Below are 57,671 nucleotides of genomic sequence, written 5' to 3'. Positions count from 1 at the left end.
ATTTTTTGGAAAAAATAAAATGACTATAACTGACCCAAAGAAAGTAAAGCTATATCGTATGGTGATGGCAGATCATATTTGCCCTTATGGTCTTAAATCGAAGGATTTACTTGAACGCAGTGGCTTTGACGTTGAAGACCATCACCTTAAGACACGTGAAGAGACCGATGCTTTCCAGAAAGAGCATAATGTCGAAACAACTCCTCAAACTTGGATCAATGGCAAACGTGTTGGTGGATACGGTGAGTTGCGTGAGTACTTCGATGGAAAAAGTAAGAAAAATGACGAGGCTAACTATCAGCCTGTAATTGCGATATTCTCCGTTTCCTTTCTGTTAGCCATAGCGATGAATTGGAAATTGAATGAGACGATCTTAAATTTTCACATCTTAGAATGGTTTATTTCCTTTGCAATGTGTTTACTTGCAGTTCAGAAGCTACAAGATGTTGAAAATTTCTCTACCATGTTCCTGAACTACGATCTGCTGGCAAGGAAGTGGGTTCGCTACAGTTATCTATATCCTTTTGGTGAATTATTTGCTGGGATCTTGATGATCTCAGGTACGTTATTCTGGATATCCTCTCCCATAGCGCTTTTTATAGGAACTGTGGGTGCAATTTCTGTATTCAAGGCTGTGTATGTTGATAAGAGAGAATTGAAATGCGCTTGCGTCGGCGGTAATAGTAAAGTTCCACTCGGCTTTGTGTCGTTAACAGAAAATTTGATGATGATTGCAATGGGAGTTTGGATGTGGATTAAATAAAATTGGAAAGTATTTATATCTACAATATTCAAAATATCTGTAAATGAATAAATCTCTTTTCCAGGAAGTTGCTTATCTCTTAAATTTACAAAATAAAAAAGGCCGATACTAAAAAATAATATCGGTCTGATCGCGGTGGATATAAATTAGCCCAAAGCTCTGCGAGAATAATATCTTTTATCTTTAAAAGCGCTACTAATTGTGGCTATTACCATATAGCCTGCAAAAAATACTATTCCAACATTCATTCCTTCTAAAAAAATCAAACCAACTGATGCCAAAACACATATCAGAACCAAGCTCAGGGGAATTGCTTTGTTATTGTTAACAAGATTATTACGCATTTTAAAACTCTCCAGAAAAAATTCATAAAAAACATCTGAACAAATTAGAATCAAACTTAACGAAAATTTTACAATAAATTCACAAAAAATTCACATTTATTATCACAGATAATTTCTTAATTTTTCTTAATTGAGTCTTTTTTACAACAATTGCAAGAGAAAAAATAGTTTTTATCGTTGTAGTGATTTTCCGTCATCTCTATATTAATGGATCTGAATCGAGTAATAATGAGCATTCTGAAAGATTGGTAATTTTGATTCGCAAAATAATTTTTAGAAAACCCATCGCTTGTCATCTGGGAAAATTTAATAAAGCTCCACGCAACTTCTCCAGTAAAGAAGTTGTTTTGCGATGACAAAGTAATAATTTTAATGAGAACAAGAAGAATCACATTCTTTCGATGTAAGCGCTATTTTTTGGAAATAGGCCGGTTGGCAAAAGAAAGTATTTCCCGCACAAAAGACTGGCAGGTAAGCTTTTCGCTATTTCCATAGCAACCTGTTCGCTAATTTTGAATCCTGTACTAATCTTTAAAATAGTCAGGAGTGAGTGATTTTATGCATACGTCATTACATTGTTAGACAAGAACTGCTTTTTTTCTGAGCTTTTTAACTACACGAAAATTATGGAATAAAGCACCATAATAACTCGCATACGCTCATACAAAAGCTCACCTTTTAAGGGGGGCGAGCTTTTATTCTATTAATAAACCGCCGGATTGTCTGTACAGACTTTCAAGTTTGAGTTAATTTTCTCTGATGTTTGAAGCTTGCTTGCCTTTTTGACCCTGAGTAATTTCAAATGAAACTTTTTGACCTTCCTTCAGAGTCTTAAATCCATTTGAACTAATTGCTGAAAAGTGTGCAAATAAATCTTCTTTCCCATCATCAGGAGTAATAAAACCAAAACCTTTGGAATCGTTGAACCATTTAACTGTACCTGTTGCCATTGCATATCATCCTTTCATAATTATTGGGAAAGCTCCCAACGTGCTATTTGTATCTAAGATTGCGCATGGAAACCAGTACAGCAAAACTTGAACAAATTCTATTTGCCTATCAAGGCGTTATCTCGGATAAATGTGAATTTTAATTATCCGTATTCTTTCTAACTCTATCTGCCTCATCATCTAATCTATCTGCGGTATCCTCGGCATATTTTCTAATTTGTTTAGCTTCTTCTTCTTTTCTATCGGCTATGGCCTCTCCTGCTCGCTCAGTGGCTTTTTTGTTTTCTTTATCTTCTTGTCTGATTTGATCAGCCCTATCTTCTAAAAGATCAGCTTCTTTTTCTGCTCTATCACTTGCAGAGCATGCAATTAATCCAAATACGATTAAAAATATACAGATTATTGGCAGATGGGTATTTCTGATATATTCATTAGCATATCCTAATTAAAATTATCTGAGATTATTAAAATACCGTCTAATTTTCATGAGCGACGTTAATAAGACTAATTTTATTAATTCACTAAGTCTGTTAGCCAGCATACAAACTTGACAAATTTTAGAATAAATAATGTTATCTTGAGTGAGATAATATGTGCCAAACGAAGATGAATAATATGGTTAATAAGGATGCCAGAAGCAAAGCAATAGAATTGCTTATAATAATTTGTGCAATTAAATAAACATCAATGCAAAATGCGATTATAAGAAGCAGCATTCCAAATAATAATAATTTAGAGGCAATTTTTAAAAACTCTTCTTTTACTTTATGTGATCCAGTTTGCCTATGATAAGCAGCGGGAGTCATAACAGAAGCAATAGAAAACGTGGTTAAGATTAAGGCAGATAGATGAAGTTTCAGATTAAAATCAGAAAGTAATAATGTGAAGCCAGAATTAAAAACTGCAATAAACTGAAAGCCGAATAATGCCTGAATGCCTGGTAACACCACCCGGTATTCATTTAAAAGAATTCAGCAGATTTCGTAAATGAAACATTTTCTTCGCTTTCAGTTATTTTCTTAATCTCCATATTCATTATTTTTATATAGCACCATGTTTAATTCTTTGAATAGCAAAGAGGTAGTTTATCTTATTCAAGTAAATGATTGTTCAAATTGATTTGTTAGTCGTATCCTTCACCGTTGCACGTTCTTCTAAGAAATTAAATTGCTTGAATATAATATTTTATAATGTGTAAGCCTTACAGTTTATTGATACGGTCTCAAGCCAAAAAGAAACTGCAGAGCTGCCCAGATCAGATCGATTCAGAATCGCTGAGAAACTAGAGCAGCTTGGCCATAATCCTGATGATAGCTCGGTAGATATCAAAAAGCTTGAAGGTGAGCCGTGCAGTAGGTAACTGGCGTATTATTTTTGAACGGCATGATGTCATTAAAATTATTGCCGTTGAAAAAATCAAACCAAGAGGAGATACTTGCAAATGACACTTCAGAAAATAAAATCTGTTCAAGGTAAAGATGAATATGTTTTGTTACCGAGCGGTTTATCGCACACTGAAAGATCAGATTGAAAAAGAGTTGGCTGTTTTTAAAGCCGATCAGAATACGGAGCAAGCTTATGTTCCATTTGCTCTTGAAGATTATGTGGATAATCCTATGGCTTTGGCCCGCACTAAAGCAGATATTACCCAAGAGCAACGTACGCAGCGAATGGGCGTCAGTCAAGCCTATGTGAGTCAGATTGAGTGCCGTAGCAACAAACTCATAAAATGCTTGAACGTGTAAGTAATGCTATTCACGAAGTGTGTAGTCCCAGTTGAAACCTATTGGGTTTTAACGGATGCTTTGTTCTTGGGGTGTGCGTAATTCTTTCCAGACCGTTTTCAAAAAATGATCAGTGATAAAGACATTTATGAAAATCAATTGAACAAATATCAAAACTATTCCGGCAAAAAATTTCATATCCCTTCGTTTCTAAATAGAAAAAGGCCAATGTATAATAACATTGACCTTCTATTAGCCTAAGAAAATTTAGGCATTAATTTTATGCTGAGAAACCTGTGCTTTTTTAGATATGCTGGCAAATACAAGATAGCCTATAAAAAATAGAGTCCCTAAAACGATATCAGCTTCTATCCAACTTACTTCAGTTTGCATTACTGTAAATGAAGGTGAATCTCCAACCATCATAAGACCAATTAGAGGAACAATGACAAATAAAACGAAAGTAATTTTTGCGGCTGTGAAAATAGTATTCTGACTTTTATTCATGTGAATCTCCTGGTTGGATGTATATCAATGCTATCTTAAAGGGGGCTTGTTATATCTAAGATAACATACTTCACAAAAAGTTCACAATATATTTATGAAATATTCACAACTGTTGATTTGCCTATAAGGATTAATAAGGGATTTTCTTTCTACTTAATGAATGAATTGAGCTTTGAGTGGTGGCAATCTTTTAAGAGCGGCAAATCATCTTAGCAAAAAACCGTTCTCAAGAACGGCAACTCATTAGCCGTCAATTGAAGGTATTCAATTATCACTGCAAATGACCTGCTATGTTTCTTGATGATAATCCAGATTATCAAACTGTCTGGCAATTAGCTCATAATTGGGCAAATGCCGATCCAAACGAAACAGATACAGACGCGATTTCACCAAGCTTAGAGAACACATTATTCGGCTAATCTCATTAAGATCCACCGATTTGTTGGATGCCAAAATATCTACCTGATGGGCAAATAATTACTAGGGAAGCTAAAAACTACCGACCCGCAAATGAAATAGAAGATAGGATTCGTTGCCAAGCAATAGCCAGCACATTATAGGAATTTGATTCCGATATCCATCCTAATCATATTGCCAGATATAAAATATTGCAGCGAATTGGCAACGGCGCTCAATATGACTTAAGTACAATCACTGAATCGATTTCCGAGCTTGATCCGCAAAAAGATTATAGAAAACCAGGGCGTCCGCCTAAAGCAGAGTACTCGATAAAATTTGAAATAACCCTTAAGTCGAAAAAATAGCTATTTTGTTTTCATTTAACAGATGCAAGCTGAGGTTCGCCAAAACGTTTTCCTGATAAGGCTTTAGGAAGCTTAATGCTTATTGATTGGCAAGTTAAAATATCCTTCAGTCCCTAACCCTTTTTTATTTTTATGCGGGTTGCAGCAGTATTGATTCCGTATTAACAACTCACGGAGTCAACCGAGTTTGAGGCGCTGTTGAGCGAAATGAAGCCTTCTAGGGATATTCTCTTCCTGGTCGCCGAGTTTTTACCGATCTGTGGAATGCGCGGCGTAATGACGCAAAACAGGAAGCAGAAGCTATTCGACGGAATCTTATTCAGATTGAGCGCAAAACTGAACAATTCTTAGACCGCATTGCGGAAGCTGATAATTCGATCTTGATTACGGCTTGTGAGAAGAAAATACGCCAACTGGAAGAAGAAAAAATCGAAATTGATGAAAAAATAGCAAAATGTGGTCGTCCACTGCAATCTTTCGATGAAACATTTAGAACCGCCTTCTCATTTCTATAAAACCCGCAGAAACTATGGGTTTCTGATAGGTTAGAACATAGAAGAACCGTACTAAAGCTCGCTTTTAGTGAACGGCTTCAATACTGCCGAAATGAAGGGTTTAGAACCCCTGAAAAGTCGCCCCCATTCTCGCTTTTAGAGCAGAACTGCATGGGTAACAAAGGAATGGTGCTGTTGAGAGGAGTCGAACCTCCGACCTACTGATTACGAATTCTAAAATGTACTGTTTCACATTGTTTTAATATTTTTGAATAATATTTAATCTCATTGTTTTGTATTGATTTTATATAGTATGTTGTTTTAAACTCTTATCTATGGTTTGACGCCTGCTGTCTACATAGTGTCTACATGAAAGGAGATTAAAGCAATGACTACACCTCAAATACTCCCGCACAAAATTACAAAATCCTATGTAGACAAATTGTCTACACCAGAAACTGGCCAAGCCTTTGTGCGTGATTCAGAGTTGAGAGGCTTTGCAGTGCGTATCACCGCATCCGGTTCAAAATCTTTTATCCTTGAAAAGCGCATTGATGGCAAAGTGAAGCGATTAACCCTAGGTCGTTATCCCGAGTTAACCGTTGAGCAAGCCAGAAAAGAAGCGCATAAATTACTAGGTCATATTGCTGTGGGTCGTAATCCGACTGCGGAGAAGAAACAAGAGACTCTGCAACGCACGACATTGAAACAAGCTTTTGATGATTTCGTTAAAATCAGAAAGAATCTCAAAGAGAGAACGCTCTATGATTACAGAAGATTGATGAAAGTCGCATTTGCTGATTGGCAGGAAAAAGCGATGATCGGCATTAGCAAAGATATGGTTACTAAACGCCATAGCAAAATTGGCACAGAAAGAGGAGAAGCCTATGCAAATCTGTCTATGCGGTTTTTGCGAGCATTGTTCAATTTTGCTATTGCACAATATGAAGATGGTAGTGGGCATTCAGTTTTGCGGGAAAATCCCGTAATGCGCTTGACTCAAACTCGTGCGTGGTATCGGGTAGATCGTCGCCAGACCGTTATCAAACCTCATCAACTTTCCCTTTGGTATGAATCTGTTATGTCACTCAAACAAGATCCGATATCCAGCCAGTCTGCAATGGTGGCTGATTATCTCTTATTCCTTTTATTTACAGGTTTGAGGCGTCAGGAAGCTGCAACGCTGAAATGGTCAGATATTGATTTGAATGATCGATCTTTCACATTAACCGATACCAAGAATCGAGAGCCTTTGACGCTGCCGCTAACCGATTTTGTTTTCAATTTGCTGCAAAATAGAAAGACTGCAACAGATTCTGAATATGTTTTTGCTGGGGATGGTAAAGCGGGATATTTGATTGAACCACGCAGCCAAGTACAGAAAGTAATTAAATTATCCGGGGTATCGTTCACGCTTCACGATCTACGGCGTACTTTTATCACAGTTGCAGAGAGTATTGATATATCCGCTTATGCACTTAAACGACTGGTGAATCATAAAATGACTAACGATGTGACGGCTGGTTATATTGTCAGCGATGTAGAGCGTCTAAGAAAACCTATGGAGCAGATATCTATTCAGCTATGGCGATACTTTAAAGTGAGTGAAGAAAAGAAAGTATTGCAACTTCCCATACATCAGAACGCTTGAATATAACATTTAATAACTTATAATATGTGTAAACCTTACAGTTTATTGATACGGTCTCAAGCCAAGAAGAAACTGCAAAGTTTGTCTAGATCAGATCGATTTAGGATCGCTGAGAAGCTAGAGCAGCTTGGCCGTAATCCTGATGATAGTTCGCTAGATATCAAAAAGCTTGAAGGTGAACCGTACTTTCGATTAAGAGTTGGTAACTGGCGTATTATTTTTGAGCGGCATGATGTCGTTAAGATTATTGCCGTTGAAAAAATCAAACCGCGTGGAGACGCTTACAAATGACGCTACAGAAGATTAAATCCATACACGGTAAAGATGAATATGTATTATTACCTATGGCGGTTTATCGCGCTCTAAAAGATCAAATTGAAAAAGAACTGGCTACCTGTGAGGTTGGTGAGGATGCTGAACAACCCTATGAACCGTTTGTTCTTGAAGATTACGTTGATAATCCTGTGGCTTTGGCGCGCATTAAAGCAGGTATTACCCAAGAGCAACTTGCACTACGAATGGGTGTCAGCCAAGCCTATGTTAGCCAGATTGAGCGTCGCAGTAATATAACCAGTAAAATGCTTGAACGGGTGCATTCAGCTATCCATAATGTTGACTAATGCTTGTCGTGTTCTGCTCAATCCTTAATGCCACCGCGAAGCGGCTTGCCCTTGACAGGCTGCCGCTACCCAAGAAAATATTGATGAAGGATTGAAGCTTTCTCGTCTTTAGATTCCTGTAGATCTCACATAGCAACGCATTTACTTATTGCCGACTAAATCACAAAACTGCAATCCTTCATGCAAAACCGAACTTCGGGTGGCGGCAGCTTGTCAAGGGTGGCAGATTCTAGCATTCGCAAATCTCCTCAAGCATGCAAATTATTTGTCCGTCAAATGAGTTTATTTCTCATAGGATGATCTGCCATGCATGTAGAAAACAATCCCGATTTCAAAACCGTCTGGCAACTGGCACACGACTGGGTCGGTGAAAAACCCGATCAAACCGATCCCCACGCAATTTCATCAGAATTAAGGATTGCAATTGATCGCTTAATCCGGGCAATGGGCAGCAAAGAAATTTCCGCTAGGTGGAAGGGTTATAAAATCTTTATCGATGATTCATTCCTCTCATTTATATTTGATTTCTGGCATACCATAAAATTTTACCAATGGCTCATGCATAATAAATTTAGTAAAGATTACTTGGATAATCTCTATGTAAAACGAAATGAAGTCATTACTTGGTGCGACAAAGTTGCCTTACTTGATCCTCCACCTTGCTGGTCACCTAAGACATACACGGCAATTGATCCTGTAATTAGTGATCAGGTAGATCCTGATGATGAAAACAATAGTTGGTACGAAAGAATAACAGAGCGACGCAGGCAACGAGTAGTTTGTATCGAATTGGCTAAACAATTATGGGAAAAGAATCCGGACTTGAATTATGAAGAAATGCAAAAGCATCCCATCATGCAAGAATTTGGCTATTCGTCTACTTTTTCTTCTAAATCATTTAGAAATTTAGTGCGAACTGTCGCGTCAGATTCGGCACAATCTCCTGGAGCGCCAACAAAATCAAAGGATTAAAAAATCGGAATCATTCTTAAAAAAATAGGTAGGTTTCTATTTTTTTAGCATCTTTTATTAATCCGTCACTTGTCGCAAATTGACTTCGTATTCATCAACTCACGGAGTCAACCATGCAAAACCCTTTACTCACTACTAAACAAGCTGCACAAATCTTAGGCGTAAGTATCGCATTCCTGGAACGCGACCGCTGGGCAGGGGCGCGGGTTCCTTTCGTCAAAATAGGTTCGCGGGCAGTTCGCTATCGCCATAGCGATCTGCTCGCTTATATTGAATCTTGCACTCATTATTCAACTAGCGAGTACTGAGGTGTGTATGCACACGTCAGTACATGACAGTCAGAAATTGTTTAGTCCCAGTGAACGCATCGCCGAGAGCATATTAAGTTTACTCGATGAACCGGATGGCAATGATAAACGCTGGCGCGCGCCGATATTCCGGCAATTGCCGAAGCGCTTCGGCAAAATCGTTGCCCACGATTACAAGGAGACTTATATCTTTGACGGCAGGCAAAGCGCCAATCATGGTTTGCTTAATGCCTACGGATCGATCACGAAAAACAGCATTGCACTCAATGCCAGCGATGACCACCTGAAAGATTTGGCGAAAAATATCGTCAAGGAAATGCAGCAAATCAGTCGCATTTATTTGAAGCTGGAACATGCCGTTTCCTCTATGCTGCATCGAACACAAAAGTATGAAATCGACCGATCATCGCTCGAAGATAGAGATATTACGGTTACCGGCATCTATACCCGCCTGACTGATGAAACCTGGTGGTTGCAGCGACTGCGCAAAATTCATGCGCAAAAGCTGGAACAGGATGCTATCCGCTTAGGACTAGTGCATCAACGCGCCGGCCGCTATGTCAGCGATGAAACACTGACAAGACGAAGAGAGCAGAAGAAGCGCATCCGCCGCGTTCTTGATGGATTGTTGGCAACCAACGAACTCGGCCAGTGCTTTACGTTAAGTGAGCTGTCAGAACTGGGTCTAGCCAATCCATATATCCGGCGCAGCGAATTGATGGTGCGCATTTCCGGGTTTGAATACATCGCCAATGAACTGGGACATATTGGTGAATTCTATACCATCACTTGCCCATCCAGAATGCATGCCCGGCATTCCGGCAGCGGTGAACGTAACTCCAAATATGACGGCACTACGCCAAAGCAAGCGCAAAAGTACTTGAACCAAGTCTGGTCAAGAATTCGCGCCAAACTCAAACGCGACAATCTTCCTGTGTACGGTTTCCGCATTGCTGAACCACAGCACGATGGCACGCCGCATTGGCACTTATTGCTATTCATGCCGCCTGAACAAACCGCAGGAGTGAGAACTATCATGCAACATTATGCCTTGCAAACCGATGGTGCTGAACCCGGTGCAAAAATTCACCGTTTCAACGCAACCCCCATTGATAAAAGCAAAGGCAGCGCCGTCGGTTATATCGCCAAATACATCTCAAAAAACATCGACGGTCACGGCCTGGAACAAGATATTGACGGCAGCCCAATACAAGAAGCGGCTGAGCGGGTGGAAGCCTGGGCGTCAACCTGGGGCATCCGGCAATTCCAGCAAATTGGCGGCGCACCTGTCAGTATTTGGCGAGAACTCAGAAGAATTCACAATGCGCCAGAAGGTATTCTGGAACAAGCCCAGCAAGCAGCCGACCAAAACAAATGGTGGCAATTCATTCAATTAATGGGCGGCGTGACTTCCAAACGCAAAGATAATCCTATCAAACTGATGAAAATAGACTCGAAAGAACGGGGCAAGTATGGCGACCCAATAGGCAAGAAAATCTCCGGTGTTGAGACTGATACCATTCAGCTACCGACACGCTGGCATCAATGGCGGTTTGAGAAAATTACAGTTGATACAGAATCAACTGAACGGCGAAGCGCAAAGCGCCTGAGCGGGAGCGACAACGGCAGCGACCGCGAGGCCGTATTTGCGGCGCAGCCGCCTTGGAGTTCTGTTAATAACTGTACGAAATATAATAATGCTACAGATATAAATTCGATTGAATTCAATATATGATTGCAAAAACAGCTAATAATATAAAAATATGTCGTTGTGAGCAGTTAGAACTGAAGACTAAAACCTTGCTCCATGGCTTTTAAAAACTTTAATGCCTTGCTTGTGATTTACTTGTGATTTAAAACCAACATTAGGTGCGTGAAATATAATGTCAGTAAACACTGCAACTAATCATGAAAAATGAGAAGACTCCATGCAATGAATTTTTCATCTCATACATTAATAATGTTGAAAGATACCTCTTTAATAAAACAGCCCAATAATGGAGTGAGGGAATGCCGGATATAATTAAAAACGTATTTGTTAGCCACCATCATAAAGATGATGCTAGTGTTGACGGACTTACGGGCATTCTATCAAAGAAGGGATATCATTTAAGAAATAGTTCGATCAGAGTTAAACCAGCAAATCAGAAGAGGCTTGATCAAAAAAAGATTAGTGATCGCACGATTGAGCGTCTTTTGCGGATGAAGATGCGATGGGCTAGTCAGGTGATAGTTGTAATCGGGAAAGAGACTCATACAAGATCATGGGTGGACTGGGAAATAAAAGCGGCTCATCAACTTGGGAAGCCAATAATTGGTGTTTATGAAAATGGTCTAAAGGATCAGGTTGAAATCCCTACAAACTTGCGAAAATATGCTACTTCCATAGTTGGTTGGAGAGGTGATTCAATTATTGATGCTCTAAGCGGTAAAAGCTTATTTCAAAATCCCGATGGAACGCCATCACCTAAGAAAAATGGCGGAAATGTAATATGCTGATAGAAACAAATTCAAATTTGTATACATATGTTATTACAAGAGATTTAGGTTTTGCACCAAACCCTTTTCACGGCCTGTGTACATTAGCCACATGTAAACCGGGTATACGCAAGGCTGCGAAAGTTGGCGATTGGATTTTAGGTATTGGAGGAGCTGAGCTCAAATCTGTTAAAAGAAAATGTATATTTTTGATGAAGGTATCAGAAAAAATTTCCTTTCAAGATTACTGGGATAATTTTAATTATAATCTAAAAAAACCAGTACGTAATGGAAGTCAGGTGCAGATGTTGGGAGATAATATATACCATCGAGATAAAAGTGATGAATGGCTACAAGAAGATTCCCATCATAGCAAACCAGATGGCACTCCGAATTTCGAAAATTTAGTTCGAGATACTGGAAGATGTGATCAAATGTTAATTTCAAATTATTTTTTTTATTTTGGAAGTGAAGCAATCAACGTAGATCTGGATTCAATTGTGTTTGGGAATGTTCGTAATTTTAAGAAAACAATTCTTTCTGATTCCGTGAAAGGCCGAGAATTGATTAACTCAATATTTCAAAAAAATAAAAATAGAAGAAATTTAATTATTTCAGATCCATATCATTTTATGGATTCCCATAAACGTGTTGATCAACGCAGCGGCAAGCTTTCGGAATAAGCGAAAGTTTATCCTTCAATTGAGGGCTGGGACAGCTAAATGTTGTACTAAGTTTAGGATTTTGAATTAAATCAAAATATAGGGATTCGGATAAGCTATTAATGAGCAAAATATTTTCTCCGCCTTTAGCAGTTTTCTTCGTCTGGAACCCTTTAGATGCTGGCATGGTTAATCCTATTCTAGATGCAGTTCGAAAGAATTTTGGGCGTGATAAGGTTAAACCTTTCTCAAGAGGATTGAACATACCATTATTCTTTTTTAGCTCACAAAATTGTAATGACATTCCAAATAATGTTCCAAAGCCAATTGCCGAGAGGAACGTCGTATTTATTTTTACAAGTGTTAATACTATAGGACGCCCAAATTGGTCGAACTATATAGAAAATTTTCCAATATCAAATGACATTAAAATCGTTCCAGTTGCAACAGATAAAATTGGACTTACACATAGTGGCACGCTTCTCGGCGTGAATTGCATTCGATCTTATGATTGGGGGAGCGAGAATAAAGAGTATCATGCAATAGTCTCACTAGCACACGAGATTTACCGATTTGGCTTCTCATCAATTAATTATGAAGAGGCAGGTAAAGAATCATCGGTGAATATATTTCTAAGCCATGCAAAGGCGGATGAAACAGGCCTGTCACATGCTGAGGAAATAAAACGAATCATAGATAATACAAATATGAATCATTTTTTTGACACGACTGAAATCTCGCCAGGCTATCTTTTTGGTAGTGAAATTGAAAAATACATAGTCAATTCTACATTGCTAGTTATTGAAAGCGACGAGTACTCTTCTCGCTATTGGTGTCAACGTGAAATTTTAACTGCAAAACGCCTTAATCGACCGATTGTCGTTATGAATTGCCTTGACGATTATGAAGATCGTATCTTTCCTGCAGCCTCTAATGTTCCTAGGGTGCACGTTTCTGCTGGTACCCCTTTAAATGAAAAGGATGCACTACGTGTTCTATCTGTCACTATAATTGAGACAATTCGTCATTGCCATTCAATGCGCTGTCTCGAAATGTATAGATCCGAAGGATGGATTGATAAAGACAGCGAACTAATCGCTCGTCCTCCTGAAATTCGTCAGGTGCTTGCTTTGAAAAGGAAAGGGAAGAGAAAAATATGCTATCCAGAACCGCCAATTTATTCTGATGAAGCAGATTGGCATCAGCAATTGGAGGTCGATAGTTTTACTCCTCTCTGGAATGTTTCCGAACAAAATAACCTTGCTTCAGTGAGAGTAGGTATCTCAATCTCAGATGGTTCAGAAAATGGTTATCATATAAACCACATACATTCAGATTATCTGGTTTCATTAGCACAAGACCTATCAAGACATTTGTTAGCGCGCTCTGCAACACTATTATATGGAGGAGACTTACGACCTAATGGATTTACAGAATTTATTCTTAATGAGGCTGCAATCTTAAAAGAGCGAGTTAATAGAGAGTTACCTTTCATAGAAAATCATTTGGCTTGTCCATCATTGTATGTCTCCGACCAAGAAATCGTAGAATGGAGAGCTCGCTATCGTCAGATTATGCATACAAAAGTATATGACATTCCTGATGATATAGCTAACGGGACATCCAAATATTCATTTTTACCGTCCGATACTACTCAAAACTCATATATTTGGTCTAGATGTTTGACCCAAATGCGAGAGAAGTCAATTTCTTCTTCAACACATAGAGTTTGTGTAGGCGGAAAACTCTCTGGTTACACGGGGAAAATGCCTGGTGTTTTAGAAGAAATAGTCATAGCATTCGGTACTAAAAAACCTCTTTTCTTGCTAGGAGCATTCGGTGGAGTTGTAAGTGAAGTTTGCAAAGTCATATTAAATAACAAAGTGCCAGAATCACTTACCGAAGATTGGCAAATATTACACAATGCTGGTTACAAAGATCTACAAGATCTAGCACGTTCATATGGACAGGACTGTAACTATGAAATAATTGTAAAAAACATAGCTCAACTCAAAGTACCAGAGCTGTCAACACGAGCTGGTCTTGAAGAGTTTGAATATTTGAGATTGATGTCGTCTCCTTTCATTGACGAGTGTATATATTTAATTTTAAAAGGACTATCAAAGTCAATTACTTAAGAAAGAGGTTATATAAGTTTTTGTTTCAATGTAGAGTTTAAATACCGTTATTCCATATATAGATAAATTCGTACTTAGATGCTAGGGTCTGTTGACGTTTTGAGATAAGTATTTAATAGATAGAAACAAACTCGTAATATTGGGGTTCCCATACCACCAACAAAACGAGTTTGCGATGCCCCGATTGATGCTCAGTGATGAGTTCTGGTCGAAGCTGGAGAAGATTCTGCTTCAAGAAGCGATATATAACAAGCGCAATCTGCGCATGACAGTAGAAGGTATGCTGTATCGAATGCGGGTTGGCTGCCCGTGGCGAGACTTGCCTGAGGCATTTGGAAGCTGGAATTCCATCTACAAAAGATTCAATGCGTGGTCATTAAGCAGCAAATGGTTAAGGATTTTCAAGGCGTTGTCTATTGATCCGGATTGTGAATGGGAATTTATTGATGGCAGCTATGTTAAAGCGCACCAGCATAGTGCAGGCGCAGCGGACAAGGAACCGCAGGCGATCGGGAAAAGCCGCGCAGGCAATACCACAAAGATTCACCTGGCGGTTGATAGTTATGGTTTACCAGCCGATTTTGAAATCACCGGTGGAGAAGTCAATGACTGTTCTATAGCACCTGATTTGATTGCCAAACTGCCTGACGCGAAAGCGATTGTTGCGGACAAAGGCTATGACAGCGAATGTATACGAGGACAGATAACGAAGAAAGGGGCTCGAGCTGTGATACCGAGAAAGCGCAACTCGTTGAAGGGCAACGCAGATATGGATTGGGGTTTGTATGGATACCGACATTTGGTGGAAAATGCTTTTGCCCGGCTAAAGCAGTATCGGGCAGTAGCGACACGATACGACAAACTGAAGAGAAATTTTGAGAGTATGGTAGCCATGGCATGTGGATATCTGTGGCTACCTATGTGAAATGTCAACAGACCCTAGGCTTTTATTTCACTAGTAGAAATAAATTGAACGTACGATTTGAATAATAGTAAGTCAGTTCTGAAAGTCACTAATAATGAGGGATTGCTTGATTGGTATAAAAGCACTATGAAAATTATAAATCCAAATAAATTGGAAGAAATGAATGGCTCAATTCCACTTCAAGAATATGAAAGGTTAATAGTTGATACTGATAAATTTCCCGAAGAAGAAATTATCCCAATCCTCTTAGGAATCTATGGAGAAGTTGGGAGTATTATGACCGCCTCAAAAAAATATAGCCGGGAAAATAAAGCTTATGCGCACTTTCGAGACTCGGTCCAAGAAGAGTTTGGTGATGCACTTTGGTATTTCTCGGCTCTATGTAGGCGGTTGGGTGCGAAACTTGGTGATATATTTGAATCTGCAATTGATAAATCAAATGTCAAAGTAATTGCGGCAAATGATCATGATGATGCTCCTATTTCACACATAATTTCTGTTTCTAAAATAGATTCTTTAGACGCAGCTTTAATTGAACTGGGTCAATCAACCGCAAAATTACTTAAAGTGGACAAAAACTCCATTGATTTTAGAGAAAATTTAGTAGAGTTTGCGCTATTATATCTTCAAGCTATTCAATCAATAGACATTGTTTTTGCCAATGTAGTTAAAGGTAATTTAATAAAGGTGCGTGGTCGCTTTTGTCCTCCTGAAGCGCAAACTTTATGTGATCTTGATGCCTCCTTTCCCGAAGAGGAACAGCTCCCTAGGCATTTTGAAATTCATATTACTCAAAGAAAGAGTGGACAATGCTATTTAAGATGGAATGGAGTTTTTATTGGTTCGGCTTTGACTGACAATATACTTGACCCCGACGGATATCGTTTTCATGATGTTTTTCACTTTGCTCATGCTGCGATTCTTCATTGGTCGCCTACTTTTAGAGCATTGATTAAGCAAAAAAGAAAAAGCAATGCTGTGTTTGATGAGACGCAAGATGGAGGTAGAGCTATCGTTGTTGAGGAAGGTCTAACTGCTTGGCTTTTTGCTTATTCTAAAGGGCTTGATTATTTCGAAGGGCACAAGGGAATATCTTTCGATGCCTTGAAAATTATTCAAAAATTTGTTCATGGTTATGAAGTTGAACAATGTTCACTTCAATTATGGGAAGATGCAATTCTTCAGGGTTATTCAGTTTTTAGGCAGGTTAGGCAACATAATGGCGGAATAGTAATAGGTGATAGGGCAAAAAGAAAGATTAGTTTTCGCCCATTTGGAAAAGAAAATGAAAGCTGAATTATTTGTTAAAGAGCTTTGTAATTTATCATTTGAGAATACATTCAACCCATACTCTGATCGTTGTGAGGTTTATGATTTTCTTGATGCTCCCCAAAAGAGGAGAATTTTGCTTGAACAGATGCTAAAAATGGCGAATAAAGTTGAGATTGATTCTATATGGATCGGAAGAGATTTAGGATACAGAGGCGGGAGGCGTACGGGCTTAGCTTTAACTGATGATGTACATCTTTATCATCATGTAAGAAGATGGGGTATTGAGGTTGACAAACTTACCAAAGGTCAGGCAGCCCCGGAAAGAACGGCCGCGGTAATATGGAGTGTTCTTACATTGATATCAAGCCCTGTTTTTCTTTGGAATGTTTTTCCTTTGCATCCTTATGAGGCGGGTGATCCTTTTAGTAATAGAGCACATAATTCGAAGGAGAGAATTGCCGGAGAAGCACTGCTAGTTTTGCTAATTGATATTCTAAAACCTAAGAGAATAATAGCTATTGGTAATGAAGCTCAAAAAGCGGCAGTTCGAGTTTTTAAAAGTGGTAATGTCGTAAAAGTAAGACACCCTAGCTATGGAGGACAGAATATGTTTATCTCGCAAATTCAGTCCTTATACAATCTTGATGAATCTAGTGAGTTGGTTATGTCATTGTTTAATTATAACGATATTTGAAGATGACATATTCCATATCTGATGGCTTAATGTATTTCTTATAATATATAACCTATTAATCTCACGTTTCAATGCTCAGAATCTGATTTGAGAATTCTGATTACAAATAAGTTAAGCTTATAGTGTCATTATATTTTATTAAATATAAATTAAAGTCATATAAACATATATAATATGTTTTCTAAAACCACCTATTCAGCTGGCTGAGCAAAAAAACCCGCTAATTTAAATCCTTTTCCATCTTCATTTATTACAACTATTTTTTCATAAAGTGATACTGAAGTATAAGTATTTTTATATGTAAATCCATAAATAGCACCTTCATAACCAGTAGGGTCATTTGTAGCATATCCTTGATCAATCAAGGCCTTGCTTTTTCTTTTGCCAAGCATTTGCCTGCCAAGTGTTAAGTTTGATACAAATCCATCTTTTGTGACTCGTTTTTGATACCATTTGCTCGTATAAGAATCATAAATAATTGAATATTTGCCTTCAGCCACAAGATCGTTAATCTTCGCGGCAGAACTTTTCGCATCCCCCGCTTCATCTGCTAAAGTAACACTAGGAACAATAAGTAGAAAAACTAAAAATATTCTATAAAAAAAATTATAATACATGGTTAGCATCCTATGTATTAGTTGCATTCATTTATAATCTTTGAAATGGGAGGTATTTTTGAATAATCTGTAATAGTAATTTGTTGACAATTATTATTAGCATTTTGAACATTATTTTCCAATTCTTCCTCTGCATCTACGTGAAAGTTAGGTGAGTTAGCATTGTAATCTCTTGTTTCATTATTCGGAAGTTTTTCAAGGAATATTTCCTCTGGGTTATGCAGTACTGTATTGGAAAAAACTGACACAGCAATCACTACTATTTCAATGATCAAGGCTTTAAATAACAATTTTCCATGGTCTGGATCTGGTAACAACCTAATGCCAGAAACATGCATTAAAGTGAGAATTGCAGTGAGAATAAAGATAATTACACAAGTCCATTTAATTACATCTATAGGATTCAATGACTTCACCTTATTGGTAGACACATACACTATGGACGCGAGCTGTTGTAATACTTTTATTTGTTAGAATCGCAACAATTTTGCGATCATGCCTGTCCGAATGTATGAATATCTCAATTAAATATTAAATTTTTTTATAAATTATTAAACAACTTCTCTTTAAAATTTGGCGATCCACTATTAAGGAGCTCAGCCATCCTCTTTTAACGAGCGTTTGAGCGCATTTTTTTATTTTTTTATGTACTGTCTACATTGCGTCTACTTTAAATATAAATTATAGATTTATTTATTTTAATTAATTGATTTAATGGTGCTGTTGAGAGGAATCGAACCTCCGACCTACTGATTACGAATCAGTTGCTCTACCAACTGAGCTACAACAGCCCGGCTTAAATCAAGCGAGGTATTATAGATGGTTGAGTAATTGCGGGCAAATGATAACGGTTTGAACACAATAGTTTGTGTTTTGTTGTGTTTTTATTACCGCAAAATGAACTTTTCCTTAGGGTCTGTTGACGTTTTGAGATAAGTATTTAATAGATAGAAACAAACTCGTAATATTGGGGTTCCCATACCACCAACAAAACGAGTTTGCGATGCCCCGATTGATGCTCAGTGATGAGTTCTGGTCGAAGCTGGAGAAGATTCTGCTTCAAGAAGCGATATATAACAAGCGCAATCTGCGCATGACAGTAGAAGGTATGCTGTATCGAATGCGGGTTGGCTGCCCGTGGCGAGACTTGCCTGAGGCATTTGGAAGCTGGAATTCCATCTACAAAAGATTCAATGCGTGGTCATTAAGCAGCAAATGGTTAAGTATTTTCAAGGCGTTGTCTATTGATCCGGATTGTGAATGGGAATTTATTGATGGCAGCTATGTTAAAGCGCACCAGCATAGTGCAGGCGCAGCGGACAAGGAACCACAGGCGATCGGGAAAAGCCGCGCAGGCAATACCACAAAGATTCACCTGGCGGTTGATAGTTATGGTTTACCAGCCGATTTTGAAATCACCGGTGGAGAAGTCAATGACTGTTCTATAGCACCTGATTTGATTGCCAAACTGCCTGACGCGAAAGCGATTGTTGCGGACAAAGGCTATGACAGCGAATGTATACGAGGACAGATAACGAAGAAAGGGGCTCGAGCTGTGATACCGAGAAAGCGCAACTCGTTGAAGGGCAACGCAGATATGGACTGGGGTTTGTATGGATACCGACATTTGGTGGAAAATGCTTTTGCCCGGCTAAAGCAGTATCGGGCAGTAGCGACACGATACGACAAACTGAAGAGAAATTTTGAGAGTATGGTAGCCATGGCATGTGGATATCTGTGGCTACCTATGTGAAATGTCAACAGACCCTAATGACCAATTCAATATTTTTCTGACAATTTTCGCTTAAGTTCGGCGAATTTCGTTAAAAATCTGTACATTTTTGATGCAACGGTACATAATTCACAAATGGATTCAGAAAAGACAAAAGCTGATAATATCTTGATTATTCATGGGCCCAACTTGAATTTGCTTGGTGTTCGTGAGCCCGAGCTATATGGCGCTACAACATTGGAAGATATTAACAGAAATTTAAGTAAATTAACTGAAAATACTGCGTTTAGACTGGATTTTTTTCAGAGCAATGCTGAATCGGCATTGATTGAAAGAATTCAGCAAACGATGAATGATGGAACAAATTTCATTATTATCAATCCGGCGGCCTATACGCATACCAGTATTGCCATGCGGGATGCGATTGCCGCAGTCAAGCTGCCATTTATCGAAGTGCATTTATCGAATATTTATTCTCGCGAATCCTTTCGTCAACGTTCCTATTTTTCGGATTTGGCGATTGGTGTGATCAGTGGTTTGGGTGCTAAGGGTTATGAATTGGCTCTGAAATATGCGATGACGTCTTAAGAATCTGTTGTTGACAATAGTTATAAAACTTCCTTACGGCGAGACAATGTCTCGGGAGATTGGATATGGATTTAAGAAAGCTGAAGAAACTTATTGAGTTGGTTGAAGAATCGAGTATTGCTGAGCTGGAGATTACGGAAGGCGAGGAGAAAGTGCGTATCAGTAAATCCGGTGCAGGTGTGCAGAACTATGCCTTCATGCCACCCGCTATGGCGGCAGTGATGCCTCCGGCTTCGCAACCAGCGCCGGCAGCAATTTCTGAAGTCAATGCATCGGCTGAAACAGCAGACGCAAACAATAAATCCATCCCCGATGGACATATTGTCAAGTCTCCGATGGTGGGCACGTTTTATCGAGCGGCATCGCCGGGTGCCAGCCCATTTGTTGAAGTTGGACAGAGCGTTAAAGTCGGAGACACACTTTGCATCATTGAGGCAATGAAATTGCTCAATGAAATAGAAGCGGATAAAAATGGGGTCATCAAAGCGATCTTGTCAGAGAATGGGCAGCCCGTTGAGTACGGTGAGCCTTTATTCGTGATTCAATAATGCTCTGAATAGAGATCGGATAGCTATGTTTGAGAAGATTCTTATTGCAAATCGCGGTGAAATTGCGTTGCGGATTCAGCGCGCATGCCGTGCGATGGGCATCAAAACCGTGGCCGTACATTCGGAGGCTGATGCAGAAGCCAAATACGTGATGCTGGCCGATGAGTCGGTTTGTATCGGTCCTGCACCTGTCGCACAGAGTTACCTGAATATACCGGCCATTATCAGTGCCGCCGAGGTTACCGATGCAGAGGCTATTCATCCGGGTTATGGATTTTTGTCAGAAAATGCGGATTTTGCCGAAAGGGTTGAAAAAAGCGGATTTGTATTTATTGGTCCAAGATCAGAAACCATTCGGTTGATGGGAGATAAAGTCAGCGCAAAGAATGCCATGAAAAGTGCCGGTGTTCCGTGCGTCCCGGGATCGGAGGGTGCGTTACCGGAAGACCTTGATGAGATAAGGAAGATTGTCAAGGAGATCGGCTATCCCGTAATTCTTAAAGCCGCAGGTGGGGGTGGCGGGCGCGGTATGCGGGTGGTGCATACCGAAGCTGCGCTCTCCAATGCGGTTGTCATGACACGGAATGAAGCCCAGTCTGCATTTGGCAATCCGACCGTGTATGCAGAGAAATTTCTGGAGAATCCGCGCCATATTGAATTTCAGTTATTGATTGATGAGCATGGTCATGCCGTTCACTTGGGCGAAAGGGATTGCTCCCTGCAACGCCGCCACCAGAAAATTCTCGAGGAAGCGCCTGCACCCGGAATATCCGAGAAATTGCGTAATAAAATCGGTGAACGTTGTGCGGATGCGTGTCGCCGAATCAAGTACCGGGGCGTAGGAACGTTTGAATTTCTGTTTGAGAATAACGAGTTCTACTTCATCGAGATGAATACCCGCTTACAGGTGGAGCATCCGGTAACAGAGGCGATCACGGGTATCGATCTGGTTCAGGCGCAAATCAATGTTGCAGCGGGTAATGTATTGCCGATCCATCAGAAAGATATCGTGTTCAAGGGTCATGCCATTGAATGTCGCATCAATGCGGAAGATGCTTACAAACTGACACCTTCTGCCGGACGAATCACGCAATATCATGCGCCAGGCGGTCCGGGGGTACGGGTTGACTCGCACGTTTACCATAATTATATGGTGCCGCCATACTATGATTCAATGATTGGCAAAATCATTACTTATGGCGATACGCGTGAGCAAGCGATTGCACGCATGCGGATTGCGCTGTCTGAAATGGTGGTGGCCGGAATCAAAACCAATATCCCATTGCATCGTGACTTGCTGAATGACGCATCTTTCTTGCGCGGTGGGGTTTCAATTCATTATCTGGAACAGAAGCTTGCGTTGCACAATAAAACCAAGACTGATTGAGCGCCGGATTTGATTGTAAGCCGCTTACAATAAGTATGTCCTGGGTTACGTTAATTATCAAAGCTGATGCAACGAATGCCGAGTTGTTGAGCGATGCATTGATGGAGCAGGGCGCGTTATCGGTGGACATTCATGATGCCGCTGCCGACACGCAAGACGAGCAAATGTTGTTTGGAGAACCTGGTGAGCCCTGCGATGAAATCTGGCGCAATGCTGAAGTTTCGGCACTATTCAATCAGGATGTCGATATGAATGAAATTCTGCACAATGTGATGAATAGCGTGCAGCCGGAAGGACAACTGGATTTTCGCTTGGAGCGCATTGAGGAACAGGATTGGGTGCGTCTGACCCAATCACAATTTGATCCCATTCGGATTTCGCAGCGATTATGGATTGTTCCCACTTGGCATCAGGCACCTGATCCTGATGCGATTAATCTGATACTGGATCCGGGTTTGGCTTTTGGAACCGGTAGCCACCCCACGACGCAATTGTGTCTCAGTTGGCTGGATCAAAATTTGCAACCCGGGGATAAAGTCGTTGATTATGGCTGCGGTTCCGGAATATTGGCGGTAGCTGCTTTAAAACTGGGTGCCAGTCACGTCGCCGGTATTGATATCGATCCCCAGGCAGTTAAAGCCAGTCAGGAAAATGCAATCAGGAATCATTGTTCTGCGCCTCAATTCTTTTTTACAACCGACCATCGGGCGGTTACACGCGATATGCAACCACAAGGACAGGCGGATATCGTGGTTGCCAATATTCTGGCGAATCCTTTAATCATGCTGGCTCCGGTTCTAGCGCAGTTGGTTCGACAGCAAGGCTTCATCGCACTGTCCGGAATCTTGCAGCAGCAAGCTGCAGAAGTTAAGCGCACCTATCAACAGTGGTTTGATATGCACAGTGGCGAAGAGCAGCAAGGGTGGGTGTTGTTAACCGGAAGTAAAAGGTGAAATAATTACCGCTTTATCGAGTCTTCGGACCCGGCCGATCACAAATCACTGATCAATTTAACGTGCTGATCCAACTCAGGCAATAACCTATGGCGCTTGTAACACTTTGTCCCGGTTGCAGTACCACCTTCCGTGTGAATGCCGCGCAATTACAGGCGCATGGGGGCGACGTGCGTTGTGGGTGCTGTCAACGAATTTTCAATGGATTTGCCACGCTGATTACGGTCAACGAATCGGCCATCGAATATACATCGCAGATTCAATTGCATCCCTTCAGCACGTCTGAAGTTGCGATGGAAAACCAAGCTGCTTCCGAGGACTCGGATAGTCCGATCGAACCGCAAGTTATCTCAGACTTGAATCAGGAAGTCACTGAAACTACAGAAATAACAGAAACTGCTGCAGATCAGTTATTTGTAGATGAAAAACCGGATAAGCAGTTATATTTGAAGTGGGGGCTGGTAAATGTTCTTTTGGGGTTGTTCTTGATGGGCCAGATTGCCTATAGCTATCGCACCGAGCTGACCATGATTGCGCCGGAAATCAGACCCCGGTTGGAACGACTGTGCGAACTCTTGATGTGTGCAGTGCCCTATCCGCAAGATATCGACCGGATCGGCATCGAATCATCCGAATTACAGAAGAATCCTGCACAACAGCCTGAAGTAACCACGATGTACGCGACCATCCATAATTACGCATCTTTTCCACAGGCTTGGCCTGCATTGCAACTGTCGTTGCTGGATGCACAAGAAAAATTAATTGCCAGTCGCATTTTTACGGCACAGGATTATTTGCAGGAAACGGATAAGTCATTGCAATTTATTCAACCTCATCAAGAAATAGAGATTCGATTGGATTTTAACAGCGGTCAACTGGATGCACTCGGTTATCGCCTGCTCTTGCTCTATCCCTAAAGTCATGTAGAGATAGCTTAGAAGCCATCTGACCCGCTGCCACATTGCGATGGCAGAGTTACCGTACCGAGTTCTTCCTGACCAACAGTGATATTTCCGGGTAGTGCCGTAACGGCTGATGCGTATTTTGTTTTACTGGATTTCAAGCAGTATAGCGAGCATAGCTAAGGCAACAGACAACACGGGCACTGTCAGCACAATACCTACTTTTAAGTAATACCCCCAAGTGATAACCATTTGTTTTCGTGCGAGAACATGCAGCCATAGTAAAGTTGCGAGGCTGCCGATCGGAGTAATTTTTGGTCCCAGATCGCATCCTATTACATTAGCGTAAATCATAGCTTCCTTTATTGTACCGGTTGCACTGGTCGCATCAATTGACAATGCGCCAATCAGTACCGTGGGCATGTTATTCATGATGGATGATAAGAAGGCGGCTAGAAAACCGGTACCAAATGTTGCACTCCATACGCCATTACTGGCAAAGATATCAAGCAGACTGGTCAGGTATCCGGTCAAACCTTCATTGCGCAAACCGTACACCACTAAATACATTCCCAGTGAGAAAATAACGATTTGCCACGGTGCTTCGTGAATTACCTTGCGCGTGTTAATAATATGGCCCCGCGCTGCCACTGCGAGTAGTATTATCGAGCCGGTTGCTGCCACAAGGCTGATGGGCACACCGAAAGATTCCAGGCCAAAAAAGCCGATTAGCAGTAATGCCAGCACCACCCAGCCAGCGCGGAACGTTGCCAAATCACGTATTGCTTCATTGGGTGCCTTGAGTTGGCTGACATCATATTTCGCTGGAATGCTGCGGTGGAAATAGAGAATAAGCACAGCCAGACTTCCTGCTACTGAAGCAATATTGACGGGGATCATCACTGTGGCGTACTGGGTAAATCCGATCTTGAAATAATCAGCTGAAACAATGTTAACCAAATTGGATACCACAAGCGGTAAGCTCGCCGTATCGGCAATAAAACCCGCAGCCATGACGAAGGCAAGTGTCGCAGCCGGGGTAAATCCAAGTGCCAGCAACATTGCCATCACGATCGGGGTTAGAATTAAAGCTGCCCCGTCGTTAGCGAATAAGGCCGAAACAGTTGCACCGAGCAAAACAATATATACGAATAGTAAACGCCCATCGCCGCGCCCCCAGCGTGCCACATGTAATGCAGCCCATTCAAAGAATCCTGCTTCATCCAGTAGCAGGCTAATAACAATGATGGCGATAAAAGCTGCTGTGGCATTCCAAACAATATTCCACACCTCAGGGATGTCGCTGAGCTGCACTATACCGAGCAGCAGTGCCGTTATTGCACCGATCAAGGCACTCCAGCCGATACCCAGGCCTCGTGGTTGCCATATGACCAGCACGAGCGTAACGATGAAAATGAGTGAGGCAATTAGCATGTCAATATGCGTCCCCTATTATCTTGTGATCATCACTTTGGGTGCGGGTGTTTAAACTTCAGAATTCCGATGTAGTCCAGTTTGGTTTTAAAAGCGGAAGGATTTTTGCGCAGGTCGTCTAATGGCAGTGTTAAGAAAGTCTCGATACCTTCACGTAAGGTAAGATAAGTCTGCGTAAATGCCGAATTGATTTCTTCCTCGGTTCCGGTAGCTTTGGCCGGATCATCGATACCCCCCAGTGCGCGCGTAACGCAGGTCGGAGATAAGTTGGACAAGTTTCACCGGCAGCATTACCGCAAACAGTGATCACGATATCCGGTTTCACAGGCAAATTACTCCAGGATTTACTGTAAAGCCCTTCGGTTGAAATGCCTTCGCGGTCAAGCAGGGCGAGCGAACGCGGATGAACCTGGCCGGTTGGTTGGCTGCCCGCGCTCATGCCTTGCCATCCCTTAGGGGCAAGGGCATTGAACGTCGCTTCGGCTAGAATCGAGCGGCAGGAGTTTCCGGTACAAAGAAACAATAGATTCATGATCAGGCTGCGCAACAGGATTCGGATTTGATGGGAATAGATGTATCCTGGCCAAATACCGGAATCGTTGCCAGCGAATGAAACGTTTCCCACGCGATGCCTTGCGGATCGACTGTCCAGTATTTATTCGATGTGGCATAACAGCACTGTGCGCTTTTTTGTTCTGCAGCGGGTAAATCGGCCTGAGCGAAGCGCTGATTCATTTCGTTTAACGCTTCCGCGGAGTCAACCTGGATTCCGACATGATCCAAGCCCGTTTTAGCGCCCCGAGCGGATAGGGCGAAATTGATAAACGGATCGTTCAGCATCCATTTGGCATAATCCGGCTTGCTTACAGTAGGCTCAATACCGAATAGCGCGGAGTAAAAGCGGATATTTCCCGGCAAGTCTTCTACAGCGATGTGGATATGAAAGCGTTTCATGGTGTTGCCTCCTTTACGGGTTGGATAAAACAGGGATTTTTAGCTATTTTTGTCATTACAGTAAACTTCGGTAGAATTGCATGGAGAGCCGGCGCAGCAATTTTCCGTGAGATAACCGATTAGCGCGTTCATGTTTGCGAAATTAGCCGAATAATAAATAAAGCGGCTTTCCTGCCGGGCGATAATTAACTCCGCATGAACCAATTCCTTAAGATGAAAAGACAAGGTTGCATTCGCAATACCCAATTTCTTGGCAAGCTCGCCCGCTGAAACTCCCGACTCACCTGTTTGAACCAATATCCGGAATATCGTTAATCGGGTTTCCTGGGCAAGTGCAGCCAACACTTGAATAGCATTAATCATTTCCATATTTCCATTATTATGGAAATGTTTTATATCGTCAAGACTTATATTTAAATTTTTTATCCAAAAGTTGGATTCTGTCTACTTAAAAGTATAAGGAGAATTGTTTTATTCAGCTTGTCACAACATTCGGCATTTAAGTACTTATCAGGCATTGTATAAGTTCTCAACATGTAATTCATTTGTCATTAACTCTTAATTTGGCTGTTATAGAGCTGTCACTTCCGAGGATTAAAGTGAAAGGTATTTTTGATACCTTTAAAAAGACAGGGAGAACAAGATATGAGCAGCAAACTTCATCCGGATGGAAGACTTAATCCTAGCGATGTTACCCGTAATGACAGTGGTAACAGAACGCTGCAAGAGATTGTTGAGCAACAAAAACTTACACGCCGTGATTTTCTTATGGTTTCTGCGGGTGCTACAGCAACCGTGACCGCTTTATCCGTACTCAGTACTGCGGCGATCGGCGAAATATTAAATGGTGCCGAAGTGTCACATAGCCTGAATCCCCTTGGAACAATAGGCTTTACACCGGTCAGTGCCAATACGGCACCTATGACGGATGGCGTGACGGTGCCGACAGGTTATTCAGCCAGAATCTTGGTTTCATGGGGGGATTCGTTGACGCCTGAACCTCACTGGGACACGGTGAGTGCCCTGGATGAATCAACTCAATTGCATTGCTATGGCGCACACACGGACGGTATGCACTATTTTCCTTTTCCCGGGCCGTTTGGCAATAAACGTGGATTGTTGGTTACCAATAGTGAATATTGTGATCCGCCTCTGGTGAATAATATTGTTCCCGCAGCCAATTACGCCACAACTGCGATTACGCTCGATATGGTTCGCGCTCAACAAGCTGCCCATGGCATCAATATAGTTACGATTGATAAGGAACATCATCAGTGGCGAGTTAATCGGCATTCACGTTTAAATCGCCGTATCACGGGAAATACCCTATGCAAGATAAGTGGTACTGCTGCCGGACACACATTAATGAAAACGGCGGCCGATCCTCACGGTAGCTGGGTTCTCGGCACACTCAACAATTGTGCTCATGGTTATACGCCCTGGGGTACTTATCTGACTTGTGAAGAAAACTGGAATGGTTATTTCTCCAATGAAACCGGAGAGGTGGCAGGAGAGTCGGATCCAGAACATAAGCTTAGAATTATTCAGAATCAACTTCGATACGGCGTGGTTAAAGGAGGTTTCGGCTATCGTTGGCACGAAGTTGACGAACGTTTTCGTGCAGATCTGCATCCCAATGAGCCGAATCGTTTTGGGTGGGTAGTGGAGATTGATCCGTGGGATCCGAAGAGCAAGCCGATCAAGCGCACTGCCATGGGTAGAATGAAGCATGAAAGTGCACAGGTTGTGATCGATCATAAGGATCGTGTTGCTTTCTACATGGGAGATGATGAAAGAAATGAATATATTTATAAGTTCGTTTGCGACAAAAAATTTAATCGGGAGGGCTATGCTGAGAATCGGGATATGCTTGATTATGGCACATTGTATGTAGCAAAATTTAATGCCGATGGCAGTGGTCAGTGGCTGCCCCTGATATGGGGCAAGAATGGGTTGACGCGCAAGAATGGTTTTGCCGATCAGGCGGAAGTACTCATCAAGACGCGCCAGGCAGCCGATCGTTTGGGCGCCACCATGATGGATCGCCCCGAATGGGGTGCTGTCCATCCTATCACCGGCGACATCTACATGACGCTTACCAACAATAGCCGTCGTGGTAATACCCCTGTCTCAGGCAATAATAGGGATGGAACCGGTAGTGCAGGTAGCGCCAATCCCCCGGTGGATGCTGCCAACCCGCGTCCTGATAATGATTTCGGTCAGATTATTCGCTGGCGGGAAGACAGAAGGCGCGTGACTGCCACTACTTTTAAATGGGACATTTTTGCACAATGCGGTGATAAGGCTAACGTCAAAAGTTTGGGCAGCAGTTATGATTCTACCGGTCATGATGGTTATGTGGGCAATATCAATGGAGATGATTATGGCGCGCCTGACGGTCTGTGGTTCGATAAGGAGGGACGTTTATGGATTCAGACGGATCAGGCAGGTGATGCCAGTGGAGATTGGGTGAACATCGGCGGTAATGTGATGATGTGCGCAGACTCATCCACCGGTGAAACCAAGCGTTTTCTTACCAGTCCGCCCAATTGTGAGGTAACCGGTGTTATTACAACGCCTGATGGTAAGACGATGTTTGTAGGCATTCAGCACCCAGGCGAAGATTGGAAGATCGATTTTACCGACAATTCCGCGTGGCCGGATAATGGTTACAATGGGCCAACAACCTATACAGGGTCATCAGTCTCAAAACCTCGTTCTTCGGTAATAGTGATTACTAAGGATGATGGCGGAGTGATCGGAAGTTAAGGATAGATAAAAATTTTGGAGCAGTAAGTTCATTTTTCACCTCCCGGGGTGGGGAGTGGACTTACTGAACCGAATCGAGAATTTCAGTTGAAGGCATATATGGACGCCCTTGATTCAGTTTGAGAGGCAGCTGGTACTGAAAAAAGGTGGAATCAATACCCTTATGGGCTTTAGGCTGGCGCTAAACTCGATTGTTTTTTCAGCTTCAATATCGCGATTGCGGAAATAATCGCCATCAACTTGTAATGGATAGGATTTCTCATGCAACGTACAGGAAATATTCTTTCCTGAGAAATACCGCATGGGTAGTTTGGCGGGCTTACGTTGTAGAATTTTCATTGCTTTAACCAGCTCGTGCTGATGTCGTGCTCCGGGTAGAAAGCCGAGAATTAGCTCGCTTCTGGAAGGATTGGCGGCGGGGACGAGTTGTAAGTTTCTGGCGTAAGCTGAGTTATTGGCGACGATCACATATCCGGATTCGTGATCAATGACGGGCTGACCGTCAACGCTCGCTGAGACTGTGGGATGATGCAAGGAGCACAAGGCTTTGAGTCCATGCCAGATATAAATTGAATCATTCAGAGGGCCTTTGCGCTTGCCGATATTTTTGACAGTTAGCGAATCCAATCCCATCGAAGCCATATGGAAAAAAGGCTTGCCGCCCTTAATTCCTTTACCGCTGATCAAACCATAAAATTGTTGTAAGCATGTTCCTGAATTGATTGCTTGAATCAAATCATCGGGCTTGGTAGTCATTTCGTAAGAGCGTGCGAATAACGATTCATTGCCCCCCGGGATGGCGTAAATGGGCGTATTCGTTTTATTAATCAAATCCAGCAGCTTTCTGATGGTTCCATCCCCGCCTACGATCACGATCAGATCATTGGCAGCAATTTTTTCCGTGATGCGGGTATAGCCCTTGGTTTTTTTCTCGGATGTTAATACTTCAACGATTTTTCCGTGAAGCGTTAATTCCTTGTCCAGTTTGTTTGCGAGTGCTTCCGTGTTACCGGCACTGGATATCGGGTTGTAAATAATCAGGATCTTTTCCGGCGAGGGTATTCTTATAATCAGTGGGCTAGGCTTAAACAGGAGACTGGCGTTCATAAATGTAGTGAATTCAAGTCGGTTAGAATTTATGGTATTTCAACGGGAATAACCTTAACCTCGGACCAAATCCGATTGCACCATGATTGATCGATCTGTGGCATACCGTCCTTGATCCATTGCACCAAATATCTGGCTGTATTGGGGAAAGTTACACGGATGGCGCGGGTCTCATGTAACCATTGTTCAATGATTGCTGCGTCCATGATAGGCATCATTCGTCCGTAACCTAATGTTTGCAAAGCCAGGGCATTTGAAGCTTGTTCCATTTGCGCATGCAGAGGTTTGACCAGGATTTTCTTGCCGAGCTGCAGTGATTCGCTGGCTAACTCAAAACCTGCGTTGCAAATAATGCCTGCGCAATCCGATAAATCTTTCTGAAAGCCCTGCAACGATAAGGGATTGCAGTGGATATGCGCATGCACGGAAGCCATAACTTCCGGGGAGTACAACAAGAAATCAAATGATTTGAAAGGCGCTAATATTGACATGACTTGCTGCTGATCTTCAAAAGGCAAGTAGACGATGATTTTGTTTTTCTGAATTTGTTGCGGCACATAAGGCGTTTCGATCACCGGTGGTAACAAGGGTTGATGAAAATGATGCCAATGCAGGCCGATGCGGGTATCGACCGGGGCGAAATTTTGCATGATGGTTTCAGAGACCGGATCATTGCCAGCACGAGGTATGTTGTAATGAAACGCGTATTGATGGCTGATGCCAATAGTTTTTTTGTTTTGCCGCCGTGCAGCCCAAGCGGTGACCGGTTCATAGTCACAGATGACCAAATCATAACTGCTCAAATCCAGTTCCCTGATGTCATTAAAAAAGCGTAAGGGTTTTGAATGCCACACGGTTTTTAAATGATCAATTTTTCCTTTTTCCGTGATGAAAGTTAATCCTTGGCGCCATTGATAACCATTGAAAACTTCCATATCAAAAAATTTGTCCCACGGTCTACCGCTGAATTGATAAGTAACCTCCAGATTGGCAGCTTGTAATTCCCTGGCCATAATCCTCCCGCGTGTAATATGGCCATTCCCTGTTCCCTGGATTCCGTAAAATATTTTCATGGTCGCTTGTGATATGGGTTAGTCTTTTGCAGTGAATTCAATATCATGAACTATTCACTGGATCGCTGTGCAGTCTAGCGGCTGACTATGACAATACAATGACCATTTGTTGGTTGTTTTGTGACAGTTAAATCTGGCATGAGATGTGCGGGTCAGGCGTGAATCGCTTCTGCGGTTATCAATGGCCCAATCATTGACAGCTATTGATCTTTCAGCCATTGATGAATCTGCTCCCGGTGCAGGGCATACCAGCGCTTTCCGATGTCCAAAGCTTTTTTCTGGATAATTTTATTGTTAGCTGAATCCATCTGATCGGGCATGTCATAATCTTTCAGGTAATGATTGATGTACAGCACTTGGTTACCTAAAATTTCCGTAGTCGTTCTGACATTGGCTAACATTTTTTCCCTGAGGATGATCGAAGCGATGCCTTGCGCTGACCATTGCAAGCCACCATATTTGCAGGCCTTTGTGCCGTTAACTATGAAGCTGCGCCAGCCGGATCCAATGGATAGCATTTTGATCGGGTTTTGATTCCAGCATTTCTGGGCGTAAAGATACGCGCTTAGGCCGGGGTTATTCATCCCGATACCGCCATCGATGCGCCAACCGCCATCTTGCAATAGCACCGGCGGATAATACGAAGGGGCGGCGGTGCAGGCATCGGCGATTTCGCTTAGCAGGAAATCCGGTTGACTGTCATTGGTAAAAATTTCCAATTGATCCTGATTGAGATTGAAACAGGGAATGAAGAGTTGCTTGTCGAGCGATGATAGCCTTAGATTGCCCAATTCTTTCTGCAACGTCAGTTTTTTTGGAATGCCTTGATACTTGGGGCGGATTTGCAGTTTACTCATCAAACGGCTGAAGTGGTGCTTGGCCATTATTTTTTCCAGTAATTTTTCATGCAAAATTTTTTCAATGATGCGATGAGCGCTCCAGCGATGCCCCAAGATCAAACAAGTCATCAATCCACCTGACGACGATCCGGCAATCAGATCGAATAAGTCGTAGGTTGATGTGCCGGTATCATTTTCCAGGCAGGCCAGGACGCTGAGTTGAATGAGCAGATGACTGCCGCCGCCATCCAGGCTTAAAACAGTCTTTGAGTGCGGTAAGTCTTTCAAATGGGTTTAAGCTGCATTTTTGCCAGCCAGTAATTCTTCTTCCAGGTGATTTTTGTATTGCTCGAATCGCTCGGACCAAAAAACCAATTCCAATGATCCATCGAGATGTTCCAACAGGGTGGAGCAACTTTCTACCCAATCACCATCGTTACAGTACAACACCGAATTGATTTCCCGCAATTCGGCATGATGAATGTGGCCGCACACTACCCCATCAACACCGCGATCCTTGGCCAGATGCGCCAGGGCATCTTCAAAGCTGCTGATATAACTGACCGCGTTTTTTACCTTTAACTTCAGATAGGCCGCAAGAGACCAATAAGAGTAACCCAGGAATTTACGCAAGCCATTGATATAGTGGTTGAGATCAAGCAAGGTGTCGTAGGCGATATTGCCCAGCTTGGCGAGCCAGCGGCTATTTCTTACAATCATGTCAAACTCGTCACCGTGCATGACAAGTAACTTCTTGCCATCGGTTGTGGTGTGCACATAATCCTGATGGATTTCCACATTACCGAATACATGCCCGGTGCAATCGCGCAAAGCTTCATCGTGATTACCCGGTATATAAATTACTTTGGTGCCATGCTTGGCTTTGCCCAGAATGGAGCGGATCACGTTGGTATGGTGCTGAGGCCAGAACGGATTTTTCCTGAGACTCCAGAAATCGACGATATCTCCAACCAAATACAGATAGTCGGTTTCAACCGAATGCAGGAAATGCAGCAGGGCTTCCGCCTGACAACCGCGAAATCCGAGATGCACATCGGAGATCCAAACGCTTCTCACCTTGATAGGAGTCTGATGCTTGATCATAAATACCTTTTAAGTGAATGAGTGATGGCGCCCAGCATAAAGCGGCATTGTTAAGTTTCCTTGACGCATTTATGAAATATTGATGAATTCTTTGTGAAAAAAGAAAGGCACAGTGATTCTTGTATCGATTCTTTGCAGCAAAGGAAAAGATTCAAGTAAGATTTATCTTTTGTCGTGTCAAGATTCTGCTGGCACTCAATCCATAGAAGATGCGCACTCCATCCATGATTAAACAATCATTTCCCGAGCTGGAACAAGTAGAAGCCATTTTGCAAGAGGATAATGCGATGTATTTGCACAGCCAGATACTTTGTCGGGTGTCGCACGACAATGACGAGCTGCCGGTATATGCACTGACACTCGGTAATCGCGAAGCGGATATGCCGTGTGTAACGTTTGTTGCCGGTGTTCACGGTTTGGAGCGCATCGGCACGCAAGTGGTCATTGCTTTTCTTGAGGGTCTGCTGGAACGCCTGAAGTGGGATCGGGTACTGGCTGAGATTCTGCAGCGGGTGCGCATTCATTTTCTGCCCATTGTTAATCCGATTGGAATGCTGAATAAAACCCGTGCGAATGGCCAAGGAGTCGATTTAATGCGTAATGCGCCGGTGGATAGTCAGGAAAAAACCATTTTACTTGCCGGAGGGCATCGGATTTCTTCTGTTCTACCGTGGTATCGTGGAAAAGCGAATGATTCGATGCAACCCGAGGCGCAGGCGTTGTGTGATTTTATCGCAAAAGAAGTTTTGCCGACACCGTTCAGCGTGGTGCTCGACTGTCATTCCGGCTTCGGTTTTCGTAACCGGATTTGGTTTCCTTATGCACGAAGCAAGCTGGAGCCGATCAAGCATTTAAAGGAAGTGTGCTATCTGCGCAAACTGTTTATGCAGACCTATCCCCATCAGGACTACTTGTTTGAGCCGCAATCGCAGCATTATCTGGTACATGGCGATTTATGGGATTTTTTATATATGAAGTCACTCGAGAATGATAATGTGTTTCTGCCATTGACGCTGGAAATGGGCTCATGGCGCTGGATTCGCAAGAATCCGTTACAGCTGCGTCAATTGCTAGGCCTGTATCATCCGATCAAGCCGCATCGACTTAGCCGGGTGCTAAGAAGTCATCTGATTCTAATGGAATTCTTGTTGCATGCAACGCTCTCGTATCAAAGTTGGATTAATAGCAGTGATGCGAAGGAACTGGAGCAGCAAGCGTTGACGCATTGGTATGCATGAAAGATCGTGAGCATTTTGTGCTGATACGCGGGTTATTGCGGGAAGCCAGGCATTGGGGGAAGTTTATTACCGATCTGCAACACCACTTTCCCGATGCCATCATCAGCACGCCCGATATTCCGGGCAATGGCCTGCGCCATCATGAAACCAGTCCGAGAACCATTGCCGGGATAACTGAGGCATTGCGTCAACAAACAGGCAGTAGTCAACCAGTGAAGCTAATTTCACTTTCCATGGGCGGAATGATTGCGATTGATTGGATGACGCGCTACCCTGATGAAGTTGAAGGTACGGTGCTGATCAACACCAGCGCAAGACCATTATCGCCATTTTATCATCGCCTGCGCTGGACGGCCTATCCGCATGTTCTGCGCATGATTCTTCATTCTGCAGCGCAAAAGGAAGCGGATATTCTGAAGTTGACTTCAAACCGTCATCACCATGACAACACACTCCTGGAATTCTGGCAGCAGTGGCAACAGCAATATCCGGTATCCAAGGCAAGCGGCAGAAACCAGTTCCTTGCTGCCGTAAAGTTTTCCATTTCCACTAAACCGCAACAACCGCTACTCGTTGTAACCAGCCGGGGTGATCGCCTGGTGGATTATCGCTGTAGTCTGAAACTGGCGCAAGCTTGGGGCGCAGATTACGCGCAACATGAAACGGCAGGACATGATCTGCCGCTGGATGATTCGGTATGGTTGATGAATGTGATCAAGCAATGGCATGTTTCGAATTTTGTTAAAATCTGAATTAGTGTCCATAACTAGGGTGGCATAGCATCAGTGTTTTAAATGCCGGGTATCGAAGAACCGATAAGTAAAGTAAAATCCGGTACATCCGGATTCGGAAAAGAATTCATTGCTTTTTATTTATTAATGTAATTTATTGTGATTGGAAGAATCCTGCAAAGCAAAAAATTAATGAAAACAAATCTATACCTATTCACCCGAAAGCCAAGAAATTTTTCCCTTCCAGAGAAAGGTGGATGTCAAATTTATGTATTCGCCTTCTCGTCATTTTTTCAGATACTCATCAACAATTAAGTCCATTGCAATCTTGGTAAGTATTAGATAATTAGGGAAAATGTAATATGCATTATCAGAATCTGCTGTGCATTGGGGATAGTCAAACCTTTGGTGCGCGGACTTATGGGTGCTATCCGTTATATCTGGCTCAAATGCTCACGCAACAAACGCCTTATCAATGGCGTACGATTAATCGAAGCGTTAATGGATATACAGCGCGGGATTTATGGTTTCTGCTCAGCAATGAAATTGAATTCATCAGTGATACTTATCAAATATGCGTGCTCATAGGTACTAACGATGTGGGAAATGAAACACCTCTGGAGCTTTTTGAAGAATATTACCGGCAGATTGTCCGAGCATTTTTGATCAAGAAGTACAAGGCCATATTTTGCGGTGAAATCCCCCCCATTTTTCCCGATGGCCATATTTTCTTCCGCAAGGAAACAGTAGAGCGGCGCAATCAATATAATGATGCAATCAGAAAAATCTCAACCGAAAATAAAAGAATTCATTACACGCCGATTAACGGATTAAATCGCGACTGTTACGTGGATTCCGTTCATTTCAATGAGCTGGGAAATCAAGTTGTCGCGGAAGCTTTTGCCAAAGCCATTCTAGAGCGATGAAGATCGGGATTGTCATTGGCACTCGTCCCGAGGTCATGAAAAATTATGCCATCGTCAAGGCGCTACGCGAAGCAAATCTGGATTTTGTCGTTCTACATACCAATCAGCATCAGGATCCACTGCTTCGAGAGGTGGTATTTGCCAAAATGGGTTATATACCGGATTTTATCTATCCCTACCCTTACAGTATTGGAGCGGCAATTGATTGGGTATGCAAAATTATTCGCACGCAGAAAATTGATCTGATCTTGGTTAACGGGGACACTGCGGCGTCAATTGTGGGTGCCGTTGCCGCTGTTTATTCTGATGTGGGATTGGCGCATGTCGAGGCGGGTCTGCGGGCTTATGATAATCGCATGTATGAAGAGCGCAACCGCATCATGGTCGATAGTGCGGCACATTATTTGTTTACCTATACGCAACATCATGCTGAATATTTGAAAAAAATTCCGGATTTGCGTGGCCGGATTTTCAATGTCGGCAATACCACGATAGATTTGATTCATGATTTTTCTGCCGAATTGGTTAAGCCGCGTACCGATGCGTATGCATACATTACCCTGCATCGCAAGGAATTTACCGACAGCCGTACAAGAATGGTTGATGTCTTTACAACCCTCAACACATTGGCTGATGAGTTTGATGCAATGATTTTTCCAATGCATCCGCGGACACGGGCGGCTATGAAAAATTATGGACTCAGCTTTGATCTTTTGTCGCGCATAACGGTGATTGATCCAGTTGAGCCCTTTGCATCGCTTTCTTACGAGAAATTTGCCTCACTCATCATTACGGACAGTGGCTGCATACAGGAAGAAGCCTACATTTTTGGTGTCCCGTGCGTGACGGTGCGAAATAACACCGAACGGCCCGAAACGATTAAAGCGGGTGCCAATGTGTTGGCCGGTTTCTCTCCTGTAGTAATTCGGGACAAGATATGTTCGCAAAAAATCTTGGGTCAACGGCTGTTTCCACCTGTATATGGCGATCGTGGAGTAGGTAACCGTGTGGTTCAAACTTTGCGCCAGCATTTTATAAGTTGGCGTAATTATTAAGGAAATGCCGAATAATTTGGCGCGCAGAATGAGATGCAAGGCAGGCGCAGCACAGGCAATTATTCAGTGTTTCCTTAGTGGTGTGCGTCAATTTATTTGGCATGACACAAAGCCTTATCGCAATGCCCGAGCTTAACTGTTTATTGAGTTTTCTGACCTGAAATTAAGATTCCGAGCATTTGTTTCGTAACTTATCGATTAAGTTGTCATCAATAGGAAACTGGGTTTGATTTCCTTGCATCGGGGTAATGATCGTCAGGAATTCATGGGGCAAACGAGCGCGAATTTCTGTTTTTAGGGTGTTAAGAGGTTCTCTTGTACCATATTTTCTGGAAATCCAGCCCAAGGGTAATTGCTCGTTCCCACGATACAAACAGGACTTTCCGCCTTTCACGCTAACGAACCATGAGCGGTTCATGCAGTCTATGATGATCCCATCATCCGTCATTTCGACAGGTGCATCAACATGCCAGTGCAGTGCCAGAGTATGTTCGCCCATGCCATCGATACGATCCCATATCGTCCACCTTCCGGATTGGTCATTATAAATCAGTGCCCGCCAGTGTATAACTCCGCTAGCAGAATAGCCATCATGACTGGCCAGAAGTACCGTGTTGCCGTCAAGATTTTCACTGTGCCATATTAATTTTGCGGTGTATGCGCTTAGCCAGCCAAATGCGGTTTTCTCGTTTTGCAATGCTTGATCCGTATCATCCACCGCAATTGTGTTGTGGGCGGATGTGCCGCGAAAGTAACGCCTGAAACGCGCATTTCCGTCATACCGATAGGTGCCTGGGTCGACTAATATCGGCTTGCCGTCCAGATCCCAGCAAACAGACAAAGCGTCGGCATGCCCATGCCCGAACGTACTGGCCAAGCCCAGCTTTCCATGACTGAATCGCATCGCGCCATGATTTGCTGCACCTGGAATTTTCGAGTATCCGGAGGCTGCAAAAATTTGCAGCGAACCGGTTGGTAATTCGGCTGCATGAAAGCCATCTTTCCACGATAGCCGGAGATACGGCGCCAATGCATAGCCATCGTCACTGTCACCTATTGCGGGTAGATTATCGGGTGATGAGGCAAATGCTTGTAAATAACTTTTACCACGCATCCAGGCCTGCTCTATACCGTCAGCTGGGGATCTGCCATGATGTCTTAACAGGCAGGTGACGAGCCCGCATAGATCAACAATCAGCGCCAGATACTGGAAGGATTGTTCGCGATTTCCTCCATCCGGCAGAATTTGGAGATTCGCTTCCTGCTCCATGATGGTTAAACCAACAGCCAGCCATTCTTCTGCGTCGGGTAGTTCGGGAAAGAGAATGCCGGCGTAAACGAGTCCCGCGCACTCTCCGAGAGTATGATTTCCGGTATACGAATAGAGGCAAAGTCTCCGTCGAATGAAATAAGCGTGACTATGCACAAGATACACCAGTCCCTGCCAGACTTGCGGATTGATTTTTTCATTTCTTATCTGATCAAATGCATGGCAGACACTGATTAATCTGAGCGCGCATTCCATAGTGGAAATATAATTTACTCCCTTCAGCCATGGATTTGCATCGATCCATGACAACATTATTTTTTCCATGTATTGGGCAGCTTGGCGTTTGATGCGGAGATCATTTGTTAGATTGCTGATCAGGCCAAGAATGACCAAATTTTGCAACCGGGAACGGGCCCAAGCAAGTTGAATGTCCCCGATCGGATTACCCGGGGCAATAGGGATTCGTGCAAAGAATTTGATGGGCCAGGAGCGCCCGGTATCAGGTGCTTTGTGCCAACACAGATCGTCGACAGAAACTGTCAGATTTGCTTGATTCGAAATAATGCACGCTTTCTGGTCATTTTTTGTAATAAAATTAGATGGTTCAAGGTCTTCATAAAACCAGGGAAGTTGCGGTAGACAAGGTGATTTATTGTGGCAAAACGCATAGTTCTCCGGATTGATCCTCTTGTTAAAAGGTAAGCCATAACCTGTACATAGCTTAATCCACATGACAACAAGCGATGCCCGTCTGCGGATACGGTATAAAAATTCACCGAGGTTCATTTCTGACTCAGTTTATCTTTTTAGGCAATTCACCCGGCTTGCGAATTTTTGCCGCATTCATAATCCATGCCGGATTACACACTTTTTTCCCGGGTATGGGGGTTACGTCCGCCTCGCCATAGATATCGTGATAATGCCGATAAAGGTAATCGCATACCTTTTCATACGCGCACTTTTTGCAGCTTCTGGTTTTTATTCTATCCTTGAATACATAGAATCGGCTGATTGCGGCAGTGCATACGGCCTTGAAACCGTATCGGGCAACAAAAGGAAGGTACGGTATTTTTAGGATGCCGGGTATCAGGCAAAGCCAAGTAATCAAACTGCCTTTTCTGATCCGGAAGCTTGTGAAATTATCCCATTCGTCCGGATCAAAGGTCATTTGATCCATGTTCGTCACATATTGCTCATAGCCGGGAAGAAAGCAAAAGGGCATGTACCTTACATTGAAATGCGGGAGCTCGGCTTCGCACGATTGGATCGCTTTAATGATCTCTCTGCCGGCATCCGCGTAATTGACATACACTTCTTTGACAATATCGATATTCTTTGCCTGCAGGACCGGATTGAACATCACAAAATTGATGTTATCGACTTTCTTTCTAATGAGCAGCCGCATGATTTCAGTCAGATGCATAAAATTCGTCTTGCACACCACGGTGTTAGTGCGCACCCTCAAACCAAATTCATTGGCATGATCCATCGCTTGCAGAATATGGTCAAAGCTGCGTGGAACCTTGGTCAGATCATCATGAGTCGGCGCATCATGACCATGGATACTAAACAAAATGTCGTCGATACCTGCAACCACGAGATTGGCGACATAATCTCGCTTGGCTAATCTTATGCCGTTGGTAATCAGGCAGACGATGGAAAAGCCGAGTTCTTTCTTGGCATATGTGATCAATTCGGGCAGATCCTTGCGCAGCGTCACTTCTCCGCCGGTAAACTCTATCTCTTGTATTCCAAGCATTTTCGCTTGTTTGAGCTGTTTTTTCGCTTGCTCTGTAGTCAGCGTGTTTTCATTGGATTTTGTGATGACGGAATCGTAGTAATAGCAAAAAGGGCATTTGGCATTGCATGCATAGCCTAAATTAATCTCGACTTTTTTTGTGTGGTAAAGCACGGTTAGTGGTTCCTCTGTTTTAAAATTAAAAGTAATGAATCGAATTGAACTGAACAGCAATGCAATCCACATCTCAGAGGCTTTTTAAGTTACTGATGCATCAGATTTCAGGTTTTTCCCTGAACCGGATATTATTTTTATGGCTGAGATTATATTCAATTTTCAGCCATAAAAATTATCTCAAATTGAGAACTCATGCTAATCAATAAGATAACATAACATTTTATCTGAATGATATTGCGATAGAATTATCAGCAACGATGGGAAGAAAACCGGATCGTCCCAGTCTTTTAAATAAAGGAGTTTTTTTATGGTTGCATTGGTCCGGTGGGGTATATTGAGCGCGGGACAAATGGCTGGCCGCTTTGCTGTTGATCTCAGGAAGATTCCGGGTACGGAAATTGTTGCTGTGGCTGCACGATCAACCCGGCGAGCGGAGGCATTTGCGTTGAAGCATCGAATTCCCCGTGCGTATGGCTCGTATGAAGCGCTGGCAAGAGATCCGGACATTGACGTTATCTACGTCGCTACAACCCATAATTTCCACAAGAACCATACGCTTCTGTGTCTGGAAAATGGAAAACATGTGCTATGTGAAAAACCATTCGCACTGAACGCGATAGAAGTGCGCCAAATGATTGCTTGTGCAAGCGAGAAACGGCTTTTTCTTATGGAAGCCATGTGGTCGAGATTTAATCCTGCGTATAGGCGGGCGATGCAGTGGATCAAGGAGGGGTTGATCGGGGAAGTTCGGATGCTTAGCGCCGACCTTGGATTCAGGGCAACTTGGGAACCCGAGCGTAGATTATTTAATCCTGAGCTTGCTGGCGGGTCAATACTGGATGTCGGGGTTTATCCGATCGCTTTGGCATCCCATCTTTTTGGTTCCAGACCTGCGGAAATTCAAGCGTCAGCATCCCTCGGTGCAACGGGTGTCGACGAGCAGGCCGGTATCATGCTGCAATATCCACAAGGGCAGCTTGCTTTGCTATCAAGCGCCATTCAAACACGCACACCGCATAATGCTTTTATTATGGGTACCCAGGGAATGATTTGGATGCCAATGTTCTGGCGTGCCCGCCTGGCTGTTCTCTGGCGTTCAAGAAAATTGCCTCGCATCGCTTGGGGTAGAGCGGGATATCAATACGAAGCTGCTGAAGTCAGTCAATGCATTCGGGAGGGTAAGGTGGAAAGCCCAACAATGACTCTTGCCGAATCGCTAGCTATGATGGAAACGATGGATCAGATCAGGGAGAAAATTGGCTTGCAATATCCTGGCGAATGATTGCAGGTAAATACAATTCGGCCAATTGGTTATCAGCATTAGAAGAATCATCGATTGGCTTACTATTGCGTACTGCAGGGGAACCAAAATACCTTTATTTTTGCCAATCGTACTTTTGATCGCTGTGCTGAGAATCTCGAATGGTTAAGCATTAGTTTTATGATTGACAAAATGGAACACATTCCTCTAGCGGGCTGAGTGCATGATGCAGTGTACCTTGATTATTAACCGATTGTCATCGTCGCGTCACATTACCTGGTTATCCTATAAAGCATCCAATTTCTGAAACGGAGCCGGGATTATGCTGGATGTGGATGCAATACTGAAAGACTATTTTCAGCATGCAAATGAAATCAATGATAAACCGCTGATGAAAGCCGCTTCTTCAATATTGAAGAAATTGCTGCATCAGGAGGAGATCAATCGTTTTATTGCAACACACCGGCATTTGGAAGGATTGGAGTTTAACGATGCGGTGCTGGAGCATTTTAATTTTTCGTTTCAGGTATCCAGCAAAGATCGTGCGCGCATTCCGGATCAGCGTCGGGTGTTGATCGTTGCCAATCATCCGCTAGGCTCTTTGGACGGACTGGCGTTGTTGAAGTTGGTATCGGAGATCCGTACCGATGTAAAAATTATTGCAACGACCTTGCTAAACTGCATTGATCCACTGCAAAGCTTGTTTCTGTCCGTGGATAATTTGTCCCAATCCACCACTCATCGCGATAGCATGGGTCAGATCATCAAGGCATTGGAATCTGAGCAGGCGGTGATCTTGTTTCCTACCGGAGAGGTGTCGCGCATTTCTCCTCTAGGGATTCGTGATGGCAGATGGAATACCGTATTTTTGTCCTTAGCCAGGAAAACCAAGGCGCCCATTGTGCCGGTTTATATCGGCGGCAAGAATTCCACCCTTTTTTACGGCTTATCGAGTATTTACAAACCCCTCGGGACGATGATGCTGGTTAACGAAATGTTCAATAAAAAGGGCGGTGAGATTTTGTTTCGTGTCGGCAAGCCGATTCCTTGGGAATCGATTGCGGCGATGAATTTGTCCAAGAAAGCGGCGGCAAAGCTGATGCGCAAGCAAGTCTATTGGCTCGGGAAAAAGAAGAAAAAGGAATTATTCAAGCCGATCGAAAATATCATCCATCCTGTCCGTACCAAATTGATCCGGAAGGAGTTGAAATCATCGCAACTGATTGGCAAAACTCAGGATGGTAAGCATATTTATTTATTTGATTATATGCCCAATTCCAGTGTGATGCGGGAAATAGGGCGATTGCGTGAATTATCGTTCCGTCAGGTACAGGAAGGCACCGGCAATGCGTTGGATATCGATAGTTACGACCGTTATTACCGTCACCTGATTCTATGGGACGAAGACGAACTGGAAATCATTGGTTCCTATCGCATCGGTGAAGCGGTACAGATTCTTAAAGCGCGGGGGGAAACAGGTTTATATACGCATAGCCTGTTTGAATTTAACCCGATTTTAATGCCTTATCTCGAACAGGCGATCGAGTTAGGGCGCAGCTTCATTCAACCCAGATATCAGGGAAAACGGAGTCTGGATTACCTCTGGTACGGCGTTGGTGCTTATCTGTATCAGCATCCGGAGATTCGCTATCTGGTTGGGCCGGTTTCGATGAGTACCGCTCTACCGCAGCCTGCGCAAAAGATGATTGCCAGTTTTTATACAGAGCTTTTTGGCAATGACATGCAGCTTGCACTGCCAAGACTATCATTTGAATTTGATACGGTAGTTGAATTTGGGCCATTCAGACAGGTTGCAAACGAAGTGGAATACAGGCAGGCGTATGTAAAGTTCAAAGAGAAAATGGATGCACTCGGTGTGAAAATTCCGGTTTTGTATAAGCAGTATGTGGAGCTGTGCGAGCCGGGCGGTTGCGAGTTTCTGGGGTTTAATATCGACCCAAAATTTTCAAATTGTGTGGATGCCTTAATTCTGGTGCATATTGATGCCATTAAGCAAAAGAAACATCAGCGCTATATCGAAAGTCATGCCGGAGTTGTGCAAAATCTTCATTCGGCCTAATCCTGCACAAGCCGCTCATCGAATAAAGCTTCTTGAGCAATGTAGACCGGATCATGGATTCATTAAGTTCCGGAATATGAATGCGACCATTACAGTTGATGTTTTTAACAAGATAAGCTCCGGCATTATTGTTGATTAAATATCTTAGCTACTGCAAATAGATTTGATCAAATGTACCGCCATCGGAGAAGTGAGTTTTGTGTGTCGACTTCCAGTCGCCAAAGGCATCATTGATATTGAATAATTCTATTTTGGGAAACTGTGCTGCATATTTTTCAGCGACTCTGGCATCGGTGGGCCTGAAAAAATGCTTAGCAGCGATTTCTTGCCCTGCATCGGAATAGAGATACTGGAGATAGGCTTCGGCAGCATCCCGTGTACCTTTTTTATCGACAATTTTGTCGATTAATGCCACAGTGGGTTCAGCGAGAATACTCAGAGAGGGGATGACAATTTCAAATTTTTCCTCGCCGTATTCTTTCAGTACTTGAAAGGCTTCATTTTCCCAGGAGATCAAAACGTCTCCCGTTTCACGCTCTACGAACGAAGCGGTAGAACCCCGTGTGCTGGAATCCAATACTGCAACATTCCGATAAATAGTGCTGACGAAATCTTTCGCTTTATCTTCGCCATAGCGTCTTTTGCCATATTCCCAAGCTGCCAGATAGTTCCATTGCGCTCCACCGGATGTTTTCGGGTTTGGTGTAATGACCGATACATCCGGATGTGCCAGGTCTGCCCAATCCTTAATTCCCTTCGGATTGCCTTTGCGTACCAGAAAAATTATGGTCGACGTATAGGGTGTACTGTTATAACTTAGGCGTTTTTGCCAATCTTCCGGTAATAACTGGGTTTTTTCTGCGATTGCGTTGATATCATTGGCTAAGGCCAACGATACGATATCGGCTTCCAATCCTTCAATAACGGAGCGGGCTTGCTTGCCGGAACCGCCGTGAGATTGCTTGATAGTGATGGTTTCATTGGTTTTTGCTTGCCAGTGTCGGGCAAATTCCTGATTAAATTCTTGATATAACTCCCGAGTCGGATCGTAAGAAACATTGAGTAAGATTTTTTCCGCCATTGCGATATTGCTGATCAGAAAACCTACTGCCAAGAAACTTATGGTTAGCCGTGTTTTGATGTTCATGATTGTTCCTTACATACAAATTGCAAAAATTTATAACAGATTGACTCAGGTTATTTGCCGGTATTGCTGTTGATATCGGTTAAAAGTTGACCAGCTGTGCTGGTGGGAAAAGACCGGACTGGATAAGTGCGTAGCATACTATGCGGCTGTGGGTAAGTCGATCGGACGGGTATGGATTTTTCTTTCCATCATGTTGTAGTAATATCGGTATTGGATTAAGCACAAAAATTAATCGAGTTGTTTATAAGCGGAAGCATTTAAAGAATCCCGTGATTTGTGTGAGAAAATTGTTGCGCGCCATACTCAGGAGAAACGTTAGGTGCCAAAGCTTCTGCGTAGAAGTGCAAATTTCTGCTTTCTGATGTAATCGATTGCTTGCCGGGATATACAGGATCGTTGTGCCAGTAAAATTACTATGGTTACCTCTGGATAGGGCCTGGTGTAAATTCCAGGCCCTATAATCAGCAAAAAAACTTAACAGTTTGTTACGTCGTTAAATTCCTCTTGCCGTTGCATCAATTTCAAAAAGATTCTTTGTAATGACAATTTACTGAGAATCCCCTTGCTTATTGCCATCATAGAGGCTTGGTGGATATTGGCCTGGCTTCGGATCACCGCATCCAGTTAAAAAGAAAGCGAAAATAGTAGCAACAATTAATAGAGAGTATTTCATGTCAATTATCTCCTATAAAATTAAAGATCTATGATATATGAGTTAAGTGAAACAGCTCTTCGGCCATTCAAAAACAAAACGAGAAAGACCGTCTTCTTAATACCAGAATCAAATAACCTTGTCCAGAAAATTTTATAAGAATGGATGCATCAGCCCGGCAAAAATCTGCTTATTAATCTCTAAATAATTGCAAGGAGCAGGGCGTGAAAAATACTGGGTTATTTCATTCTTAATGGGTGCATTACGGCTCAGCAGATGGGGTTGTAATATCCCGGTTACCGGGATAGCTGATCACGCTGCAACAAAAATACAAACTCATCTCCTGCGCTGGTTTCCAACCAAGTAAACGGCAATTCTGAAAAGGCTTGCTCCAATGCTGCCCGATTATGCCCGATCTCAACCACTAGGATTCCGTCGTCAGTCAAATACCGGACGGCTTGTTGCAGAATCTGGCGCGTTGCATCCAGCCCGTCTACGCCACTGGCAAGGGCATTTTCCGGCTCATGCCGATACTCCTGAGGTAATTGCGCCATCGATTCAGCGTTGACGTAGGGCGGATTGCTGATAATCAGGTCGTAACGCTTTTCCTCTAATGCTGAGAACAGATTGGATTCAATCAGGCTAATTCGTTCTTGCAATCCGTAATCCTGTATATTTTTGTGCGCTACGGCAAGCGCATGAACGGAAATGTCGGCGGCCTCAATCGCGGCATTGGGGAAGCTGTGCGCCATTAAAATCGCGAGACAGCCTGAGCCGGTGCAGAGGTCGAGTGCGGAGGCAACAGCATCGGGATCCATGATCCATGGAGATAGTTGTGTTGGTAATAATTCAGCAATGAAAGAACGGGGAATGATAACGCGCTCATCGACATAAAAGCTATATTCCCCAAGCCAGGCTTCATGCGTCAGGTAAGCTGCTGGAATTCTGTCTTTGACACGGGAGTCGATTATTTTCAGTACGTGGTTACATTCATCCGTCGTGACATGCGCATCCAGGAATGATTCCAGCTGATCCAGTGGTAAATATAAGCTTTTCAGAATAAGATACGCCGCTTCATCATACGCATTCGCCGATCCGTGGCCAAAATGCAGGCCGGTCTTGTTGAATTGGCTGATTGCGAAACGTAATAAATCGCGGATGGTGCGCAGTTGTGAGTGAACTTGGGTAGTCATGAGTATTCAAGAAACCGGGAGGCTAAAATGTTCATGTTGAAGCGACGAGAATGGTGATTGCTATGAATAGGAACCGCAATGTAGCATAAAAACCATGATGTGAAGAAATCACACCTGTTAATTATTTTGAATGCGCCTCAATGAATACCCGGACAGATAATTATTTCATGCAAGCTGCTTTGGAATTGGCGCAGAAAGCGCAAGAGTACGGCGAAGTTCCGGTGGGCGCCATAGTAGTGCAGCACGGTGTCATTGTCGGGCGTGGTTATAATCGCCCGATATCTACCGCTGATCCCACTGCACATGCCGAAATCATGGCAATGCGCGATGCCGGTGGCCATATGGCTAATTATCGTTTGCTGGGCTGCACGTTGTATGTCACATTGGAACCATGCGTAATGTGCATCGGCGCGATTTTTCACGCGCGGATCCAGCGTCTGGTCTATGCTGCTGCAGACCCTAAAACCGGTGCCTGCGGCAGTGTTTTGGATTTGCCTGCGGAAACACGATTGAATCATCATTTACTGGTCGATGCCGGGATCATGGCGCCTGAATCCGGTACATTGTTAAGGCAGTTTTTTGCACAAAGACGTCATGCAGCGCAACGGAATATACATGAAAATTAATATCTATATTGCCAAACAAAAAATGGATTTAATGGATGAACAGGGGCAAATCACCCGCCAATACCTGATTTCCACGGCAAAGAACGGCACAGGGCAAAAGAATGGCAGCTTTTGCACGCCACTTGGGAAACATATCATTCGTGCCAAGATTGGAACCGGTCAACCGGTCAATACGGTTTTTGTTAAGCGGCGTCCAACCGGCGAAGTTTATTCACCGAAACTCGCAGTGCAATTTCCTAAACGTGATTGGATTCTGACGCGTATTTTATGGTTATCCGGCTGTGAACCGGGCTTTAACCGCTTCGGTTCGGTGGATACCATGCGCCGTTATATCTACATACATGGCACGCCGGATAGCGTGGAAATGGGCGAGCCCGGATCCATCGGATGCATCCGCATGCGCAATAGTGATTTGGTGGAGCTGTTTGATCAAGTCAGGGCGGGAACACAGGTTGAAATAATGGCATAGAGAATAAATTGATTTTCCCTTAACATTAGGAATAAGCTATTGGCAATAGGGAGGAAAAATGGAATCTCGATTGATCCTGAAAAGATTCGGATTTGCTTACTGCATATATTTATTGATCAGTTTGCTTTTGTTTTCCACACGGGTTGTTGCGGATGAATGGATCTATACTGTGAAGACAGGAGACAATCTCTGGAATATTTCCGAGCAGCACTTGATCAGTACGCGATATGTAGCTCGTTTGCAGCAACTCAATAAAATATCCGATGCCTATGCCATACCTCCCGGCACAAAAATCAAGATACCCGTTGCGTGGTCAAAAATACAAACGAGCGGAGTTTCCGCTCAAGTGATGTATGTACGCGGCCGCGTATGGTTAAAGCGTACCACCGCTGCGGAGATTCCCGCTGAAACAGGAATGCAGCTGAACGTAGGGGATGAAGTTCGCAGTGAGAATGACTCTTTTGTCATCCTTAAGTTCTTGGATAATTCGCAACTTAGATTGCAAGAAAACAGTCAGATTCGCATCAATACAATGAATGTACTCGGTGATTATGGAGCGGCAGATACGCTTATCCAATTGCAACAGGGTCGAACCGAGAATGCTGTGCCACAAGAAAAGCCAGGGATCGGTACCCGCTTTAGGATTAAAACGCCTTCTGCCGTCAGTTCCGTGCGAGGCACTGATTTTCGTGTCGGAATAACACTTAATGATGAGCGTACGAGCAGTGAAGTATTGTCTGGTTTGGTGCAAGTTGTGGGTGAAAAAAAAGAAATTGCGGTTTCAGCGGGTTTTGGAGTGATCACAGCGCTCGGAGCGCCACCAGTCGCGCCAGTAAAACTTTTGCCCGCACCGGATTTGAGTAATACCGCTGTGCTTTATGAACGCTTGCCCCTGGTAATTACATTGGATCCGCTTGCGGGTGCCGCTACTTATCGCGCTCAAATCGCCAGTGATCAAAATTTCCAGAACCTGTGGACTGAGTTTACTACAAACAGACTGCCTTTCCGTGATGGCGATATGCCGGATGGTGATTACTGGTTACGGGTTCGAGGCATTGATGCTGCCGGTATTGAGGGGCATGATGCCACGATAGCCTTCACGCTGAATGCTCGCCCGGAGCCGCCTTTTGTCATTGCGCCATTACCGGAAGGTGTGGTTGATCCGTTTTTGCGCGAATTCCAATGGTCGACTCAGCCGGAAGCAACACACTACCATATTATGATTAGTCAAGATTCCGCATTCGCCACAGTTATTGTTGATAACACGGAGATTACGGACAATACCTTCCGGTTGGCTGATTCCTTACAACCGGGACATTATTTCTGGCGTATTGCCTCGGTTTCCGCGGTTGAAGGCACCGGGCCGTTTACAGATGTCATGTCATTCCGTATGCCTTTTCCAGGGCCAGCGATGGAAGCAACAAAATTCGATAAAACTCGGATGACGTTTGCGTGGCGAGCCGGTGGCAAAGATCAGAGTTTTCATTTTCAGTTAGCGCTCGACAAGGCGTTTAATCAAATTTTATATGATGAGAAAACCTCGGCAACTCAATTAACAGTGGCACGACCTGACGGAGGGCAGTACTTCTTACGTACGAAAACGATCGAAGCTGATGGCTTTGAAGGGCCTTGGGGGCCGCCACAAATAATCGACATCCCTTACGCTAATCCCTATTGGCTGCTGTTGCCGTTCGCGCCGCTGATTGATCTTCTTTTATGATCCAGTGGGTAGACCGCGCGTTTCGCAACACATTTTTTTTGCGTGCGATCCTGCTGATAACAAGCGTCGGATTATTGTCCTTTTTTGCAGTATTGGAACGCATTGACGCGGTTATATATGATCAAATTTCTACGATACAACATTATTCACCCGATGATGATATCGTTATTGTTGCCATTGATGAGGAAAGCATAAAGACGCTAGGACGTTGGCCTTGGTCAAGGAGTGTGCATGCCGAATTAATCAAGCGATTAGAAAGTATTGGCAACCCAGCGGTTGCGTTTGATCTGATATTCTCGGAACCGCAAGCCAACGATCCTGATGCGGATCATTCCCTGGCGTCGGCTATCGCATCCCATGGTAGGGTTATTCTCCCCGTTGTTCCGGTTGATGATAAAAATAGAGATTACGTTTACCTGGTCGAACCACTTCCTATTTACCGCCAGCATGCGCAGCTAGGTCACGTTGATATCGAACTGGATAGCGATGGTATAGCCCGGCGGGTTTTCTTGACAGCCGGTATCGAGGAACCCGAATGGCCTGCATTTGCGCTTGTACTAGCTGCATCGACTCATCAGTACACAATAAATTCGATGAATAGCTTTTCTGATGACCATGTCAAATTTTGGGGACGCTGGGTACGTTCACATGAGGTATTGATTCCTTATGTCGGAAAAACCGGAAGCTTTCAGCAAGTATCTTATGCTCAGGTGCTATTGGATGACCGAGTTTTAGTCAGTTTAAGAAACAAGTTTATTCTGGTTGGAATGACGGCAACCGGAATCGGTACTCGATTTGCTACCCCTGTTTCGCCGCTTAACCGGCAACCGATGAGCGGCGTGGAATGGCATGCCAATGTTCTTTCCATGCTCCTACATAACCGCGCGATACTTCCGATTTCTCATTATTCGACTAGTTTGATCTCTGTGGCGTGGGTACTCGCTATTTTATTCCTATTCAGTATTTTTTCGCGAAACATCACAATGCCATTACTGCTTGTATTAATAGGATGTGGTTTGTGTGCGATATGGATCGTATTGCGATTTCTGCATATCTGGTTTCCACCGGGCGCAGCGCTGGTGGGAACTATAGCGATTTATCCTCTATTGAATTGGCAGCGCATTAATGAATACATGCGGTCACTTTTTGTTGCCAAGGCCGGCTCAAATGCAGCTCTGGAATCTGTAGGGGACGGTGTTATAACAACTGATGCGCACAATCACATTATTTATATGAACAAAGGCGCTGAGCGAATTCTTGGGGTTGCTCTCGAGCAAGCTCAGGGAGTCTCGCTGCTCAAGCTTATGAAACTTAGCAAGATTCATGACAGTGTTATCTTTAATGAGTTGATAGACTCGGAAATACCTTTACCTATATCCGGCATCGATACAATCCAGTGCTATCTAAAAACTTCCAGTGGTGAGAAACGTGCCGTGCGGATTACGCGCCGTATGCTGCGTGATGAACATGAAGCATTGATGGGATTTTTATTTGCGCTGGCTGACATTACCGATACCATTGAATTGACAAAGCAAGTTGCGTATCAAGCAAGCTACGACACATTGACTAATTTGCCAAACCGGGCATTGCTGCTAACGCGATTCAAAGAAATGACATCACTGCCGGAGAAATACGGAAAAATTATTGCTGTATTTTTTGTGAGTTTGGATAATTTTAAAAAAATCAATGATGCATTAGGTCATCGCGCAGGTGACGAGCTGATAAGAATGGTATCACAGCGACTTAACAGCATAATTTCAAATACTAATTTTTTAGCACGCTGGGGAGGCGATGAGTTTGTTCTATTATTTAGTGACTTGCATGATAAAGATAGAGCTTCGCAAAGAGCTCAGGAAACTCTGGATTTAATTGAACATCAATTTCTTCTGCATGGCCAGGAAGTTTTTGTAACTGTCAGTATTGGTATCAGTTTTTTCTCTAAAGATGGGGATGACAATGAAGTTGTTTTAGAACGGGCAAGTACTGCCATGCATCGCATAAAAAACGAAGGCGGGAACAGTTTCGGCTTTTATTCAATGGAATCTTCCGTTGCTTGGACGCGTGATAGGCTTAAACTTGAGAAAGAGTTGCGCATCGCTCTAAATAGTGGTCATTTACAAGTGCTGTATCAACCTATTGTTGATGTTTATCAACAAAACATCGTGCGCATGGAAGCGCTGGTTCGTTGGCCTCATCCGACGCGAGGATACTTGTCACCCAGCGAGTTTATTCCATTGGCGGAAAGCATTGGACTGATGGAACAGCTAGGGAAAGAAGTATTAAAGATCGCATGCCTCGCAGCACATAAGCTAATTCAAATCGGTAAGCCCATTCACGTATCAGTTAATGTGCACCCTCATCAACTGCTGCATGGCAATTTCTTGCCTGCGCTTTCGCGGGTTTTGACTGAAACCGGATTGCCAGCGACTTCACTTACTCTGGAAATTACCGAGAGTGCTGTCGTAAGTGATATGGCACGGGCCTCGGTGATATTGCAGCAAATTAAAACGCTTGGCGCTCTAATTGCACTGGATGATTTTGGTACCGGTTATTCTTCACTGACATTATTGCGTGAATTGCCGATCGATATTCTGAAAATAGATAAGTCCTTTATTCGCGCGCTGGATCAAAATATCAACGATTTAACCATTACGCAGGCGATCATAGGACTGGGCGTTAATCTAGGACTTATGATAGTCGCTGAAGGCGTTGAGTCCGATCGGCAAGCTCGGATTTTGCTGGAAAATCACTGCTACTTACAGCAAGGATACTTTTTTAGTCGCCCCGTCCCGTACGAATCAATTCTACAATTGGTAAATGAAGCGGATTTATCGAACCTGGCTTCGATAAAGCAATTATGTGCTATTGTGAATTTGAAATAATATTATTCACAGCATTGAAAGAATTTTTCAAGGACTGTTCCATGCTGTGCCAAAGATAGTAGCTTTGTTTTTAATAATGGATCGCTGAGCAACAAAACTTATGCCATCCTTGATCGTGATAAAATCCCTTTCCCCGTTCCGGATTAAAATAGTATCCGAATTTATCCACTTCCCGTCATGAAAAACAACTACCTTGAAAGAATACTGACCGCACAGGTTTATGATGTGGCGATCGAAAGTCCGCTGGAGCTTGTCGCCAATTTATCCGCACGCCTCCATAATCAGGTATTGTTGAAGCGGGAGGATCTACAGCAGGTTTTTTCTTTTAAGTTGCGCGGCGCGTATAACAAGATGATCAAACTATCGCCTGCAGTGCGCAATCGCGGCGTGATTGCCGCTTCCGCCGGTAATCACGCGCAGGGGGTGGCATTAGCTGCAAAGAAGCTCAACTGTTCTGCAACCATCGTGATGCCGGTAACGACGCCGCAAATCAAAGTGCATGCGGTCATGGCGTTAGGCGCCGTAGTGGCATTACATGGTGATTCTTATAATGATGCGTATGACCATGCCGTGCAGCTGGCAAAAGTGGAGCAAGCCACATTTGTTCACCCTTACGATGACCCGGATGTCATTGCCGGGCAGGGAACGATCGGTATGGAAATTCTGCGCCAGCATACTGGCGTGATTCATGCCATTTTTGTGCCGATTGGTGGTGGTGGTTTGATCGCCGGAATTGCTGCGTATGTGAAACGCTTGTATCCAAAAATCAAAATCATCGGCGTTGAGCCGGTGGATGCCGATGCCATGTACCGTTCATTGCAGAGTGGTCGTCGTGTCAAGCTGGCACAGGTAGGGTTATTTGCAGATGGCGTGGCGGTAAGGCATGTGGGGAAGGAAACCTTTCGCTTATGCCGCGAATTGGTTGACGAAGTGATACTGGTTGATACCGACGCCATCTGCGCGGCGATCAAGGATGTATTTGAAGATACGCGCACGATTATGGAACCATCCGGAGCGCTGTCGATTGCCGGTATCAAAGCCTACACTGCACGTGAAAAAATTACGCATAAAACCATGGTGGCGATCGCATCCGGCGCCAATATGAATTTTGACCGTTTGCGGCATATTTCCGAGCGCGCGGAAATTGGTGAGCAGCGTGAAGCGGTGATGTCAGTGACGATTCCGGAACAACCTGGCAGTTTCAAGAAGTTCTGTAATTTGCTCGGAGCCAAAAGTATTACCGAGTTTAATTACCGTTATGCCGATCCGAAAGTGGCACATATTTTTGTCGGCGTATCGGTACGCAACCAAGAGGAAACTCGGAAGCTGATCGATGAATTGAAGCAAAGCGGTCTGGCGACCGAAGATCTGAGCGCCAATGAAATGGCCAAACTGCATATCCGGCATCTGGTCGGAGGGCGCGCGCGCGAAGTGAAGAACGAGATTCTATATCGTTTCGAGTTTCCCGATCGTCCCGGCGCATTGATGAATTTCCTGAACAGCATGAGCCATAACTGGAACATCAGCTTGTTCCATTACCGTAATCATGGCGCCGACTATGGCCGCGTGCTGATCGGCATTCAGGTACCTCCCGAAGAAAAAACCGACTTCAAGACTTTTCTGGATCAATTGGGCTATCGTTATTGGGACGAAACTAGAAATCCGGCGTATAAACTATTTCTCGCTTAGGGTCTGTTGACGTTTCAAGGTAAGTATTTAATAGATAGAAACAAACTCGTAATATTGAGGTTCTCACACCACCAAAAAAACGAGTTTGAGATGCCTCAGTTTCACTGATGAATTCTGGTCGAAGCTAGAGAAGATCAGCTTTAAGAAGCGATTTATAACAAGTGTAATCTGCGCATGCCAGTTGAAAGTATGTTGTATCGAATGAGCTGGTTGTCCGTGGAGAGACTTGCCTGAGGCATTTGGATGCTGGATGGAATACTACAAAGATTCACCGGGTGGTTATGGTTGCGGTTTTTCTGGTTGAATTTGAAATTACGAGCGGAGAGGTGAGTGACGGTTCTATAGCCCCGCAGTTGATTGCGAGATTACTTGACGTGCGAACATGTCAACAAACCCTAGAGATTCAAGTCAAGGAGTGCTGAATTAGTCATATTGATTAGATTGCTGAGTAACATTCTCAGCGCAATGTGCCAGAATGGTATTTTATCACGATAAGAATATATGCATTCTCAAGTTATTTGTTCATCATCTGACGAATATATCTTGGTAAATTCATTGCTCGTGTAAAAAGAATCCGCTAGATATGCTTCAGGCGAATTAATAAAACCCAGAATTCTCCTACTCAGTGACTTTATGTTTAAATGTGGATAACAAGAAGCCGTAAATTCGTGGCAATAATATTTTCCAGAGTCTGGTTTAAACTCGAAGTCATATTCAATATTGTCATTAATACATTTTTTTGCGTGTTCTAGTGCCCATTCTTGACCACTGCTAGGTCGAAGTATAATAATTCTATCAGCGCGGCAGAAATCAATAATATCATCCAAAGTTGAACCTTCTGCTATCGAATGCACAATCTTGCCATCGCCTATATAGAGACCACTATGGCTACATTTGCTTTCGCCTACGGGAATTAAATAACCATCTAAGTAATTGACGTAAGAGCGCATAACTACATCGCCCGGCATAACTGCATTCATAATTTTACGAGTATGCCACCCCTTTATTTTGTAACCAGTAGGGTGATAGACAATGAATAGTGCTCCTCTAAATATTTTTATATCTCCAAGAATGGTCAGAAAAAAACGTTTGGTAGTATAAAACATAGGTAAATATCCCACATAAGTTTATAGTGAAATTAGTGTCATCCAAAAATTTCTAAAATGCAACTATCTTGTCAAAGCGACACTTGCACTCTGTCAATCGAAGTTTGTGGGTATCCGTAGGCTATGATCGTTAGTATGTCCAACAGGATAGGGGCAAGGCTAAGTCATCCATGATTTATGGATTGCTGGACTTCCCGATACTTTAAATGTGAGAATCATTAGGGTTATTTACAGATTGAGAATTCCGTATTCTTCGCATTGCGACAACAGGAGCGTTGACTGCTAACAATCATATTGTCTATAGCAATGCCATGAGTATATTATTGTACGATTCTGATGAAGAAGGTGGAGCTGATGCTACTTAGTAGATTTACATCATCATACGTTGACGAGACTGCTCGCTATCTTTTCATAGCAGATGTTTCACAAGAGCCATACATCTTGAGAACCTGCAGATGAGCAATAGATGTATCGCGTTGGTTCGCCGCTTGTTCTCGGAATGCGTAATGGCGGATTCAAGTTTGAAGTACAAATTTATTATGGTACCTTGAGTGAAGGGGTCGAGCTTTTTTATACTAAAATGACACAAAGTTTTAAGTGTTTTTCTGATTAATTTTTAGTAAGAGAGCCCATAAGAAATAATGACTTATTGGCCTTCCTCGGGTATCTATTTACCATTACTTCCCGGTACTGTCGCCCCCTTACCTCCAAACTGATTGAGGGTATCTACAAAGAAGCGTTCGGAGAAGCCGGAAATAAATCCCCATACCATTGCTTTCGCATAATCTTGAGCTCCTTCGGGTCTCCAATATCCCAAAAAATCAGGCAAGGTTTTGCAGTCATTTCCTGCTTGTGCGCAAGCGAATTTGGGAAACAGCTCACCCGTAATTAACCCGCTTGCAAACATACCGTAGATCACTGCGGCTGAAATGATCCCAACTAAGGGTGGAATGGCTGAATAGGCAGCTAAATAAAAATTGGAGCTACGGGGTGCGTATCGATGGTGCGGGAAAATATCATCGAATGCATACAGTCGACGCAGACAGCTAACGAACCCCCCAAGGGCGCCAGATATCGCGACAAACAGGAGAACTGACGATGGGGACTCATCGGAAGGCCCGCGGACGTTTTCAGTCATGTTTAAGGTTGGGTCGGTAAAAATAAATACCGCGCCCAGGCCAAGCATGACAAAAAACGTCGCTGGGAACAACCATAGCACCATGGCGCGATGAGCACCAAGCTGATTATACTGTTTTTTGGGAGCAGCTTCCTGAGTAGGATCCGGTGTTGTGGTCATCGCGCGCACCTCTTTGGAAATCAACGAAAATCTATTCATTCATAATTTTGAGTATAAAGTCAATTCATTGGAATGTCTTACAATAATTGAGAATTTACGACAAATTCATTCAATAACTTTGAAACATCCATTAGAAAGACAGGGTAGTTGTTGCTTATACCATTCCAATGAATATCTTTTTAAGGGGTATTTTCCAACTATTGCCTGTTGATTGGTGTGCAATTGCACAATAAAGATTTGCTGCATTTTGGGTATTCATGTAAGTTACTTAGGTATCTGTTCTATTGGATTGTTACAAAGTAGGTAACAATCCAATATCTTAGGCAAAATGGGGGATATGGTGAGAAAAACTATCGGTCTTTTTTGCATGCTTGGCTTAGCTTCCAATCTGTGTTTTGCCACTGCACCTGATTTTGGTTACGATGGCCGCAAAGGTCTGGATGCTTCACAAACACAACAACTAACCAATGGTGAGATTGTTTTTACCGTTACGGATTTATCCACATCACAACACTCCGGGTTGATTGAGGCTGCCGTAATCTTTAATCAAACTCCTGAACAGACTTGGAATCTGCTCTATCGTACCGAAGATCAGATTAAATATCTCAAAGAGATCAAAGCGATCAAGGTGATTGCCAAGAATCCTCAACAGGACACCATCGAGTTCAAGGTCAAAGTCGCTTTCTTGGCCTTTAGCTACCGCGTCAATCATACTTTTGATAACTCTGATCTTAATTTCTTTTGGACTCTGGATACTACGTTCAATAATGATCTTCTAGAACTGCGTGGCTTCTGGCGTTTTTATCCGTATGGTCAGGACAAAACGCTGGCGCGTTATGGCAGCCTGGTTTCATTGAAGAATGTTCCGACTTTTATCGAAAACATGTTCAAGAAAAGTGGCGTGGCAAACTCATTGGTTAGCGTAAAAAAATATGTCGATTCAGGCGGTAATGATGTTCTTGCCAGGATTCCTGCTACGGAGGTAAAGCCTTATTCGGATCATTCGTCCCACAGTACGACTGCTGTGCATTTGCTGCCTTTGCAGTGAGGATTTATTTGGGTTTCTTATTTATAGGTGTACGCTGTGATCTAAGAGAAATGAGCTGAATCTCAATAAGGGGATAAAAAATGAAATATTTCT

General features: G+C 43.2%; 54 protein-coding genes, 1 tRNA gene and 2 pseudogenes (1 of these 57 only partly in view). 35 read left to right on the top strand and 22 right to left on the bottom strand.

Annotation, left to right across the window (positions count from 1 at the left end; translation table 11 throughout):
* Window positions 1–19: 19 nt before the first annotated feature.
* A complete protein-coding gene (locus tag ATY38_RS04115) occupies window positions 20–763 on the top strand; it encodes a MauE/DoxX family redox-associated membrane protein (protein WP_062558184.1) in 744 nt (247 codons plus the stop codon).
* Between the two features lie 146 nt (window positions 764–909).
* Here the strand turns inward: ATY38_RS04115 and ATY38_RS04110 are convergent, their stop codons facing one another.
* From ATY38_RS04110 to ATY38_RS04100, 3 genes are all read right to left on the bottom strand, one after another.
* Window positions 910–1,107, bottom strand: coding sequence for a hypothetical protein (locus tag ATY38_RS04110; RefSeq protein WP_062558183.1), 198 nt, complete (start codon window positions 1,105–1,107; stop codon window positions 910–912).
* Between the two features lie 746 nt (window positions 1,108–1,853).
* A complete protein-coding gene (locus tag ATY38_RS04105) occupies window positions 1,854–2,057 on the bottom strand; it encodes a cold-shock protein (protein WP_062558182.1) in 204 nt (67 codons plus the stop codon).
* Between the two features lie 572 nt (window positions 2,058–2,629).
* Window positions 2,630–3,028, bottom strand: a complete 399-nt coding sequence (locus ATY38_RS04100; RefSeq protein ID WP_256325513.1) for a DUF6328 family protein — start codon at window positions 3,026–3,028, stop codon at window positions 2,630–2,632.
* A gap of 513 nt (window positions 3,029–3,541) precedes the next feature.
* Here ATY38_RS04100 and ATY38_RS04095 point away from each other — a divergent pair.
* Complete coding sequence (locus ATY38_RS04095) at window positions 3,542–3,802, top strand: helix-turn-helix domain-containing protein (RefSeq protein WP_235590387.1); 261 nt, start codon at window positions 3,542–3,544, stop codon at window positions 3,800–3,802.
* A gap of 246 nt (window positions 3,803–4,048) precedes the next feature.
* Here ATY38_RS04095 and ATY38_RS04090 read toward each other — a convergent pair whose 3' ends face one another.
* Window positions 4,049–4,288: a hypothetical protein gene (locus tag ATY38_RS04090; protein WP_062558180.1), complete on the bottom strand. Its 240-nt coding sequence runs from the start codon at window positions 4,286–4,288 to the stop codon at window positions 4,049–4,051.
* A 1,646-nt stretch (window positions 4,289–5,934) separates the two neighbouring features.
* Here ATY38_RS04090 and ATY38_RS04085 point away from each other — a divergent pair.
* From ATY38_RS04085 to ATY38_RS04030, 12 genes are all read left to right on the top strand, one after another.
* Window positions 5,935–7,197, top strand: a complete 1,263-nt coding sequence (locus ATY38_RS04085) for a tyrosine-type recombinase/integrase (protein ID WP_062558179.1) — start codon at window positions 5,935–5,937, stop codon at window positions 7,195–7,197.
* A gap of 24 nt (window positions 7,198–7,221) precedes the next feature.
* Window positions 7,222–7,488 carry a type II toxin-antitoxin system RelE family toxin gene (locus tag ATY38_RS04080; protein WP_062558178.1) on the top strand — a complete coding sequence of 89 codons (267 nt, stop codon included), beginning with the start codon at window positions 7,222–7,224 and terminating at the stop codon, window positions 7,486–7,488.
* Window positions 7,485–7,817: a helix-turn-helix domain-containing protein gene (locus ATY38_RS04075; protein WP_062558177.1), complete on the top strand. Its 333-nt coding sequence runs from the start codon at window positions 7,485–7,487 to the stop codon at window positions 7,815–7,817. Before ATY38_RS04080 ends, ATY38_RS04075 begins: the two co-directional genes overlap by 4 nt.
* 306 nt (window positions 7,818–8,123) lie before the next feature.
* Window positions 8,124–8,789, top strand: a complete 666-nt coding sequence (locus tag ATY38_RS04070; protein ID WP_062558176.1) for a hypothetical protein — start codon at window positions 8,124–8,126, stop codon at window positions 8,787–8,789.
* A 113-nt stretch (window positions 8,790–8,902) separates the two neighbouring features.
* On the top strand, window positions 8,903–9,097 hold the full coding sequence (locus ATY38_RS04065; protein ID WP_062558175.1) for a helix-turn-helix transcriptional regulator: 195 nt from the start codon (window positions 8,903–8,905) through the stop codon (window positions 9,095–9,097).
* A gap of 7 nt (window positions 9,098–9,104) precedes the next feature.
* The gene (locus tag ATY38_RS04060) at window positions 9,105–10,832 is read left to right on the top strand and encodes a replication endonuclease (protein ID WP_062558174.1); all 1,728 of its coding nucleotides are present in this window, start codon (window positions 9,105–9,107) and stop codon (window positions 10,830–10,832) included.
* 275 nt (window positions 10,833–11,107) lie between these two features.
* Window positions 11,108–11,596 carry a TIR domain-containing protein gene (locus ATY38_RS04055; RefSeq protein ID WP_176767937.1) on the top strand — a complete coding sequence of 163 codons (489 nt, stop codon included), beginning with the start codon at window positions 11,108–11,110 and terminating at the stop codon, window positions 11,594–11,596.
* Window positions 11,590–12,258, top strand: a complete 669-nt coding sequence (locus tag ATY38_RS04050) for an Nmad2 family putative nucleotide modification protein (RefSeq protein WP_062558173.1) — start codon at window positions 11,590–11,592, stop codon at window positions 12,256–12,258. The genes ATY38_RS04055 and ATY38_RS04050 overlap by 7 nt, the downstream gene beginning before the upstream one ends.
* A 101-nt stretch (window positions 12,259–12,359) precedes the next feature.
* A complete protein-coding gene (locus ATY38_RS04045; protein WP_062558172.1) occupies window positions 12,360–14,375 on the top strand; it encodes a TIR domain-containing protein in 2,016 nt (671 codons plus the stop codon).
* 175 nt (window positions 14,376–14,550) lie between these two features.
* Window positions 14,551–15,300, top strand: a complete 750-nt coding sequence (locus tag ATY38_RS04040) for an IS5 family transposase (protein ID WP_082632977.1) — start codon at window positions 14,551–14,553, stop codon at window positions 15,298–15,300.
* Between the two features lie 57 nt (window positions 15,301–15,357).
* Window positions 15,358–16,596: a nucleoside triphosphate pyrophosphohydrolase family protein gene (locus ATY38_RS04035; protein WP_201011910.1), complete on the top strand. Its 1,239-nt coding sequence runs from the start codon at window positions 15,358–15,360 to the stop codon at window positions 16,594–16,596.
* Window positions 16,586–17,266: a uracil-DNA glycosylase gene (locus ATY38_RS04030; RefSeq protein ID WP_062558171.1), complete on the top strand. Its 681-nt coding sequence runs from the start codon at window positions 16,586–16,588 to the stop codon at window positions 17,264–17,266. Before ATY38_RS04035 ends, ATY38_RS04030 begins: the two co-directional genes overlap by 11 nt.
* A gap of 191 nt (window positions 17,267–17,457) precedes the next feature.
* Here the strand turns inward: ATY38_RS04030 and ATY38_RS04025 are convergent, their stop codons facing one another.
* From ATY38_RS04025 to ATY38_RS04015, 3 genes are all read right to left on the bottom strand, one after another.
* Complete coding sequence (locus ATY38_RS04025; RefSeq protein WP_062558170.1) at window positions 17,458–17,883, bottom strand: DUF4019 domain-containing protein; 426 nt, start codon at window positions 17,881–17,883, stop codon at window positions 17,458–17,460.
* 17 nt (window positions 17,884–17,900) lie between these two features.
* Window positions 17,901–18,290, bottom strand: a complete 390-nt coding sequence (locus tag ATY38_RS04020) for a hypothetical protein (protein ID WP_062558169.1) — start codon at window positions 18,288–18,290, stop codon at window positions 17,901–17,903.
* A 308-nt stretch (window positions 18,291–18,598) separates the two neighbouring features.
* Window positions 18,599–18,674: transfer RNA gene (locus ATY38_RS04015), tRNA-Thr, on the bottom strand.
* 212 nt (window positions 18,675–18,886) lie between these two features.
* Here ATY38_RS04015 and ATY38_RS04010 point away from each other — a divergent pair.
* From ATY38_RS04010 to ATY38_RS03985, 6 genes are all read left to right on the top strand, one after another.
* Entirely contained in the window at window positions 18,887–19,636 is a 750-nt protein-coding gene (locus ATY38_RS04010) for an IS5 family transposase (protein ID WP_082632995.1), read from the top strand.
* A 114-nt stretch (window positions 19,637–19,750) separates the two neighbouring features.
* On the top strand, window positions 19,751–20,203 hold the full coding sequence (gene aroQ, locus ATY38_RS04005) for a type II 3-dehydroquinate dehydratase (protein ID WP_062558168.1): 453 nt from the start codon (window positions 19,751–19,753) through the stop codon (window positions 20,201–20,203).
* Between the two features lie 65 nt (window positions 20,204–20,268).
* Window positions 20,269–20,751: an acetyl-CoA carboxylase biotin carboxyl carrier protein gene (gene accB / locus ATY38_RS04000; RefSeq protein ID WP_062558167.1), complete on the top strand. Its 483-nt coding sequence runs from the start codon at window positions 20,269–20,271 to the stop codon at window positions 20,749–20,751.
* Window positions 20,752–20,776: 25 nt separating this feature from the next.
* Complete coding sequence (gene accC, locus ATY38_RS03995) at window positions 20,777–22,138, top strand: acetyl-CoA carboxylase biotin carboxylase subunit (protein WP_013646396.1); 1,362 nt, start codon at window positions 20,777–20,779, stop codon at window positions 22,136–22,138.
* A gap of 35 nt (window positions 22,139–22,173) precedes the next feature.
* A complete protein-coding gene (gene prmA, locus ATY38_RS03990; protein WP_062560085.1) occupies window positions 22,174–23,091 on the top strand; it encodes a 50S ribosomal protein L11 methyltransferase in 918 nt (305 codons plus the stop codon).
* Window positions 23,092–23,180: 89 nt separating this feature from the next.
* Entirely contained in the window at window positions 23,181–24,008 is an 828-nt protein-coding gene (locus ATY38_RS03985) for a zinc-ribbon and DUF3426 domain-containing protein (RefSeq protein ID WP_062558166.1), read from the top strand.
* A gap of 132 nt (window positions 24,009–24,140) precedes the next feature.
* Here ATY38_RS03985 and ATY38_RS03980 read toward each other — a convergent pair whose 3' ends face one another.
* The 4 genes and pseudogenes from ATY38_RS03980 to ATY38_RS03965 all read right to left on the bottom strand — a co-directional run bounded on the left by ATY38_RS03980 (window position 24,141) and on the right by ATY38_RS03965 (window position 26,750).
* Window positions 24,141–25,427: an arsenic transporter gene (locus ATY38_RS03980; RefSeq protein WP_062558165.1), complete on the bottom strand. Its 1,287-nt coding sequence runs from the start codon at window positions 25,425–25,427 to the stop codon at window positions 24,141–24,143.
* Between the two features lie 32 nt (window positions 25,428–25,459).
* Window positions 25,460–25,959 (bottom strand): annotated as a pseudogene (locus tag ATY38_RS03975) (arsenate reductase ArsC).
* A gap of 2 nt (window positions 25,960–25,961) precedes the next feature.
* Window positions 25,962–26,381 (bottom strand): ArsI/CadI family heavy metal resistance metalloenzyme, encoded by a 420-nt coding sequence (locus tag ATY38_RS03970; RefSeq protein WP_062558164.1) that lies wholly within the window; start codon window positions 26,379–26,381, stop codon window positions 25,962–25,964.
* A gap of 39 nt (window positions 26,382–26,420) precedes the next feature.
* On the bottom strand, window positions 26,421–26,750 hold the full coding sequence (locus ATY38_RS03965; protein WP_062558163.1) for an ArsR/SmtB family transcription factor: 330 nt from the start codon (window positions 26,748–26,750) through the stop codon (window positions 26,421–26,423).
* A gap of 276 nt (window positions 26,751–27,026) precedes the next feature.
* On the opposite strand from ATY38_RS03965, the gene ATY38_RS03960 reads away from it, so the two are divergent.
* On the top strand, window positions 27,027–29,150 hold the full coding sequence (locus ATY38_RS03960) for a PhoX family protein (RefSeq protein ID WP_062558162.1): 2,124 nt from the start codon (window positions 27,027–27,029) through the stop codon (window positions 29,148–29,150).
* Between the two features lie 114 nt (window positions 29,151–29,264).
* Here the strand turns inward: ATY38_RS03960 and ATY38_RS03955 are convergent, their stop codons facing one another.
* Genes ATY38_RS03955 through ATY38_RS03940 form a run of 5 tightly spaced genes read right to left on the bottom strand, consistent with a single transcriptional unit; the run spans window position 29,265 to window position 33,273 of the window.
* The gene (locus ATY38_RS03955; protein WP_062558161.1) at window positions 29,265–30,257 is read right to left on the bottom strand and encodes a diacylglycerol/lipid kinase family protein; all 993 of its coding nucleotides are present in this window, start codon (window positions 30,255–30,257) and stop codon (window positions 29,265–29,267) included.
* 29 nt (window positions 30,258–30,286) lie between these two features.
* A complete protein-coding gene (locus ATY38_RS03950; RefSeq protein ID WP_062558160.1) occupies window positions 30,287–31,330 on the bottom strand; it encodes an MJ1255/VC2487 family glycosyltransferase in 1,044 nt (347 codons plus the stop codon).
* 54 nt (window positions 31,331–31,384) lie between these two features.
* Window positions 31,385–31,549 carry a hypothetical protein gene (locus tag ATY38_RS16025; RefSeq protein WP_158441757.1) on the bottom strand — a complete coding sequence of 55 codons (165 nt, stop codon included), beginning with the start codon at window positions 31,547–31,549 and terminating at the stop codon, window positions 31,385–31,387.
* Window positions 31,531–32,457 (bottom strand): patatin-like phospholipase family protein, encoded by a 927-nt coding sequence (locus ATY38_RS03945; RefSeq protein ID WP_062558159.1) that lies wholly within the window; start codon window positions 32,455–32,457, stop codon window positions 31,531–31,533. Before ATY38_RS03945 ends, ATY38_RS16025 begins: the two co-directional genes overlap by 19 nt.
* A 6-nt stretch (window positions 32,458–32,463) precedes the next feature.
* Window positions 32,464–33,273: a UDP-2,3-diacylglucosamine diphosphatase gene (locus ATY38_RS03940; RefSeq protein ID WP_062558158.1), complete on the bottom strand. Its 810-nt coding sequence runs from the start codon at window positions 33,271–33,273 to the stop codon at window positions 32,464–32,466.
* A gap of 224 nt (window positions 33,274–33,497) precedes the next feature.
* On the opposite strand from ATY38_RS03940, the gene ATY38_RS03935 reads away from it, so the two are divergent.
* The 4 genes from ATY38_RS03935 (at window position 33,498) to wecB (ending at window position 37,223) form a co-directional block, all read left to right on the top strand.
* Window positions 33,498–34,511 (top strand): M14 family zinc carboxypeptidase, encoded by a 1,014-nt coding sequence (locus tag ATY38_RS03935; RefSeq protein WP_235590384.1) that lies wholly within the window; start codon window positions 33,498–33,500, stop codon window positions 34,509–34,511.
* Entirely contained in the window at window positions 34,508–35,263 is a 756-nt protein-coding gene (locus ATY38_RS03930; RefSeq protein WP_062558156.1) for an alpha/beta fold hydrolase, read from the top strand. Before ATY38_RS03935 ends, ATY38_RS03930 begins: the two co-directional genes overlap by 4 nt.
* A 341-nt stretch (window positions 35,264–35,604) precedes the next feature.
* Window positions 35,605–36,168, top strand: coding sequence for an SGNH/GDSL hydrolase family protein (locus ATY38_RS03925; RefSeq protein ID WP_062558155.1), 564 nt, complete (start codon window positions 35,605–35,607; stop codon window positions 36,166–36,168).
* Window positions 36,165–37,223: a non-hydrolyzing UDP-N-acetylglucosamine 2-epimerase gene (gene wecB, locus ATY38_RS03920; protein WP_062558154.1), complete on the top strand. Its 1,059-nt coding sequence runs from the start codon at window positions 36,165–36,167 to the stop codon at window positions 37,221–37,223. The genes ATY38_RS03925 and wecB overlap by 4 nt, the downstream gene beginning before the upstream one ends.
* A gap of 163 nt (window positions 37,224–37,386) precedes the next feature.
* On the opposite strand, the gene ATY38_RS03915 is transcribed toward wecB, so the two are convergent.
* Entirely contained in the window at window positions 37,387–39,279 is a 1,893-nt protein-coding gene (locus ATY38_RS03915; protein ID WP_062558153.1) for a heparinase II/III family protein, read from the bottom strand.
* Between the two features lie 7 nt (window positions 39,280–39,286).
* Complete coding sequence (locus ATY38_RS03910; RefSeq protein WP_158441756.1) at window positions 39,287–40,405, bottom strand: radical SAM protein; 1,119 nt, start codon at window positions 40,403–40,405, stop codon at window positions 39,287–39,289.
* 310 nt (window positions 40,406–40,715) lie between these two features.
* On the opposite strand from ATY38_RS03910, the gene ATY38_RS03905 reads away from it, so the two are divergent.
* Complete coding sequence (locus ATY38_RS03905; RefSeq protein WP_062558151.1) at window positions 40,716–41,690, top strand: Gfo/Idh/MocA family protein; 975 nt, start codon at window positions 40,716–40,718, stop codon at window positions 41,688–41,690.
* A 301-nt stretch (window positions 41,691–41,991) separates the two neighbouring features.
* On the top strand, window positions 41,992–43,749 hold the full coding sequence (gene olsF, locus ATY38_RS03900; protein ID WP_062558150.1) for a bifunctional ornithine lipid synthase OlsF: 1,758 nt from the start codon (window positions 41,992–41,994) through the stop codon (window positions 43,747–43,749).
* 148 nt (window positions 43,750–43,897) lie between these two features.
* On the opposite strand, the gene ATY38_RS03895 is transcribed toward olsF, so the two are convergent.
* Complete coding sequence (locus tag ATY38_RS03895) at window positions 43,898–44,896, bottom strand: sulfate ABC transporter substrate-binding protein (protein ID WP_062558149.1); 999 nt, start codon at window positions 44,894–44,896, stop codon at window positions 43,898–43,900.
* 948 nt (window positions 44,897–45,844) lie between these two features.
* Entirely contained in the window at window positions 45,845–46,741 is an 897-nt protein-coding gene (prmB, locus tag ATY38_RS03890) for a 50S ribosomal protein L3 N(5)-glutamine methyltransferase (RefSeq protein WP_062558148.1), read from the bottom strand.
* Between the two features lie 140 nt (window positions 46,742–46,881).
* On the opposite strand from prmB, the gene tadA reads away from it, so the two are divergent.
* The 6 genes and pseudogenes from tadA to ATY38_RS17020 form a co-directional block, all read left to right on the top strand.
* The gene (gene tadA / locus ATY38_RS03885; RefSeq protein WP_062558147.1) at window positions 46,882–47,367 is read left to right on the top strand and encodes a tRNA adenosine(34) deaminase TadA; all 486 of its coding nucleotides are present in this window, start codon (window positions 46,882–46,884) and stop codon (window positions 47,365–47,367) included.
* Window positions 47,357–47,836: a L,D-transpeptidase gene (locus tag ATY38_RS03880; RefSeq protein ID WP_062558146.1), complete on the top strand. Its 480-nt coding sequence runs from the start codon at window positions 47,357–47,359 to the stop codon at window positions 47,834–47,836. The genes tadA and ATY38_RS03880 overlap by 11 nt, the downstream gene beginning before the upstream one ends.
* 58 nt (window positions 47,837–47,894) lie before the next feature.
* Window positions 47,895–49,556, top strand: coding sequence for a FecR domain-containing protein (locus tag ATY38_RS03875; protein WP_062558145.1), 1,662 nt, complete (start codon window positions 47,895–47,897; stop codon window positions 49,554–49,556).
* Window positions 49,553–52,438 (top strand): EAL domain-containing protein, encoded by a 2,886-nt coding sequence (locus tag ATY38_RS03870; RefSeq protein WP_062558144.1) that lies wholly within the window; start codon window positions 49,553–49,555, stop codon window positions 52,436–52,438. The genes ATY38_RS03875 and ATY38_RS03870 overlap by 4 nt, the downstream gene beginning before the upstream one ends.
* 177 nt (window positions 52,439–52,615) lie before the next feature.
* Window positions 52,616–54,127, top strand: a complete 1,512-nt coding sequence (gene ilvA / locus ATY38_RS03865; RefSeq protein ID WP_062558143.1) for a threonine ammonia-lyase, biosynthetic — start codon at window positions 52,616–52,618, stop codon at window positions 54,125–54,127.
* 85 nt (window positions 54,128–54,212) lie between these two features.
* Window positions 54,213–54,392: pseudogene (locus ATY38_RS17020) on the top strand (transposase); the annotation flags it as partial.
* Between the two features lie 244 nt (window positions 54,393–54,636).
* On the opposite strand, the gene ATY38_RS03855 reads toward ATY38_RS17020, so the two are convergent.
* Both ATY38_RS03855 and ATY38_RS03850 read right to left on the bottom strand, forming a co-directional pair.
* Window positions 54,637–55,233, bottom strand: a complete 597-nt coding sequence (locus ATY38_RS03855; RefSeq protein ID WP_062558141.1) for a YiiX/YebB-like N1pC/P60 family cysteine hydrolase — start codon at window positions 55,231–55,233, stop codon at window positions 54,637–54,639.
* A 667-nt stretch (window positions 55,234–55,900) separates the two neighbouring features.
* The gene (locus ATY38_RS03850) at window positions 55,901–56,530 is read right to left on the bottom strand and encodes a hypothetical protein (RefSeq protein WP_143023475.1); all 630 of its coding nucleotides are present in this window, start codon (window positions 56,528–56,530) and stop codon (window positions 55,901–55,903) included.
* A gap of 337 nt (window positions 56,531–56,867) precedes the next feature.
* On the opposite strand from ATY38_RS03850, the gene ATY38_RS03845 reads away from it, so the two are divergent.
* Window positions 56,868–57,578, top strand: coding sequence for a hypothetical protein (locus tag ATY38_RS03845; RefSeq protein WP_143023474.1), 711 nt, complete (start codon window positions 56,868–56,870; stop codon window positions 57,576–57,578).
* Between the two features lie 80 nt (window positions 57,579–57,658).
* Window positions 57,659–57,671, top strand: partial view of a hypothetical protein gene (locus tag ATY38_RS03840; RefSeq protein WP_062558138.1) — the 5' end (the start) only. The gene runs 449 nt beyond the window's last position; only the first 13 of its 462 coding nucleotides appear in the window; the start codon lies at window positions 57,659–57,661; its stop codon lies off the right edge, out of view.

Source organism: Nitrosomonas ureae, from assembly GCF_001455205.1.
Taxonomy (GTDB): domain Bacteria; phylum Pseudomonadota; class Gammaproteobacteria; order Burkholderiales; family Nitrosomonadaceae; genus Nitrosomonas; species Nitrosomonas ureae.
Note: the sequence above shows the minus strand (reverse complement) of the source record. Positions and strands in the feature narration are given on the sequence as shown.

Coding starts and splice junctions, on each gene's coding strand:
- ATY38_RS04065 (WP_062558175.1), top strand. CDS start 8,903: ATGCAAAACCCTTTACTCACTACTAAACAAGCTGCACAAATCTTAGGC.
- ATY38_RS04050 (WP_062558173.1), top strand. CDS start 11,590: ATGCTGATAGAAACAAATTCAAATTTGTATACATATGTTATTACAAGA.
- prmA (WP_062560085.1), top strand. CDS start 22,174: ATGTCCTGGGTTACGTTAATTATCAAAGCTGATGCAACGAATGCCGAG.
- ATY38_RS03870 (WP_062558144.1), top strand. CDS start 49,553: ATGATCCAGTGGGTAGACCGCGCGTTTCGCAACACATTTTTTTTGCGT.
- ATY38_RS04110 (WP_062558183.1), bottom strand. CDS start 1,107: ATGCGTAATAATCTTGTTAACAATAACAAAGCAATTCCCCTGAGCTTG.
- prmB (WP_062558148.1), bottom strand. CDS start 46,741: ATGACTACCCAAGTTCACTCACAACTGCGCACCATCCGCGATTTATTA.
- ATY38_RS03965 (WP_062558163.1), bottom strand. CDS start 26,750: ATGGAAATGATTAATGCTATTCAAGTGTTGGCTGCACTTGCCCAGGAA.
- ATY38_RS03875 (WP_062558145.1), top strand. CDS start 47,895: ATGGAATCTCGATTGATCCTGAAAAGATTCGGATTTGCTTACTGCATA.
- ATY38_RS04075 (WP_062558177.1), top strand. CDS start 7,485: ATGACGCTACAGAAGATTAAATCCATACACGGTAAAGATGAATATGTA.
- ATY38_RS16025 (WP_158441757.1), bottom strand. CDS start 31,549: ATGGCTGAAAGATCAATAGCTGTCAATGATTGGGCCATTGATAACCGC.
- ATY38_RS04105 (WP_062558182.1), bottom strand. CDS start 2,057: ATGGCAACAGGTACAGTTAAATGGTTCAACGATTCCAAAGGTTTTGGT.
- ATY38_RS03970 (WP_062558164.1), bottom strand. CDS start 26,381: ATGAAACGCTTTCATATCCACATCGCTGTAGAAGACTTGCCGGGAAAT.
- ATY38_RS03955 (WP_062558161.1), bottom strand. CDS start 30,257: ATGAACGCCAGTCTCCTGTTTAAGCCTAGCCCACTGATTATAAGAATA.
- ATY38_RS03880 (WP_062558146.1), top strand. CDS start 47,357: ATGAAAATTAATATCTATATTGCCAAACAAAAAATGGATTTAATGGAT.
- ATY38_RS03845 (WP_143023474.1), top strand. CDS start 56,868: ATGGTGAGAAAAACTATCGGTCTTTTTTGCATGCTTGGCTTAGCTTCC.
- ATY38_RS04030 (WP_062558171.1), top strand. CDS start 16,586: ATGAAAGCTGAATTATTTGTTAAAGAGCTTTGTAATTTATCATTTGAG.
- ATY38_RS04055 (WP_176767937.1), top strand. CDS start 11,108: ATGCCGGATATAATTAAAAACGTATTTGTTAGCCACCATCATAAAGAT.
- ATY38_RS03940 (WP_062558158.1), bottom strand. CDS start 33,273: ATGATCAAGCATCAGACTCCTATCAAGGTGAGAAGCGTTTGGATCTCC.
- ATY38_RS04080 (WP_062558178.1), top strand. CDS start 7,222: ATGTGTAAACCTTACAGTTTATTGATACGGTCTCAAGCCAAGAAGAAA.
- ATY38_RS04095 (WP_235590387.1), top strand. CDS start 3,542: ATGTTTTGTTACCGAGCGGTTTATCGCACACTGAAAGATCAGATTGAA.
- ATY38_RS04085 (WP_062558179.1), top strand. CDS start 5,935: ATGACTACACCTCAAATACTCCCGCACAAAATTACAAAATCCTATGTA.
- ATY38_RS04045 (WP_062558172.1), top strand. CDS start 12,360: ATGAGCAAAATATTTTCTCCGCCTTTAGCAGTTTTCTTCGTCTGGAAC.
- accB (WP_062558167.1), top strand. CDS start 20,269: ATGGATTTAAGAAAGCTGAAGAAACTTATTGAGTTGGTTGAAGAATCG.
- ATY38_RS04115 (WP_062558184.1), top strand. CDS start 20: ATGACTATAACTGACCCAAAGAAAGTAAAGCTATATCGTATGGTGATG.
- ATY38_RS04040 (WP_082632977.1), top strand. CDS start 14,551: ATGCCCCGATTGATGCTCAGTGATGAGTTCTGGTCGAAGCTGGAGAAG.
- ATY38_RS03855 (WP_062558141.1), bottom strand. CDS start 55,233: ATGTTTTATACTACCAAACGTTTTTTTCTGACCATTCTTGGAGATATA.
- ATY38_RS03915 (WP_062558153.1), bottom strand. CDS start 39,279: ATGAACCTCGGTGAATTTTTATACCGTATCCGCAGACGGGCATCGCTT.
- ATY38_RS04010 (WP_082632995.1), top strand. CDS start 18,887: ATGCCCCGATTGATGCTCAGTGATGAGTTCTGGTCGAAGCTGGAGAAG.
- aroQ (WP_062558168.1), top strand. CDS start 19,751: ATGGATTCAGAAAAGACAAAAGCTGATAATATCTTGATTATTCATGGG.
- ATY38_RS03925 (WP_062558155.1), top strand. CDS start 35,605: ATGCATTATCAGAATCTGCTGTGCATTGGGGATAGTCAAACCTTTGGT.
- ATY38_RS04070 (WP_062558176.1), top strand. CDS start 8,124: ATGCATGTAGAAAACAATCCCGATTTCAAAACCGTCTGGCAACTGGCA.
- ATY38_RS03905 (WP_062558151.1), top strand. CDS start 40,716: ATGGTTGCATTGGTCCGGTGGGGTATATTGAGCGCGGGACAAATGGCT.
- ATY38_RS03850 (WP_143023475.1), bottom strand. CDS start 56,530: ATGACCACAACACCGGATCCTACTCAGGAAGCTGCTCCCAAAAAACAG.
- ATY38_RS03960 (WP_062558162.1), top strand. CDS start 27,027: ATGAGCAGCAAACTTCATCCGGATGGAAGACTTAATCCTAGCGATGTT.
- accC (WP_013646396.1), top strand. CDS start 20,777: ATGTTTGAGAAGATTCTTATTGCAAATCGCGGTGAAATTGCGTTGCGG.
- ATY38_RS03930 (WP_062558156.1), top strand. CDS start 34,508: ATGAAAGATCGTGAGCATTTTGTGCTGATACGCGGGTTATTGCGGGAA.
- ATY38_RS04060 (WP_062558174.1), top strand. CDS start 9,105: ATGCACACGTCAGTACATGACAGTCAGAAATTGTTTAGTCCCAGTGAA.
- ATY38_RS03895 (WP_062558149.1), bottom strand. CDS start 44,896: ATGAACATCAAAACACGGCTAACCATAAGTTTCTTGGCAGTAGGTTTT.
- ATY38_RS04025 (WP_062558170.1), bottom strand. CDS start 17,883: ATGTATTATAATTTTTTTTATAGAATATTTTTAGTTTTTCTACTTATT.
- ATY38_RS04090 (WP_062558180.1), bottom strand. CDS start 4,288: ATGAATAAAAGTCAGAATACTATTTTCACAGCCGCAAAAATTACTTTC.
- ilvA (WP_062558143.1), top strand. CDS start 52,616: ATGAAAAACAACTACCTTGAAAGAATACTGACCGCACAGGTTTATGAT.
- ATY38_RS03980 (WP_062558165.1), bottom strand. CDS start 25,427: ATGCTAATTGCCTCACTCATTTTCATCGTTACGCTCGTGCTGGTCATA.
- wecB (WP_062558154.1), top strand. CDS start 36,165: ATGAAGATCGGGATTGTCATTGGCACTCGTCCCGAGGTCATGAAAAAT.
- ATY38_RS03950 (WP_062558160.1), bottom strand. CDS start 31,330: ATGAAAATATTTTACGGAATCCAGGGAACAGGGAATGGCCATATTACA.
- ATY38_RS03935 (WP_235590384.1), top strand. CDS start 33,498: ATGATTAAACAATCATTTCCCGAGCTGGAACAAGTAGAAGCCATTTTG.
- ATY38_RS03985 (WP_062558166.1), top strand. CDS start 23,181: ATGGCGCTTGTAACACTTTGTCCCGGTTGCAGTACCACCTTCCGTGTG.
- olsF (WP_062558150.1), top strand. CDS start 41,992: ATGCTGGATGTGGATGCAATACTGAAAGACTATTTTCAGCATGCAAAT.
- tadA (WP_062558147.1), top strand. CDS start 46,882: ATGAATACCCGGACAGATAATTATTTCATGCAAGCTGCTTTGGAATTG.